We start from the raw sequence: 57671 nt of genomic DNA on the forward strand, positions 1-57671 counted from the left end.
CATGAAGCACGGCCTCGAATACTTCCACGCCGCCGCCGCAGGATGGAGCCTCAGAGATGTGTGCATGCACTAGGGCGAACGCCGGGACGACGGCCGTATTAGCTGGCCGCTTCGAACCGCGCTTCCCTTCAGAAGCCGCATCGCCGCATCTGCAGGCGTTACGTCCGCTTTGGTGCGCATGACGGACTCAAGCATGGAATTGCGCGAGGTCCGAAATGTGCCAAAATCAGATGGGCAGGAGCACGATTTCCGAATATAGCCTGTCGAGTTCACCAGCAGCGATCGACGCGGAGCGGTAACAGTTGCTCACCGGGAGCAGCACGCCCCGTGGCCGGACAGGAAAGAGCCGCGCGTCCGCCACGAGCGCTGCCGTCCGCTGTCGACGCAGGATCGTCAGCTTGACGCGCTCGAGATGCCGCAACAGCAATTCCGGTGCACTGCAATGCAGGATGTCCGAATAGGGGATTCGCAGCGGCAGAACTCGCGCCAGTCCTCCCAGTCGGCCCGCTGCAACACGGTGAATGCGGCGCTTCACCACGAGATAGGCATAATCGGACCCGTCGCTGACGGTTAGCTGCAGGCAGTCATACCGTGCGTGATCGTCGAAGATCTGTTGTTGTTCGCCGGTCAGCCTCTCCCGGACCACGACCGGATCGAAGCTGATGACCGGCCGGTTCGGCCCAAACATCGTCTCGGCCTGTAGCAATGGAAGCATGGCGATCCTGTGCGACTCCAGCGGCTTGAAGCGCTGCGCCATGAGGGCAGCCCAAGAGATCGGCTGTGGGGTGAAGCACGTATAGGTGAGCTTCGCGCCTTCCAGCTGCAAGGCAAGCAGGGCCAAGCCCCAGCCGCGGTACTGCGCGTGTACGACCCAGGAAGACAGATTGCAGACGAGCACTGCCTCCCCGTTCACCTGACGCCGGGCGGTAACAGCTCCGATGAAGCCGACCACTGCGTTGCGGTCGAGGAGTATGAAGCCGCGCCCGTGATCGGACCACTCATGGTCGAACAACCGACGCCACGTCGCGGCATTGATGCCCGAGTCGCGGAAGGATTCCTCAAGGAAGCGGCAGATCGGCTCCCAGTCCTCCGGACCCACGGCACGGAGATGCGGGCCGGACTGACCGAACTGCTGCGCCGTCATTGCCTCCTCGCCGCCGGAGAGGACCGTGATCAAGCCTTCGATCGAGGGCGCCGCCAGAAAGGCCGAGAGGGGCACGGGATGCCCGGCATAGCTCTCGATCTCGAGCAGCAGGCTCAGCAGTGCCAGCGAGTCCGCACCGAGGCCAAGAAGATTGTCGGACCAGCCGATGGGCGCGACGCCCAGCACGCGCTCGCAGATCGCCTGCAGCTCCTGCGGTAGCCGCTCAGGCTCCGGGATCGCCCCACGGCCTGACGGCGGCCCCCGCGACACCCTGACGGCCGGAGGCGCCCGGAGAACCGGATGCGTGGCAATGGCATCGAGGCATTCCGGGTTCTGCAGGGCATCCCGGTTCCGTACAGGGCGGCCATTCACCGCATCGCGCGCCGCGGCTTCGGACCGCTTGCCGTTGAAGGTGACAGGAAGCGCCTCGACCTGTGCGATGCGCGCCGGCACGAAGGCGGGGGAGCCGCAGCGCGCAAGCTCCGAGCGGATGTGCTTCGCCAGCATGTTGTCGAGCATCAGGCGTTCGCGCAGCACGATCAGGAGAACCATGCGCGTGCCACCGGGCTCCTCCCCTGCTTGCTGCTCGACCGCCATCGCCTCGAGGATCTCCCAGGTGTGATCGAGTATGCGGTAGATCTCTGCGGTGCCGATGCGGATGCCGCGTACATTGAGGACCCCGTCGGAACGGCCGTGCAGCCGCCAACCGCCATCGGGCGTGGCCTCGATCAGGTCGCCATGCGTCCAGAAGCCGGGGTTCTGGGCGAAATAGGCGGCATGGAAGCGTGTGCCGTCGGCATCACCGTGAAAGCCGAGGGGGCGCGAGGGAAAAGGGTTGGCGCAGACCAGCTCGCCGATCAGTGCCTCCGGATTGTCAGGCGGCGGCAGCGAGCGGACATCGAGGCCGAGGCTGCGGCACTGTGCCTCGCCGCGATGAACGGGCAGGTTCGGATTGCCCAGGACAAAGCAGCCGATGATGTCGGTGCCGCCTGAGATCGACTGCAGCGGCATCGCCGCCTTCACCTGATCGCGGACCCAGTCGTACTGGCGGGGATGCAGGATGGAGCCGGTGGAGAGCACAGCCCGGAGCGCAGAAAGGTCGAACACCCGGCCCGGCGAGAAGCCCCCCTGCTCGCAGAAGTGCAAATAGGCAGGATTGGTGCCGAAGACGGTCACGCGCTCCTCGGTGACGATCCGCCAGAAGGTGTCCGGCCCTTCGAGCGGCCCATCGTAGAGGACGAGCTCCGTGCCGGAGGCCAAGGCAGAGAGCTGCCAATTCCACATCATCCAACCGCAGGAGGTCTGGAAGAACAGCTTGTCGCCCGGCCCGAGATCACAGTGCAACCGGTGCTCCTTCACATGCTCCAGCAGCGTGCCGCCGGTGCCGTGCTGAATGCATTTCGGCGCGCCCGTGGTGCCGGAGGAAAACATCGTGAACAGCGGCTGGTTGAACGGATGGCGCAGCCAGCCGGGTCGAGCGTCGCGGCCAACGGCATCGCGGAGCAGATCGGCGAACCTGTGCAGGGGCACCGTCCTCTCGCCGGCGGGAAACGAGCCGTTGTCCAACGCGACGATCGCGGCAAGGCCCGGCAGACCGGCCGCCGCGCCGGCGACGCGCTCGGCGACGGCGACGCCCAAATCCCATGGCTCCGCCCGGAGACAGCCGAACAGCACCACGGGCTCGAGAGGGGCGAAGCGCGCGAGGATGGCGGGCACGCCCATGTCTGGCGCGCAGCTAGCGAAAGTCGCGCCAATGGCAGCGGTGGCCAGGGCGGCAATGACCGCCTCGGCATTGTTGCGTCCGATCGCCGCGACATGGAGGCCAGGGCGCACACCCAGCCGCTGCAGCGAGGTCGCCAGCCGGGCGACTGCGATGCGCAGTGCGCCCCGTGTGAACCGGTCGCGGCTGCCGCCGGCGTGACAGGCCGTCAGGACCGTCTGGTCAGGACTGCCGGCGAGGAGGCACTCGGCGTAATTGAGACGGAGATCCGGGAAGAAGCGGGCGGTCTCGCAGGCATCGCCGACGCAGACCGGCTCGAGCGCGCCGTGCCGGGGCAGGTCGGACCACTCCAGGAAGAGGCGCCAAAAATTGCGGAAGTCCTCCACCGAGAAGCGGTCCATCGCGGAATGATCAGGCAAGTGCTGTCCCGTCCGGACCTCGCACCATTGCATGAAGGCAGTCAGTTGCGAATGCGCGACAGGCTGATCATCGGAACGGAATACCGCTTCCGCGAGACTCTCATCAAAAGACCTAACGCTATGAGTCAGAGGCAACTCCAGGCCCTCCATCTGAAGCGCTAAGCACTATAATTGGGAAGAAGTGGGAATGGCAGATAACATCCGTGGGTAATCATTTGGCGGTACTCGCGCAGGCATGAGCTTTGTCTTCCTTCCCCCTCAGCGAGGGTATCGCGCATCTGAATATGAATTGTGTGTGCGCGCTTCCCTCGAAGCCCAATTCTGCCTCCAATTCCCGGAGGTGCTGAGCAGTTGGGTCGCCTTTGTACTCTTGAGAGAGACCGACAGCGCGCTAGCTTTGCCGTCCATGACTAGCTTGCAATCGAAATCCGGGCCGACAGCGCGCAGCTAAGTCCGCTTCTGATCGGGTCGCTGACTTGGTCTTTGATTTTGGCGATGGCAGCTTCGGGTCATTTGCGAACCACAATGTTTGTGACCGTGAGGTCTGCTTTACTCCGCTGATCGGACATCGTTTCAGTTCAGACGGCTCGTTGTTGGGCCCGACTTTAGGCCGACTATTTGAGCCCTCTTTAGCGGGGCAGCCGTATCGCGGCGTCGGCTCCATCGGCTCGCCGAACGCAAAGCCTTACGCGTATTCGCAGCCCAACTGATAGAGTTCGACCGCATCCGAAAGGGATCGTTCACCAAATAGCCAACGGAGTTCGGTAGGCCGCTTCTCCTTCCAGCGTGTTTGATCCGCCCTGGTTTATGTTAGCGTTGCCATCACTCCTCCCGCCGCAGAAAGTCGCCTGCCAATGCCGGAACGTCCGCCTTTCGAATTGCCCAACATGCAGGGAGGGGTTTGGGTAGAGGAGGTCCGGTCCGGAGATCCGCTGCCGCCGCCTCCGCCGCCACACCCGTATGCGAGCGTTCCGTTGATGTCTTACGAAGCGCGGGTATGGCTTTCGTCTGAGTTCGTCGATCCGTCCGGGTATGTTCGTTTCGATTCGCCGGTTCCCGTGTACGAGGCCGCTGGCTGGCCGCTCGGTGTGAGGCCGGGCGGGAATAATGACCAGCAAGTCGCCATGCTGAACATGATCGACGGTTATTTCGATGGGGACGTCAGGTCAGCACTCGCGTTGCCGCGGCGGTACACCGGGCTTGATTTTCGTCCGCCGCCCCGGCGCGACATGGCAAATCTGTGGATCCGGCATGTCGGGTGCTGGGACGGCGAGCCGCATCGGCTTGCGGAGATCGTCGCCGGGCTGGCGCGGCTTCCGAAGGGGCGCCATCCCAGTTACAAATGCCACGCGCTTTACGCGCTGACACCGTTTTGTATCATCGGGCAGACCTGGTGTGAGCGGGACACCTCTCAGCCTGCCTATATTATCGACACCACGATCGCGTTTTTCTACACCTTCGAGACGCTGATCCAGGAGTGCTTCATCACCGATGCGCGGCGCGCGGGCGCGAGCACCGCAGACATCCTGGCCGCCTATGAGCATCGATATGCCAATGTGAGGTCGCAGCCGAACCTGCTACTGCGCGATCCGACAACGCTGAAGCTCGCGCGCTACGCCAATCCGTCGATCGACTGGGACAGCATACACGCGACTCCTGAGAACAGCGTGGGCGGCGCCGCGCTGCCGGGATGGGAGGCGCGCAATGGACGCGAGTTCCTGTTCGTCAGCCGATTGCAGACCCACCTGATGGTGGCGATTGCGGCCGCCTGCCAAGGCCTCGCCAATTTCGCGAGCGGTCGCGTCAGCTCCGCGCTGGTGCGGACCATGGACGCACCACCGGGCATCGAGGCGCTAGCACCGCACTGGCTCGGGCACATCACCGGCGGATATGATCACGCGGCGCAATGTGCCGATCTGCTGAAAAGCCTGGCGCGCTATTATGAGCAGGATCTTTTGTCCGATCTGCACGGGATGCCCATTCCGTCGTTTCAGTGGCCAAGGGATGAACCAGATTTGTGGTCGATCGTGACACCACAATCTTCCATTCATGGATGTACGACCGGTGACGCTTATGACCCCTATCGGTGGAAGCTGTTCGACGTATCGCTGGATGATGCGTCGGTTGTCCGCTGGAGCCGCGAAGCCTATCATTGGGTCGAGAAGGGGTGGGCGACGGAAAGACCCGTCGGTTCCTAGAGGGATGCGACGTCCGGGTGAGTGCGATACCATATCCGGATATCACGTTGTTCGCCCGGGCCACACGCCGCAACATCTGCCCGACGGGCAAATCAATTCGGTTTTACAGAAATCGTGTCAAGCCCCGAAATAAAAAATATTTCGCTTTTCCAGAAGGGCAAATCAGGGGCATATCTTTGGCCATCCCGTCCTACTCAGAAGGGCGTCGGCCGTCGTCACGGACGTTGGACGGGTTGCGGTGGACGCCGATGTTGCGGAGACGTAACGCGACAAAGGCGTACGGCGAAGGCGCGTGGTCCTGACACCCCGTTGCTGGTGTCAAGGTCGTGAGGAGCCAAAAGCTTCTTGCGGGCGATGGTGGCAAGGAAGCCCGTTCACCAGGGAGATCGCGTTATAAGTCGTAAAGCCATTGCGCAGGGAAGGCCGGGTGTTCTCCGCTGCCCTGTATGCTCGTGTGCACTTTGTTTTGTGCAAACCGCACGCGAGACCGCGGGTGCAGCGCGCACCCGGTCTTCCCTGCGCCCTCACTATGAGAGGGCGGGAAGTTTCCAGCAAACCTCGGGCGCAATGTGCCGCGAGAACGCGAAACTGCGTTTGGATGATGGTGCAACCACAAACACCGCCGTCGTCCCGGCCTTGAGCTCAGATGCGCAATTGCGCATCGGGGGACCCATAACCACAGGAAGAAGTTTTGCGAATGGTCTCTGCTACCGAGCTTCACAGAGAGATCACGCGGTATGGGTCCCGGCGTTCGCCGGGACGACGAGAGTTGGCGCTACCCCGGCAAATACCCCTTCACCGCCGGCAGAAAGAAAATCGCGATGTTGATCGCAAAGCCGATGGACCACAGGATCGAGCGCAGCGTCGGGCGGTTGCCGAGATAGGTGAAGACGTAGGCGATCCGCACGATCAGGAACAATGCCGCCAGTTCGTCGATCAAATGTTGCGGCCCGAGGCGAAACTCGGCCAGCAGCACCGCGACCGCGAAAAACGGAAAGGCCTCGATGCCGTTCTGATGAGCGCCCAGCGCCCGGGCGCGGATCGGATCCTGGTAGAAGTCGGGGTCGCGGGGCCTGGCATTGTCGAAACGGCGAAACCCGATCCATTTGACCGAGGCGATCGTCAGCAAGTACAGCAACAGCGTTCCAAAAACGCACCATTCGGCGACCGTCATGGTTCCTCCCGCCCGCGGCAAGACCTGAGCGTATCGAACCGATGGTTGTCTTGACAAGGATGGTGCAACGCGCGAAGCCACGGAAATCATGACCGTGGTCGTTCCCATAGGAAATGCGAAGCCTGCGCCGGAAGCCAAGCCGGCGCGCGTCGGCGTGCTGCTGGTCAATCTCGGCACGCCCGATAGCGCCGACGCCAGAGGCGTGCGGGTGTACCTCAAGGAATTTCTCTCCGACCCGCGCGTGATCGAGGACCAGGGGCTACGCTGGAAGCTGATCCTCAACGGCATCATTTTGCGCATCCGTCCCCGCCGCAAGGCGCGCGACTACCAGAAGATCTGGAACGTCGAGAAGAACGAATCGCCGCTCAAGACCATTACGCGCGCGCAAGCCGAAAAGCTGGCGGAGGCGATCGCGGACCATGACCACGTCGTGGTCGACTGGGCGATGCGTTACGGCAATCCGTCGATCCGCTCGCGCATCGATGCCCTGACCGCGCAAGGCTGCGACCGCCTGCTGGTCGTGCCGCTCTATCCGCAATATTCCGCGGCGACCTCGGCCACCGTGTGCGACGAGGTTTTCCGCGTGCTGGCCGGCATGCGCGCGCAGCCGATATTGCGCGTGACGCCGCCTTACTATGACGACCCCGATTACATCGATGCGCTGGCGGCCTCGATCAATGCGCATCTGACGACCTTGCCGTTCCAGCCCGAACTGATCGTCGCGTCGTTTCACGGCATGCCGCAGAAATATGTCGACAAGGGCGACCCCTACCAGGCGCAGTGCATCGCAACAACGGACGCCTTGCGCCGACGCATCGGCCTTGATGCATCCAAACTGCTGCTTACATTTCAGTCGCGCTTCGGCTTCGACGAATGGCTGCAGCCCTATACCGACAAGACCATCGCGCAGCTCGCGAAGGATGGTGTCAAGCGCATTGCCGTGGTGACCCCCGGCTTCTCCGCCGATTGCCTGGAGACGCTGGAAGAGATCGCGCAGGAAAACGCCGAAATATTCAAACACAATGGCGGCGAGCAGTTCGCGGCGATCCCCTGCCTCAACGATTCCGAGCCCGGCATGGACGTGATCCGCCAGCTCGTGTTGCGCGAGCTTCAGGGCTGGATTTGATTACAAAGCGTTTTCGAGCGAAGTGGGGACCCGCGTTAAGAAAACGCGTCAAAACATAGCGCCCGCGTCAAGACGCCATACATCTGGCGGGCGGCAAACGGCTCCCTACGTAACCATTGCTAGAGAACAGTCGGGCTGAACCGGCGGTGGCATCCGGCAGACATATGGACGACCGCGTCCGGCAACGGTCTTGCCGGTTTTGGAGGGAATTCATGACTGGTTTCGACATTTTCGCGATTGCGTTTTTACTTCTCGTCATTGTCACCCTGTTCGCCGGCGTCAAGACGGTGCCGCAAGGCTATGACTGGACCATCGAACGGTTCGGCAAATACACCCGCACGCTGTCGCCGGGGTTGAACATCATCGTTCCCTATTTCGACCGTGTCGGCCGCAAGATGAACATGATGGAGCAGGTGATCAGCATTCCCGAGCAGGAGGTGATCACCAAGGACAACGCCACCGTGACGGTGGACGGCGTCGCGTTCTATCAGGTGTTCGATGCCGCCAAGGCCAGCTACGAAGTATCCAATCTCGATCAGGCGATCATCGTGCTGACGATGACCAACATCCGCTCGGTGATGGGTTCGATGGACCTCGACCAGGTGCTGTCGCACCGCGACGAGATCAACGAGCGGCTGCTGCGCGTGGTCGACGCCGCGGTGTCGCCGTGGGGGCTGAAGGTCAACCGCATCGAGATCAAGGACATCGTGCCGCCGGCGGATCTCGTCGAGGCGATGGGCCGGCAGATGAAGGCCGAGCGCGTCAAGCGCGCCGACATCCTGCAGGCCGAAGGCCAGCGGCAGTCGGAAATCCTGCGTGCCGAGGGCGCCAAGCAGGGCCAGATCCTGCAGGCCGAAGGCCGCAAGGAAGCCGCCTTCCGCGACGCCGAGGCGCGCGAGCGTTCGGCGGAGGCCGAAGCCAAGGCGACGCAGATGGTGTCCGACGCCATCTCCAAGGGCGACGTTGCCGCGCTGAATTACTTCATCGCCGATAAATACATCAAGGCGTTCGGGCAACTGGCTGAATCGCCGAACCAGAAGATCCTCATGCTGCCGATCGAGGCCACCAGCATCCTGGGCTCGCTCGCCGGCATCGGCGAGATCGCCAAGGCGACCTTCGGTGACGCCGCTACCGCGGCAGCAGCCGCGCGGCGCGGTTCGGTGCCATCAACCGGTCCCGCCACGCCGCCACCGCCGCCGTCGCCATCGCCGTTCTCGCCGCAGCGGTAGGGAGTTTTCCCTCTCCCGCGCTTGCGGGGGAGGGTGCCGAGCGAAAGCGAGGCGGGTGGGGGCTCTCTCCACGAGTCGTATGGTGGAGAGAGCCCCCACCCCAGCCCTCCCCCGCAAGCGGGAGAGGGAGCGCACTGAGCGAAGCGTTGACGGATCGCACCAGATACTAGAGAGGTCGTGTCATGGCCGACATATTCGCTACCCTGGGCACCTGGAACTGGCTGATCTTCGGCTTCATCCTGATGGCGCTGGAATTGCTGGCGCCGGGTGTCTTCCTGTTCTGGCTCGGGCTTTCCTCGCTGATGGTTGGCCTGGTGTCGTTTGCGATCAATCCATCGTGGCAGACGCAGCTTTTGATGTTCGCGTTGTTCGCGGCCGCGGCGGTGCCGGCGTGGCGGCATTTTGCGAAGAGCGCCGGCAGCAGCAGCCAGAGCAACCCGTTCCTCAACCGGCGGACCGAAGCGATGATCGGCCGGGAGTTCACGCTGGAGAAACCGATCGTCGACGGCACAGGCACGGTGCGGATCGACGACACGATCTGGCGCGTCGCCGGCCCCGATGCGCCGGCCGGCAGCCGCGTCAAGGTCGTGCGCGCTGATGGCGCCAGCCTGACGGTAGCGGTGGCCTAGCGCATGATCCGGAAAAGTGGGCACCGGTTTTCCCTCGCGACAAACGCGATGCGTTTGCGCGGAGATCATGCTCAGTCTTGCATTTGCCTGCTCCACCGCTCCGCAAAACGGTGGAGGGGAAGGAAGGTTTCGTTCAGCTCCTGGCCGAGCCCGGTCAGGCCGTAGCCATCGCCGGGCAGCAGTTCGATCAGGCCGGCCTCGCGCAGTTCGGAGAGCCGGGTCTGCATGACTGTCGGCGAGGCCTCGTCGCAGGCGGTGCGCAGCGCGCGCGAGGTCAGCGGTCCCTCGCGCAGCTCCCACAGGATGCGCAAGGTCCAGCGGCGCCCGAGCAGGTCCAGCAGCGCCATGACCGGCCGGCCGGTGCGTGAGCCGCGGACGGCGCGTTTCTTCATAGCAGGGGCCTGTTTCGGCATCGGAAAGCCTCTTGCGAGCCGCTACAGATATTGTAGCGTCTTGCTACATTTATTGTAGCACAGGAGTGAACCCATGTCACAATCCGCGCCGCGGATCGCGCCGCTGCAGCCGCCTTATCCACCCGAGATTCAGCAACAATTCGACCGCATCATGCGCGGCGCGCCGCCGCTGATGCTGTTCCGGGTGATGGCCGGCCAGCCCCGCGCCTGGGAGAAGTTTCGCGGCGGCAGCCTGCTGGATCGCGGCCCGCTCAGCTTGCGAGAACGCGAGATCGTGATCGACCGCACCTGCGCGCGGACCGGCTGCGAGTACGAATGGGGCGTGCATATCGCGGCGTTCGCGGAGGCCGCCCACCTGACCGAGGCACAGGTCCGCGCCACCGTGCTCGGCGATGCCAAGGCCGCCTGCTGGTCGGAAGCCGAACAGGTGTTGATCGCAACCGTCGATGCGCTGCACGAGCGAGCGACGCTTGATGAGGCCGAGTTCAAGGCGCTGTCGGCGCATTATGACGACGCAAAAATCGTCGAGATCATCCAGCTCTGCGGTTTCTATCGCACGGTGTCATATCTGGCCAACGCGCTGGCCTTGCCGCTGGAGGAGACGGCGGCGAGATTTCCGAGGTGAGATTCAACTATTGCGTCGTCCCGGCGAACGCCGGGACCCATACTCCGCGGCCCTGATTGTCTAGGAAGGTGTCTAACGCTGGTATCCTCACCGAGAGGACACGGCGTATGGGTCCCGGCCTTCGCCGGGACGACAAATTACGCCACGCCCGCGCGCAATAAATCATGCAGATGCACGATGCCGACCGGCTTGCTGGCATCGGTCACGATCAATGCGGTGATCTTCGACGAGTTGAGGATCTCCAGCGCTTCGCCCGCGAGCAGGTCGCGGCCGATGGTCTTCGGATTCTTCGTCATCACCTCGTCGACGGTGGCGGTCATCAGATCGGGCCGCATGTGGCGGCGCAGATCGCCGTCGGTGACGATGCCGACGATGTGGCCGCGACCGTCAGTGATACCGACGCAGCCAAAGCCCTTCGACGACATCTCGACCAGCGCATCCGACATTTTGGTGCCGAGCGGCTTCAGCGGCACCGCGTCGCCGGCATGCATGAGGTCGCGGGTGTATTTCAACAGCGCGCCGAGCTTGCCGCCGGGATGCAGCACGCTGAAATCGACCGAGGTGAAGCCGCGGCCTTCCAACAGCGCGATCGCCAGCGCGTCGCCGAGCGCCAGCATCATCAGCGAGGAGGTGGTCGGCGCCAGATTATGCGGGCAGGCCTCGCGCGCCTTCGGCAAGGTCAGCGCGACGTCGGCGGCCTTGCTCAGCGTCGATTCCCGGTCCGCGGTCATCGCGATCAGGGGAATGGAAAAGCGGGTGGCATAGGTGATGAGATTCTTCATCTCCGGCTGCTCGCCGGACCATGACAGCGCCAGGATGACGTCGTCGGCGGTGATCATGCCGAGATCACCATGGCTGGCTTCCGCGGCATGGACAAAGAACGCCGGCGTGCCGGTGGAGGCAAAGGTCGCGGCGATCTTGCGGCCGATATGGCCCGACTTGCCGAGCCCGGTCACGATCAGCCGGCCCTTGGCGTTGCCGATGCGATCGACGGCCGCCGCGAACGGCGCGCGGAGGTCGGACTGCAGCGCCGCCGTGATGGCGGCGATGCCGCCGGCCTCAACGTCGAGCGTGCGCAGGGCCGACTCGATGGCGGCGTTGGCGTGATCGGTGCCGGATGATTTTGCCATCAGCGGTTTCGGCTTGGCCATGTCTCAAATCCAGGGAGGAGGGGCAAAGCCCCCGGACCCCTCCTTAGCACGGCCGATTTGGCGATGCGACGCGGGCCGCCGGCTCTCAACGGGTCATTAACCATAATTGTTTTAACTCCATTAACGACGTTTTCCCCGCGCGCTCGGAATGCGTCGAATAAGTAGCTGACGTTGTTGGAGTATTTTCATCGTGATGGCAGGTCCAGTAGAGGGCCGTAGCAGGCGCGCGACAGTGTTCCGCGCGGCATTGCCATGCCTTGCGCTGATCGCCCTGACCGGGACCATTGCGCAGGCCCAGATCGTCACGCCTGACCTGTTCAGCCCGACCCGCAGCAGCCAGCTGACGCCGGTGGATTCGCCGCTGCGCCGGACCAATGCCGAGGCCAACGACAAAACCAGTGACGAGGCCAACGACGCCCGGGTTCGCGACAAGGAGAAGCCCGCGCCGTCGCGCATCGGGGCGATCCCGCGCTATGGCCTGCCCGCCGCCAGCGGCGCCTCCAGCTCCGGTTACGACTCGCTCAACCGCAAGCTTCAGAAGCCGAAATATTATCCGGGACAGGTCCGGCCGAAGCCGCCGCCGGGACCCGGCAGCCGGCCGCCGCTGCTGTCGAACACGCCGCTGCGGCTTTCGATTCCGCCGTCGCAGACCGCGAACAAGGCCCCGATCCCGCCGGCGATGGCCGGCACGGTGGTGGGTCAACCCGCACGCAAGCGCCTCAAGGACGATGACGATCCGTTCGGCGCGGTCGGCGATTACGCCGGCAGCTTCCTGATCAAATCGGCGGTCGAACTGCGGGGTGGCTACGACACCAATCCCGCCCGAATCGCCGTGCCGCGAGGCTCGCCATTTTATGTAGTCGCGCCCGAATTCCTCGCCGTCTCCGACTGGGAGCGCCACGCGCTGGTGGCCGATCTCAAGGGCTCTTTCACCGGCTACACCAATACGTTCCCGCCGGTGGACGGTGTGGTGTCGTCGGCGCCGACCAATGTCGATCGTCCGAATTTCAACGGCCATGTCGATGGCCGTCTCGATGTCTCGCGCGATACGCGACTGCTCGGGCAAGCCCGGCTACTCGTCGCCACCGACAATCCGGGCAGCCCCAACATTCAAGCGGGCCTCGCCAGATATCCCGTCTACGCGACGTTCGGAGGGACTTTTGGTGTCGATCAGAACTTCAACCGGCTGCAGCTTTCCGCCGGCGCAGCCGTCGACCGCACCGTCTATCAGAATTCACAACTGACCGACGGCACATCGACCACCAATGACGACCGCAACTACAATCAGTTCGGCGGTCTCGGGCGTGTCAGCTACGATCTGATGCCGGGCCTGAAACCATTCGGTGAAATCGAAGGTAACGTTCGCTCGCACGATCTGCTGGTCGATCGCAACGGCTATCAGCGCAATTCCAACGGCGGATCGGTGCGGGCCGGCACCACCTTCGAATTCTCACGGATATTGACGGGCGAGCTCGCGGTCGGCTGGGCGGCGCGTACCTACGAGGATCCGCGGTTGCTGCCGCTGCAAGGGCTGCTAACGTCGGCTTCGCTGGTCTGGGTCGCCACGCCGCTGACAACGGCGAAATTTTTTGCCACCACGACGATCAATGAGACCACGGTGCCCGGCGTCTCCGGTGTACTGACGCGCACCTACACCGCGGAGGTCGATCACGATTTTCGGCGCTGGCTGACCGGCATCGGCAAATTCACGTGGGGCACGCAGACCTACCAGGGCGATCAGCGTTTCGATCGCTTCTATTCACTTTCCGGCGACCTGATTTACAAGATGAACCGCAATCTGTGGATCACCGGCACACTGCGTCGGGACTGGCTGGATTCTAATCAGCCCGGCAACAGCACCGCCGCCACCATTGTTATGCTCGGCGTGCGCCTGCAGCACTGAACTTCATCGCCTCGCTTGTGTGCTCAAGGCAAGGGGAGTGAATTGTGACACACCGCTAACGGTTGTGTGACGGTGTCACACCCACTATTGCTTGACCGCGGACCAAAGCGGCCCCAATCTGCCGGCCCTTACAGAAGGAGTTTCAATGGCCCAGGGCAAAACTGCCTCTCGCAGCATTTTATCACGTACTTTGGCTACGATTATTCTCGTCGGCATCTATTGTTTCAGCATCGTCGGTGTGACGGCACTGATGGTTGGAGGATCGACGACGGCGGCGTACGCGCAGCGCGGTGGTCGTGGCGGCGGAGGCCGTGGCCGCGGCGGCGGACGCGGTGTCAGCCGCGGCGGCGGTCGTGGCTATGGACGCGGCTATGGACGCGGCTACGGCCGTGGGCGCGGTTATGGTTATGGCGGAGGCTACGGTTATGGCGGCGGCGGGTATGGCTGCTACTGGGCTGGCCCCGTACGGGTCTGCCCGTAAGACCGGCATTCCGCAGGACTGACAGTTACATGAATGGTGCAGCGTGCGAGGGCGCGCTGCACCATTTTTGTTTTGCCGTTCAATTTCGGCCGGCTCCGCTTACCGCGGCAGCGTCGTAGATCCCATCAGATACTGGTCGATGGCGCGGGCGCAGAGGCGGCCCTCGCGGATCGCCCACACCACCAGCGACTGGCCGCGGCGCATATCGCCGGCGGAGAACACGTTGGGCACCGAGGTCTGGTAGTCGGTCAGGTTGGCTCGAACGTTGCCGCGCTGGTCGAGATCGACGCCGAGCGTCTTCAGCATACCGTCATGGACCGGATGCACGAAGCCCATCGCCAGCAGCACCAGTTGCGCGTCGAGTTCGAATTCGGTGCCGGCGATCGGCTGGAATTTTTCGTTGACCTGCACGCAATGCAGCTTCTGCACCTTGCCGTCGACGCCGGAGAATTTCTGCGTCAGCACCGCGAATTCGCGGCGGGCGCCTTCGGCCTGGCTCGACGACGTTCGCATTTTCAACGGCCAGTTCGGCCAGGTCAGGCCCTTGTCTTCGTGCTCGGGCGGCGCCGGCATGATTTCGAGCTGGGTCACGGATCTCGCACCCTGCCGGAACGACGTGCCGATGCAGTCCGAACCGGTGTCGCCACCGCCGATCACGACGACATGCTTGCCGCCGGCGAGGATGTCCGCGGCCGCCCCGAGCGGCTCGGACGAGACGCGGCGGTTCTGTTGCGGCAGGAAATCCATCGCGAAGTGGATGCCGTCGAGGTCGCGGCCCGGGATCGGCAGATCGCGGCCGGCTTCGGCACCGCCGGTCAGGGCCACCGCGTCGTATTGCCGGTGCAACTCGCGCGGATCGATCGCGCCCGGCGAGGTGCCGCCGACATGGACACCGTAGTGGAAGGTGACGCCCTCGGCTTCCATCTGCGCCACGCGGCGGTCGATGACGTGCTTTTCCATCTTGAAGTCGGGAATACCGTAGCGGAGCAGGCCGCCGGCCTTGGCGAATTTCTCGTAGACGTGGACATCATGGCCGGCGCGCGCGAGCTGCTGCGCGGCGGCAAGGCCCGCAGGCCCCGAACCAACGATCGCAACCTTCTTGCCGGTCTTGCTGGGGGCGATTTCCGGCTTCAGCCAGCCATTGTCCCAGGCGCGGTCGACGATCGCGCATTCGATGGTCTTGATGGTGACCGGGTTGTCGTCGATGTTGAGCGTGCAGGAGGCCTCGCACGGCGCCGGGCAGATGCGGCCGGTGAACTCCGGGAAATTGTTGGTCGAGTGCAGATTGCGCGAGGCTTCTTCCCAATTGTCCTGATAGACGAGGTCGTTGAAATCAGGGATCTGGTTGTTGACCGGGCAGCCCGGCGTACCCGGCTGAACCGAACCGGTGCCGTGGCAATAGGGAATGCCGCAATTCATGCAGCGCGCGGCCTGGTCGCGGGTGTCTTTCTCGCTCAGCGGAATGACGAATTCGCGATAGTGCTGCAAGCGGTCGGCGACGGGCGCATATTTGCGGTCGTGCCGGTCGATTTCCAGAAAACCTGTGATCTTGCCCATTAAACCCAACGTTCCTGCAACCTGCTATCCACTCGTTCCGCCGTCATCCTGAGGTGCGCGCTCTTGCGCGCCTCGAAGGATGAGCAGCAAGCACCTTTTCCTGTCATCCTTCGAGGCTCGCCCAAGAGGGCTCGCACCTCAGGATGACGTCTCCTTCCCTACGCCCCGATCGCGATCTTCGGCTCGGCGTCGGCGTTCGCCTTCAATTCCTTCAGCGCGCGGCGGTATTCGACCGGCATCACCTTGCGGAATTTCGGCAGCCAGGCCTTCCAGTCGGCGAGGATTTCGGCGGCCTTCTTCGAGTCGGTCAGCTTGGCGTGGCGCGTGATCAGGACGTGCAGCCGCTCGATGTCGGAGTCGAGCAGGTTCTGGAACACATCGACCCTGCCATGCGCTTCGAGATCGCCGGTGTGGTGATAGGTGTTCTGGTTGATCATCTCTTCCGAGAGCAACGTTTCAAGCTCGACCATCGCCATATTGCACAGCTTGGCGAAGTCGCCGGCCTCGTCCAGCACATAGGCGATGCCGCCGGACATGCCGGCTGCGAAGTTGCGCCCGGTCTTGCCCAGCACCACGACGATGCCGCCGGTCATGTATTCGCAGCAATGGTCGCCGGCGCCTTCGACGACCGCGATCGCGCCGGAGTTGCGCACCGCGAAGCGCTCGCCGGCGATGCCGCGGAAATAGCATTCGCCCTCGATCGCGCCGTACATCACGGTGTTGCCGACGATGATGGATTCTTCCGGCACGATGCCGGAATTGCGCGGCGGCTTGACGATGATGCGACCGCCCGACAGGCCCTTGCCGACATAATCGTTGCCTTCGCCTTCGAGCTCGAAGGTGACGCCGCGCGTCAGCCACGCGCCGAACGCCTGGCCCGCGGTGCCCTTGAGGCTGACCTGGATGGTGTCGAGCGGCAGGCCGGCATGGCCGTAGATCTTGGCCAGGGTGCCCGACAGCATCGCACCGGCCGAGCGGTCGGTGTTGTTGATCTCCTCGTCGATCTTCACCGGCGCGCCGCGGTCGATGGCGGCTTGCGCCTTCTCGATCAGGCGGCGGTCGAGCACGGCCTCGAGATGATGATCCTGGCTCTCGGCGTGGTAGATCTTCTGGCCGGGCTGCTCCTTCTGGCGCACGAACAGTTTTGAGAAGTCGAGGCCCTTGGCCTTCCAGTGCGCCACCAGCGTCGACTGGTCGAGCATCTGGGTCTGGCCGACCATCTCGTTGAAGGTGCGGTAGCCGAGCTGGGCCATGATCTCGCGGACTTCCTCGGCGACGAAGAAGAAGTAGTTGATGACGTGCTCGGGCTGGCCGGTGAAGCGCTTGCGCAGCACCGGATCCTGCGTCGCAACGCCGACCGGGCAGGTGTTGAGATGACACTTGCGCATCATGATGCAGCCGGCCGCGATCAAGGGCGCGGTGGCAAAGCCGAATTCGTCGGCGCCGAGCAGCGCGCCGATCACGACGTCACGTCCGGTGCGGAAGCCGCCGTCGACCTGGACCACGATGCGGCTGCGCAGCCGCTCGCGCACCAGCGTCTGGTGGGTTTCGGCAAGGCCGATTTCCCACGGGCTGCCTGCGTGCTTGATCGAGGTCAGCGGCGAAGCGCCGGTGCCGCCCTCAAAACCTGCGATCGTCACATGGTCGGCGCGTGCCTTGGCGACGCCCGCGGCCACGGTGCCGACGCCGATTTCGGAGACCAGCTTGACCGAGACCTGACCGTCCGGATTGACGTTCTTGAGGTCGTAGATCAGCTGCGCGAGATCCTCGATCGAATAGATGTCGTGGTGTGGCGGCGGCGAGATCAGGCCGACGCCCGGCGTCGAATGCCGCACGCGCGCGATCACGGCGTCGACCTTGTGGCCGGGCAACTGGCCGCCTTCGCCGGGCTTGGCGCCCTGCGCCATCTTGATCTGCATCATGTCGGAGTTGACGAGGTACTCCGTCGTCACGCCGAACCGGCCGGAGGCGACCTGCTTGATCGCCGAGCGCATCGAATCGCCGTTCGGCAGCGGCTTGAAGCGATCGGCCTCTTCGCCGCCTTCGCCGGTGTTGGACTTGCCGCCGATCCGGTTCATCGCGATCGCCAATGTCGTGTGCGCCTCGCGCGAGATCGAGCCGAAGCTCATCGCGCCGGTGGCGAAGCGCTTGACGATGTCCTTGGCGGGCTCGACCTGGTCGAGCTTGATCGGCTTGCGCTTCTCGTCTTCGGCGGACTTGATCCGGAACAGGCCGCGCAGCGTCAATAGCCGCTCGGATTGCTCGTTGAGGATTTTGGCGAACGCCTTGTAGCGCTCCAGTGAATTGCCGCGCGCGGCATGCTGCAGCATCGAGACCGATTCAGCGGTCCAGGCGTGGTCCTCGCCGCGGGTGCGGTAGGCATATTCGCCGCCGACATCGAGCGCGGTCTTGTAGACCTGCGCGTCGCCGAACGCGTCGCTGTGACGGCGGCAGGTCTCCTCGGCGATTTCGGCAAGACCCACGCCTTCGACCCGGGTGTGGGTGCCGGCGAAATACTTGGCGATAAATTCTGCCTTCAGGCCGACGGCGTCGAAAATCTGCGCGCCGCAATAGGACTGGTAAGTCGAGATGCCCATCTTGGACATCACCTTGAGCAGGCCCTTGCCGATCGACTTGATGTAGCGCTTGACGATCTCGTAATCGTCGAGCGAGCCGGGCAGGCGGTCCTTCATCGCGATGATGGTCTCGAACGCCAGATACGGGTTGATCGCTTCGGCGCCATAGCCGGCGAGGCACGCAAAGTGATGCACTTCGCGCGGTTCGCCGGATTCCACCACGAGGCCGACCGAGGTGCGCAGACCCGTGCGGATCAGATGATGGTGCACGGCGGCGCAGGCCAGCAGCGAGGGGATTGGAATCCGGTCCGAGCCCGCCATGCGGTCGGACAGGATGATGATGTTGACGCCTTCGCGCACCGCGCCTTCGGCGCGCGCGCAGAGTTCGTCGAGCACCTGTTCGAGGCCGGCCGCGCCGAAGCCTGCATGGAAAGTCGTGTCGAGCGTGCGCGACTTGAAATGGCTGTCGGCAACGTCGGAGATCGAGCGGATCTTTTCCAGATCCGCGTCGGTCAGAATCGGCTGGCGCACTTCGAGACGCTTGGTCGAAGCGAGGCCCTGCAGGTCGAACAGGTTCGGCCGCGGCCCGATGATCGAGACCAGGCTCATCACCAGTTCTTCGCGGATCGGATCGATCGGCGGGTTGGTGACCTGCGCGAAGTTCTGCTTGAAGTAGGTGAACAGCGGCTTCGGCCGGTCCGACAGCGCCGAGATCGGCGTGTCGTTGCCCATCGAGCCCGCGGCCTCTTCGCCGGTCGAGGCCATCGGCGTCATCAGGATGGTAATGTCTTCCTGCGAATAGCCGAACGCCTGCTGCCGGTCGAGCAGCGGCAGGTTGGAGCGCATGCCCTTGCTCGAGGCGTCGGGCAATTCCTCGAGCTGGATCTGGGTGCGATGCAGCCAGTCGCTGTAGGGATGGCTCTTGGCCAGATCAGCCTTGATCTCGTCGTCGGGAATGAGGCGGCCCTGTTCGAGGTCGACCAGCAGCATCTTGCCGGGCTGCAGCCGCCACTTGGTGATGATCTGGTCCTCGGGGATCTTGAGCACGCCCATTTCGGACGCCATCACGATGCGATCGTCCTTGGTAACGAGATAGCGCGCCGGCCGCAGGCCGTTGCGGTCGAGCGTTGCGCCGATCTGGCGGCCATCGGTGAAGGCGATCGCGGCCGGGCCGTCCCACGGCTCCATCATCGCGGCGTGATATTCGTAGAAGGCGCGGCGCGTCTCATCCATCAGGGGATTGCCGGCCCACGCTTCCGGAATCATCATCATCACCGCGTGCGGCAGCGAGTAGCCGCCCTGCACCAGGAATTCGAGCGCGTTGTCGAAACAGGCGGTGTCGGACTGGCCCTCATAAGAAATCGGCCACAGCCTGGAGATGTCCTTGCCGTACAGTTCCGAATGCACCGAGGCCTGCCGCGCCGCCATCCAGTTGACGTTGCCGCGCAGCGTGTTGATTTCGCCGTTATGGGCGATCATCCGGTAGGGATGCGCCAGCGACCAGGCCGGGAAGGTGTTGGTCGAGAAGCGCTGATGCACCAGCGCCAGCGCGCTCTCGAAATCCGGCTCGTGCAGATCGGGATAATACTTGCCGAGCTGGTCGGCGAGGAACATGCCCTTGTAGATCACGGTCCGGCACGACATCGAGACCGGGTAATAGCCGGCAAGGCCGCGATCGCGGCGCTGATAGATCGCCTGTGAGATCGACTTGCGCAGGATATAGAGCCGGCGCTCGAAATCATCCTCGGTCTTGGTCGCGCCGTTGCGGCCGATGAACACCTGCATGCAGGATGGCTCGGTCGGCTTGACGGTTTCGCCGAGCGAGGAATTGTCGGTCGGCACGTCGCGCCAGCCGAGCAGCTTCAGGCCTTCGTTCTTGATCTGGTCGGCGATGATGCTCTGGATGACTTTGCGCCACGCCGTCTCCTTCGGCAGGAACAGCGCACCGATGGCGTACTCGCCGGGCTTCGGCAGCTTGAAGCCGATCTCGGCGGCCTTGCGCGTGAAGAACGCGTGCGGGATCTGCACCAGGATGCCGGCGCCGTCGCCGGCGCGCGGGTCGGCGCCGACGGCGCCGCGATGTTCGAGGTTGCAGAGAATGTTGATCGCATCGTCGACGATCTGATGCGACTTCCGGCCCTTGATGTTGGCGATGAAGCCGACGCCGCAGGAATCTTTTTCGAGGCTCGGATCGTAGAGGCCTTCAGCCGGCGGACGCCAGCTCCACTCGCGCTGAGGCACGGTAGGATACGTGGCGTCGTCCGGTTTCGAGATAGCGGTCGCCGACAGCGTTTCTGTCACGATGTTTTCGCGCTCGAATTCCGACCCGCTCATCTTAGTCCTCTCAATCAGGTCAAGGGCCTTAACTGTCACCGGCGCACCTTGGGCGCTTGCGGCACCCACCGGGCCACCGCTCGTCCGCCGCGAGCCGAAATTTCCTAAATTCAGGCTTGGGCGTTCAACGTCCCTGAGGAACGGCCTTGCCTGTACTTGCCTGGAGCTCGAAGCCGCCAAGCTTTCGTTGCAATCCCTGTGCCGGGAATGCCCACAATTGAGACAGTGATACTGTCCTAACTCCCGACCATGCCAAACTTTTCTCTATCACACAAGCGCGTGAAAGTCCCTGCCCGCATGGCTGATCCGTGCCTGTAACCGTCAAAACACACTGCCCCGGTTTGCCGAAACATACTGCCCCGGATTTGGGGCAAACGCGCCGCGATCCGGCCCAAGGACCGCCGGATTCCGCAATGAAGTTCGGTTCCGGGACGGCCGGGCAAGAGAGCGAACACGCTCCAGGCAGGGGCTAACAGGAGCAATGGATGATGAAGTTCTTCACAGGATGGGTTTTTGCGGCGGGGACGGTTCTTGCCACAACGGCCGCCCAGGCGCAGGTACCGGCGCCTTACGAGGCCGGACGCTCGCCCTATTATTCGGTATCCGACATTGGCGACCCCTATTATGCGCCGCCCCGTTATGCGCCGCCGGCACAAGACCCCGGGTTTGCGCCGCGGGCGCAATACCCCGGGTTTGCGCCGTCGGCGCAATACCCCGGGCCGCGCTACGGCTACGGGCAGGGACCGATGCTGCTGCCGCCGACCGAGGTCTACACGGTGGTGCGCGAGAGCGGATTTTCGCCGCTCGGCATCCCGCAGCAACGCGGCTTCGTTTACACGATTTCGGTGATCGACCGTGGCGGGGACGATGGCCGCCTGATCATCGACGCGCGCACCGGCCGGATCATCCGCTTCATACCGGCGCACCGGATGGGCGATAATTTCAACGACGATCTGACCATGAATTACGGCCCGCCCGGACCGCTGCCGCCGACCCATGCCAAGGGCGCGCCGCGGCCGCCGAAGCCGGCCCCGCAGGTCGCGAGCCACACCGTGCCGGTGCCGAAGCCGAGCCCGCTCGCCGCCAAGCAGGCTACCGCCGAACCGGCGGCCAAAGCCGTGGCGGCCAGGCCGGCCACCGCCGAGCCTGCGGCCGAACCCGCAGCCGCAGCGGAACCGGTGCAGCAATCGGCGGCAGCTCAGCCTAAATCGGCTGAAGCGCAAACAACGCCGCCCGCGGCCGTGACGACAGGTGCGGTCCAGGCAAAACCGGTACCGCAGATCGCCCCGACCCAGGAGATGCCCAACATGCAGGGGCTGGAGTAAGACCAAGTCGCAGCGGCGCTTCCTGATCCCTCCCCCATGTGGCCCCCATGCGGGGAGGGATCAGGCGAGCGGCCACCTATTCCTTATGACCCGCCGCCGCGAGGATCAGGTCGGCGATCTCCTTCGGATGCGACACCAGCGACAGATGACCCGCGTCCAGCTCGACCGTGGTCGCCTTCATGCGCTTGGCCAGAAACCGCTCGAGGTCGGGATTGATGGTCTGGTCCTGCTTGGAGACGGCATACCATGACGGCTTGGAGTGCCAGGCGGCCACGGTGGTGCGTCCCGCAAACAGGGAAACGGCAGTCGGCTCCTGCACCGCGTAGAGCACCTCGGCCTTTTTCGGCTCCACGCCGTTGGCGAAATATTTCAGGAACGAATCCTCCGACAATTTGGTGAAGCCGTCATGTTCCCGGATCCCGGCGCGCACCGGCCCGGCCGGGAATTTTCCGGAGAGCGCGACAAAATCCTCGCCCGCATCAGGGCCGCGCGCGGCGACATAGACCAGCGCCGATACTTTCGGATCCGTTCCGGTCTCGCTGATTACGGTGCCGCCCCAGGAATGCGCGACCAGCACGGTCGGCCCGTCCTGCATCGCCAGCGCGCGGCGGGTTGCGGCGACGGAATCGGCAAGCGACGTCAGCGGATTCTGTACGGCGGTGACCTTCAGCCCCGCGGCCTGCAGATAGGGGATGACTTCCGACCAGCTCGAGCCGTCCGCCCACGCCCCGTGCACCAGCACGACATTGCGCGCCACCGGCGTCGCCGCCTCGGCCTGCGCCGGGAGTGTGCCAAGCGATCCCGCAAATGCCGTGACCGCGAGCGCCGTTACCAGTTGAACCATCTTCATCGAACCTGCTCCGTGATTTTTTCAGCGTGATGCGCTGCCCATGATTGGAGTTTCGGCGCAGGGGCGCCGTCGTTACGGCGCTCACGGCAGTGTGAAATTCTCAGAATTTCAAATGGCGTCATTCCGGGGCGCGCAAAGCGCGAACCCGGAATCTCGAGATTCCGGGTCTGGTCCTACGGCCCATCCCGGAATGACGGCGCCAACAAAAAACGCCCCGGTTTCCCGAGGCGCTTTCGCGTTCAGCCAATATCTGCTGAAAGCCTGATCGCGTTAGGCCGCGACAGCCGAGCTGTCGACGACCCGCGGGGTTTGGGAGCCGTTGCTGATCGGAATGCTGCGCGGCTTCTTGGCCTCGGGAATCTCGCGGACGAGATCGACGTGGAGCAGACCGTTCTCGAGCGAGGCGTTCTTGACCTGCACGAAATCGGCAAGCTGGAAGGCACGTTCGAAGGCGCGCGCCGCGATGCCGCGGTACAGCACTTCGGATTTGTCCTGGCCGTTCTCGTTGGCCGACTTCTCGCCCTTGATCGTCAGCGTGTTTTCCTTGGCGACGATCGAAAGCTCGCCTTGCGAGAAGCCGGAGACCGCAACGCTGATGCGGTAGGCGTTCTCACCGGTGCGCTCGATGTTGTAGGGGGGATAACCGGGGCTGCCGTCTGACGCTGCCTGGTCGAGCAGGGAGAAGAAGCGGTCGAAGCCGACGGTGGAACGATAAAACGGGGCGAGATCGTAGGTACGCATAGGGTAGTCCTCCATTGAGCGACTGTTGCAGTTAACCCGCCCGCCATCGGGCCGGGCTTTCGTCCATGTGCAGCCTCAGATTTCGACTCCGAAACACAGGGGTATTCGGTTCCGAAACACTGGTAGCGGCCTGCACGGAAGTGATATGGGAGGGGCTGAACATCGTTCAAGAGGGGCCAAACCAGGTCCCTTTTTTGATACCCCGCCTTGATTTCCAGCCCGTTTCACCTAGCCGGTTCCCTGTCCATGACGCTCGTCTCGATCCCTGCCAATCCGGTTCCGGAGGATGTCGTCAGCGGCACCATCAAGACGCCTGACGGCGCCGAACTGCGCTTTGCGCGCTGGGCGCCGCCGGCGGGCCGCAAGGGCACCGTCTGCGTCTTCACCGGCCGCAGCGAGCAGATCGAGAAATATTTCGAGACGGTGCGCGACCTGCGCGATCGCGGGTTCGCCGTGGCGATGATCGACTGGCGCGGCCAGGGTCATTCCTCGCGGCGCTTGCGCGATCCACGCAAGGGTTATGTCCGCGATTTCTCCGATTTCGAAATCGACGTCGAAACCTTCGTGCAGCAGGTGGTGCTGCCCGATTGCCCGCCGCCCTATTTCGCGCTGGCGCATTCGATGGGCGGTGCCGTGATGCTGCGCGTCGCGCATGCAGGAAAACGCTGGTTCGACCGCATGGTGCTGTCGGCGCCGATGATCGATCTGCCGGGAAGCCGGACCTCATTTGCGGCGCGCGCAATGTTGCGGGTGCTGCGGCTCGCAGGTCAGGGCGGCCGTTACGTGCCTGGAGGCAGCGACGCGCTGACCGGCACCGAGTCCTTCATCAACAATCCCTTCACCAGCGATCCCGTGCGCTTTGCCCGCAACGCCGCGATCCTGGAAGAAGACCCGACGCTGGGCATCGGCTCGCCGACGGTGGCCTGGGCCGACACGGCGTTTCGCGCGATGCACGGCTTTCGTGCGTCGAACTATCCTTCCGAAATCCGCCAGCCGATCCTGATGCTGGCCGCCAGCAGCGACACCATCGTCTCGACCGCGGCGATCGAGGAATTCGCCTATCATTTGCGCGCCGGCTCGCATTTGGTGATCGCCGGGTCCAAGCACGAGATCCTGCAGGAGCAGGACCGCTACCGCTCGCAATTCTGGGCCGCGTTCGACGCCTTCGTACCGGGCACGCCGCTGTTCAAGTGATCAAATCCGAATAGATGCGAGTTTGAAAGGTTCTCGATAGCGATGGCATCGAGGATGACCAAATCGGCTCGGTTGAAAGTGCGGTCCCAACTACCAGGTGTGGTAAGCTCAAGTCCCGATTACGTCTCCGTCGCTCCGGAGGAATGTGATCGGGTTGGCGATAGGGGAGGCAGTTTCATGCGTCTGTTGATTCTAGGCGGGAGCCAGTTTCTTGGGCGCGCGATTGCGGCTCATGCCTGCGCTGCCGGACATGACGTGACGTGTGCCGCACGGGGGCTCGCGGGTCCGATTGCGCCCGGCGCGAAATTTGTTGCTGTCGACCGCGACGTTTCAAATGGTCTCGAGCCGCTTGGGCGCCAGGAGTTCGATGCTGTCGTGGATGTATCACGTCACCCGGGCCAGGTGCGCCGCGCGGTCGCCGCACTCAAGCAGCAGACCGGGCACTGGACCTTCGTCTCGACAGTAAGCGTTTATGCGGACAATCGCACGCCCGGGCAGCGGGCGGACACGGCCCCGCTGCGGGCACCCACCGCCCCGGAGGTCGAATACAGCAGTGAAGAAATCTATGGTGCCGCGAAGGTCGCGTGCGAGCAGGCCGTAGGCGAAAGCGCCTTCATTTGTCGGGCGGGTCTTATTGTCGGGCCGGAGGACCCGACGGGTCGGTTCACTTATTGGCCAGCACGGCTTGCCCGCGGAGGCGAAGTGCTTGCGCCCGGGACGGCGGAGGATACCGTTCAGTTCATCGACGTGCGCGACCTTGCCCAATGGATCGTTCATGCCGCGCAAGCCCGCCTGACTGGTATCTATGACGGAACTGGACCAACGCGCACCCGCGGCGAGTTGCTGGCTGACTGCGCGGCGGCACTGGGTTCATCCTGTACGTTCACATGGGTAAATCGTGCCTTCCTGGAGGAGCACGACGTCAGACGTTGGGCGGGCCCTCGATCACTCCCTTTGTGGCTCCCTCTGCCGGACTTTGCCGGCTTTGCTACGCGCGACACGACGCCGGCGCGTCATGCCGGCCTCACCTTGCGGCCCCTGTCAGAGACCGCGCGTGACACGCTTGGCTGGTTGCGTGCCACCAACGGTCCAGTCGTCGGTTTAACCGGCGATGAAGAAAGGGAAGTGCTTGCCGCATGGCATGCGAGGGGCCCTGGCGACTGACGAGGACGTGATCAATTTTATGACTGCACGGCCTAACCGGCTGGCGCCGGTAGCCGGTCGGTGATGCGTTTGGGCAGGCGGCGCTCGACGAACAAAGTGCGGACTTCGGCGACGCTGAGGTAGCGGTTCTCGCCCTCGCCCTTGCCGAGAATATCGAGCAGGACCGGCCATTCGCCCTTCATCATGATCGGATAGGTCCAGCGCGCCTTATCGCCGTCGCGCTTCAGATTGTCCGCCATGAAGGTCTCGATCTGCTTGGCGTTCAGCCCGGGCTCGGTGCCGCCATCGGGATTACGGTATTCCTGGCCGAAGCTCGCGAAGCGTTCGATCTGCTCCAGATTGACCTGTCCATCCACTTCGAGAATGCGAGAGCCGGCGCCATGCTTGTCGAGCGGGCCGTTGCGCAATTCATCGAGAATCGCGCCTGATGTCACGCTCCTCAAGGGGTGGCCGTTTGCGATCATCGCAATTCCGTAGGTGAGCACCTTCGCCCGGATCAAACCCATTCCCGTTTTGCCGCTCGCCAGCCCGATGTCTTCGGTCAGCGTGCCGAGCGGCACGATGTGGCCGTCGACATAGCCGTTCGCGACCAGCGCGCGCAGGAACGGGCAGGGATTATTCGGAGAGACGGCGATCTGCGTGGCCGGTGCTTGGTCTGGCATGGATCCAATCCTGAAAAGGCAGCGAATATGAAAAAGACAATCGGCCTCGGTCTGAAGGGGAATGGATTCGAAAAGGGAATCCGCCGGTCGTGTACTACTTCAGGGTGCAAACGATTTTCGCCGGATTCGAAGCCGTGTCAACCAGCGGCCGAAGACGTGGCCGGCCGGGACGACAATTCGACGCAAAGGTACGCGGCCTTTTCAGGAATCGGCGGCAAGCTTCGGCGCGGACTCGACGAGCGTCAATCTGGCGGAGGGAACGCCGGCCTTCAGCAGGCCGTCACGGTAATGGGCGATGTCGTCAGGCCGTTTCCAATGGAAATTGCTCAAATGGCGTTCGACGGTAAAGGTCGGATAATTGTGCAGCAGGACGTCAGTGGCGTTGGCCGCTTCCTCGGCGCGTCCGAGCTGGGCGAGCGCGGCCGCCCGGATCGCGAGCGCCTGAAGATGATTGGGATTGAGGTACAGCTGTTCGCGCGCCCAGGACAGCGAGGCGTCATATTGGCCGATAAGGTAATGGCTGAACGCATTCACGCCCGCCCATTGATATCGGGGGTCGGAATTGCCGCGCTGCGCCGCCATTGAAATCAGTTCGATGGCCTTCCGATGTTCGCCCGCGTAAAAATAACAAAAGCCAAGAACGCCGCGGGCGCCCATGTCGTAGGGGTTCAGCCCGACCGCCCGGTTCGCGGCATCCATGGAAACCTCGTGATGTCCTTCCAGGGCGTGCAGATAAGCGACAATCTGGAAGGCAAAGGACGAGCGCGGATCAAGCCTGACGCTGCTCTCGGCGAGATCCATCGCCGTGGTCCACAATTCGCGCGTGCTCTTGATCCATCCGAACTGGATGCTCTGCATCATGATGGTGGCGAGATAGGCGCGGGCGATCGACAGCGTCGGATCGAGCGCGATCGCCTCCCTGAACAGGCCGATCGAGGTTTCGAAATCGGCTTTGGTCTGCAGGTAATAATAGGAAAGCCCTTTGAGGAAGCGGTCCCATGCGGTCAGGTCGTTCGACGACGGCCGGGGAGGCGCGGAAGCCTCGGCCCGGTAGATCTCGGCCGCGATCGCCGCCGACAGGCTGGTGGTGATCTCGTCCTGCATCGCGAACAGGTCGCCCATGTCGCGGTCGTAGCGGCCGGTCCATAATTGCTCGCCGTTCTCGGGCGCAATCAGCTCGGCGGTGACGCGGATCTTGCTGCCGGCGCGGCGCACCGAGCCCTGGATCAGGTAGCTCGCGTCGATCTCCCGCGCGATCAGGCGGGTGCTCAGGTTCTTGCCCTTGAAGGAGAACGTCGAGTTGCGGCTCAGCACCCGGTAGAACGATTGCAGCGACAAGGCGTGGATCAGGTCCTCGGTGAGGCCGTCGGAGAAATACTCGTCGGCGCTCTCGCTCAAATTGGCAAACGGCAGCACCCCGACGATCGCGGTCCGGTATTGCGCGGGCAGGTTCGCGGGATCCCTTGCCTCGCGGCTGCGGTGGTCCGCGCCTTCAGGCTCCCAGGTCCAGACGCTGACCGGCTCCTCGATGTTCTTGAAGCGGTGCGGACCGGCATCGACGAGGGGAACGCTGAGACGCTTGCCGGCCTCGCCATAGGCCTTGCCCGACACCGCCACGCCGCCCGGGGCGGCCACCGATTCGAGCCGGACGGCGATGTTCACGTCGTCGCCGAACACCTCGTCCTCGTCGGCCATCACATCGCCCATATGGATGCCCATGCGGAATTGCATCACGCGGTCGGTGGGCAAATGATGGTTTCGTTCGGCCATCATCATCTGCATCGCGACCGCGGCCTCGATGGCGCCGACGATGCTGGGAAACTCCAGCAGGAAGCCATCGCCGGTGTTCTTCACCAGACGGCCGCCATGATTGAGGATGATCGGGTAGATCGCGGTCCGGTGAGCCTTGAAGGTGGCATGCGTGCCCGCCTCGTCGGCTCCCATCATGCGGGAATAGCCGGCGACATCAGCGCAAACGATGGCGGCTAGCCGTCTTTCCATGTATCCCTAAAACTCCCGCACTTGCATACCACTATGTGGTCGGCCAAGCGATTCCAATGATTATTAAATACGCTGTATCTGGCGGAAGGCCGATCCAGAAGTGATAGTAACGCAATCCAATTGCGATTGGCATGCGCTGGACCAATGGATTGTCACGAGGGAACTGGTCAAAATCATGGGCGAACTGCTCGGCATAAACGAACTCTGGTTGTTCATCCTCTCGGGGTTGCTGCTCAACGTCACACCGGGGCCTGATACCGCCTACATCATCGGCCGCAGCATCCAGTTGGGGTGGCGCGGCGGGGCGGCGGCCGCGCTCGGCATCAGCTGCGGCTGCCTGGTTCACGTGTTCGGCGCCGCGATCGGGCTGTCGGCGCTGCTGCTGACGTCGGCGGCCGCCTTCACCGTCCTGAAGCTGGTCGGGGCGGCCTATCTGGTGTTCACCGGCATCCAGATGCTGCTGTCGCGCCAGAGTCCGGTCGCCGACATAGCTGTGCAGGACGATGCCACCCCGCTACGCCGGGTGTTCTGGCAGGGGGCCTTGACCAACGCGCTCAATCCGAAGGTGGCGCTATTTTTCCTGGCGTTCCTGCCGCAATTCGTGGCCGCTGATTCGCCGCACAAGACGGCGGCCTTCCTGGCCCTCGGCCTGATCTTCATCTTCAACGGCACGCTGTGGTGCCTCGGTGTTGCGGCGTTTGCGTCGAAGGCCGCCTCCCGCATCCGGCACTCCCAGCGCGTGATCGCCTGGATCAATCGCGTGCTCGGCGGGATGTTCGTCTATCTCGGGTTTCGCGTGGCGATGCTGCAGACCCGCTGATCTACCCCATTTGGGTGAGGCGTCTTTCAGGCGCGGTGGTCCGGTCTGCGTCAGGAAAACGCGTCGAGAAATCATCACGCTCTAGCTGTGAATTTTCAGAAACCCGCCGACGGCGAGATAGAGCCCGAGGAAGATCATCGCGATCAGGAACCAGCGACGGAACACGTCCGGCTGCATCCGCGTTCGCACCGCCTGACCGATGAACATGCCGGCAAAGGACGCCGCCATCGCCACCGCGCCCGGCAGCGCGGTTGCCGCCGTCAGCAGGCCCGCCGCGGTGATGTTGAAGGCGAGCGCCACGGTGGCGACCGTGAAGAACACGCCGAGCGCCTGGACCAGTTCGTCCTTCTGCATGCCGATCGCCTGCATGAACGGCATTGACGGGATGACCTGAACGCCGGTCGCGGCCGAGATCACGCCGGTGACAAGGCCGACGATGCCGCCGATCCACTTCTCGTCGCGGTGCGCGACCTTGAAGCTGAATTTGCACAGGCCCACGATGGCATAGATCACCAGCAGCACGCCGAGGATGACGGTGCCATAGGCCGCATAGGGCCCGGTCAAGAGCCCGCCGTTGAGCCAGATGCCGATCACGGTGCCGACCATCAGCGGCCACAGCCGCCGCATGATGTCGCGCAAGTAAGGGCCGCCGAAGGTCTGCCAGATATTGGTGACGATCGCCGGAACGATCACGATCGAGATCGCCTGGCCGGGCGGCATCGTCACCGCGAGCAGGCCCATCGACACCGTCGGCAGGCCGAGCCCGATGACGCCCTTGATGAAACCGGCGAGCAGGAACGCGGCCGCGATGAGAATGAGCATGGAATCGATCATGCGGCCACATTGACCGATCGTGCTATCAGGCACAATCTGGAGATTACGGAGACAGCATTCGGCCAGGCCGAAGGCAGATATCGGAATTCGTGATGCGCTTCGATCTGGTCGACCTACAGCTCTTCATCGCGGTGGCCGAGACGCGCAGCATCACCAATGGCGCGAACCGCGTGCATCTGGCGCTGGCCTCGGCCAGCGCGCGCATCAAGGGCCTGGAGGCCGCGCTTGGCGTTTCACTGCTGCAGCGTGGCCGCCGCGGCGTCGAACTGACGCCGGCCGGCGAAAGCCTGCTCGATCATGCCCGCATCGTCATGCACAATGTGGACGCGATGCGCGGCGATCTCGCCGCGTTCTCGCGCGGCGTCAAGGCCACCGTCCGTTTCCTTGCCAACACCTCCGGCCTGTCGGAATATCTGCCGAAGGCGCTGGCCGCGTTCCTCAGCCAGCATCCGCATATCTCGATCGACGTCGAGGAGCGCGAAAGCGCCGACATCGCCCGCGCCATCGCCAGCGGCGCCGCCGATCTCGGGCTCGCCGCCGAACACGCGCTGCCCGACAGCATCGAGCGGATCCCCTACAGCGAAGACCGCCTGGTGCTGGTCACCGCGCGCCAGGATGAATTGTCGAACCGGCGGCAGGTCGATTTTCGCGAGGTGGTGGAGCGGGATTTCGTCGGCCTGATCACCTCGAGCGCGCTGCACGCCCATGTCACCGGCCACGCCGCGCGGCTCGGCGCGCGCTTGCGGTTCCGTGCCCGGCTCAACAATTTCGATGCGATCGGGCAGATGGTCTCTGCCGGCATCGGCGTCGCCGTGATGCCTGAAGTGGCGGCCAAGCGCTGCGCGCGGTCGATGAAGATCAATGTCCTCAGGATCAGGGATCCCTGGGCCAACCGCAGGCTTGCGATCTGCGCCCGCAGTTTCAAGTCGCTGCCGAAGCCGGCGCAGCAACTGGTCGAACATCTGCGCAAGATGGCGCCGAAGTGAAGCCTTTTTTTGACGCGTTTTCTTTACGCGAACCGGTGCCCACTTCGCTCGAAAACGCTATGGAGGAGAAACGCAATGCTCAAGGTCTGGGGACGCCGCAGTTCATTCAACGTCCAGAAAGTCATGTGGCTGATCGGCGAACTCGATCTTGCCCATGAGCACATCGACGCCGGCGGTTCGGCCGGCGGGCTCGATGCGCCGACATTTCTGGCGATGAATCCGCACGGCCGGATTCCCGTGATCAAGGACGGTGACGCCGTGGTGTGGGAATCGCATGCGATTCTCCGGTATCTGGCGGCACGCTACGGCGCTGGTCGATTCTGGTCAGATGATCCCGTCGCCCGTGCCGCCGTCGACGGCTGGATGGATTGGTCGCAAACCGCGCTGCAGCCGGATTTCCTCACCGGCGTGTTCTGGGGATTCTATCGGACGCCGGAAGACAAGCGAAACTGGCCGGCGATCAATGCGGCGCTGGCGCGTTGCGCCAAGGATTTCGAAAAACTCGACCGGTTGCTGGAGGGGCGCAGCTTCCTGCTCGGCGAGGCCTTGTCGCTCGCCGACATCACGGTCGGGACGTCGCTCTATCGTTACTTCGAACTGGAAATCGACCGGCCGTCGTTGCCGCAGGTCGAGCGCTGGTATCGCACCTTGCAAGCGCGCGAGGCGTACCGGACCCACATCATGGTCCCGTTCGGCGAACTGTTTGGGCGGCTGGATTGCTGAGGCTTGTAGTCATGAATTTAACGCTCGGCCGGCAAGCCAAATCCGAGGGCGTGATGCAGGCGCTGCAACGCTGCCACAAGAATTATCTGGGCAATTTATGTGGTAAGGTATGCACCCGCTCATCATGTTCGGAGGAAGCTCGTTGTGAGCGTTGTGGCAGCCCACCTGTACCGTCATGGCAAGAATGTCAAAGCCGTTTCGCTGGACGAGCCCATCGATTGCAAGGGCAAGTCCGAGTTTGTCTGGATCGGGCTATTCGAGCCTTCGAAACGAGAGCTTGAGCAACTCGAGAAGAACTACGGGCTTCATCCGCTCGCGATCGAGGATGCGTTCAAGGCAAACCAACTGCCGAAAATTGACGTCTACGGCGACCAGCTGTTTGTCATGACGCGCACGGCTCATCTTGAGCAGGATCACATCGCCCATGGCGAAACAGCGATTTTTGTCGGAAAGAATTTTATCATTACGGTTCGGCATGGCTCGGCTCGGGCGCACAGCGAACTGCGCGCCCAACTCGAAGCGGCTCCCAGCTTGCTGGGACATGGTCCGGATTATGTCTTGCACGCCATCCTCGACTTTATCGTTGATGGATACCTGCCGGTGGTCGAGACGATTGAGGAACACGTGCTCAAGATGGAGCAAAGCGCGCTTGACAGCTTCCTCAGTCGCGCCGACGTCAAACGGCTCTTCGGGCTGCGCCAGGAACTGATCCGCTTTCAGCGAATTATCGGCCCCATGATGGAGGTCTGCGGCCGGCTCGTACACATTGAGACACCGTGCCTCGATGCCAACGCCCGTCCCTATTTCCAGGACGTCCTGGACCACGTGCGGCGCGTCGAAGCGATGGTGAACTCGTTGCGAGACGTGCTGACTTCGGTTTTCGAAGTGAGCAATCTATTGGAGCAGCAGCGTCAGAGCGCGATTACGCGGCAGTTGGCCGCGTGGGCCGCGATCCTGGCCGTGCCCACCGCGATCGCCGGGATCTACGGCATGAATTTCGAAAACATGCCCGAGTTGAAGACGCAATACGGCTACTTTGTCGTCGTCGGCGTTATCGCCCTGTTTTGCGCGGTGCTTTATGTGCGTTTCAAACGCGCTCGATGGCTCTGATACGAGTTCGTGGCTCGCCGCTTTACCGAGTCGGTGGCAATTGATAGATCACACTGCGGCGCCCAACCTGGCGTGGCGAACCCGGCAAACAGTCATCATTTCCTGCGCCAGATATCCAGCAGTGCGTCGGCCTTTGTTCGCAGCGGCAATCGTTCGTTGGTCAGCGCATCGAGGAAACCCGCAATGCGCTGCGACTTTGCCAGCGTATAGAGCGTGAGCGCTGCGAAAGCGGCCGCCGTTACGGCTACGTAGATTACCTTCGCCGCGAGATGATGGTCGGTTGCGGCGATCAGGCTGCTCATGCCGAGGAAGCCTGTCGTGGTGGTGCCGATCAGGCCGATCATGGTCACGACGGTCAGCCTGAGGAAGATGTTCGACTGGCGACGCAGCAGATCGCTGTCGAGATAAGCGCCCATGTCCTTCAGCTCTTCCCGAATCTCGATGTACAGGCGGTCGGTGCCGAGATGTTTGACGAGGGCATGGAACACCTCGCGCGTCTGCACGTGCTCCGATACATCGTGAAACCAGTAGCGGTGGGTGAAGCGATGGAATATTTCGAGCAGGCCCCTGATCTCGGCGCGGAATCGTCGCACGGTTTCCTGCTGCTCGATATTGAGGCGCGTGACAGCGTGCACCAGGCGGTCGGACATCATCAGCAATGCCCCCTTGTGCATGTGAGCGATCAGCGCCAGCAGAAAGAACTGATGACGAAACTGGCCAAGAACGCCGCGCTCCGCATCCATGAATACGGGCCTCGCGGCGTCGCCGACGATGAGGAACGCGTGATCGCAACACGTCACGCGTGTGCGCAGCCGGCTGTCGGATTGCGTTTCGTCATAGTATCTGTCGTAGCAATGGTTTTCTTCGAAGCTCGCCAGATATTTCTCGGAATAGGGCAGCGCATGCCGGTCGCCGGGCGCGTTCGCGTACGCCAGCCGGGCGAAGTCTGCCCGCGTCAGCTGCTCCGGATGTTCGACGGCGAGATAAGCCATCAATGGCATGCGGTAATATTCGAGGTGGCGGAACCGCAGCGCTCCCGCCTGGTCGGAGTGATGGGCGGCCATCGGGTTGAGCAAATATTGCCAGTGCGCCGCGAGCGGCGGCGCCCGCTCGCGACACACCGATGCCAGATACTGCTTTCTGTCCTCGTAGTCCGACACGGCGAGCACGCGCCCATCTGCCGCCAGCCATTCCACCTTGCGGGGGCAGTTGATGCCGTCTCCCTCTGTGGTCCAGCCCGCAGGATAGGCGCGGCCGAACCGGTGCAGGGAGTCCTGCACCACGTCGAGCGGCAGGTCGGAGCCGGACACTTCGACAGCGAGAATGACAAGGTCGACGTCATAGAAAAAGTAAAGATCGACATGCCGGACATCGAACACGACCGGTGCGACCCGGTCGGGGAAAAGGATCCGCACCGCTGCCACGTCGGTCCGGCGATAAGCCTTTATCGGGGATTCGCCGTAGGCGGCCATGGAGCGGCGTTTGGCGCCTTCGCCGTAGAGGAGACGCTGCACATAGGGCAGGAATGTCACGAATTCGCGATAGTGCCGTTCCTGGAAGGCGTCGGGATCGGCGCAGAATTCATCATCCACTTCCTTCCAGACCCCGCTGGTATCCTTCTCGAGGAGTTCCCAGTGATGATGGATTTGCGAACCTTCCTTCAGCGGCAGCAGTTGAAGCGGCCAGAGCAGGATCTGGTGGAACGAACGCACCAACGGTGTGGCGTCGGGCGTGGATTCGATCGGGTCCGATGCGAGGCGCGCCTTGGAGCCCAGCCCGCCGATCGTTTGCGACACCATGGCACGTCCTCGACATTCGGTTTGGATACCTCAATGCTGAACCATACCGCAAAAGCACCAAGCATTGTCCGCGCGTTGCTGTCGCACGCTGCAAGCGGACGACGCCAAATTCCGCATTGCAGCGGGAATGACGCAATGGCCAATGGACGACATTCTCGAAAGGAGTAGGCTGGCGAGCGTCTCATGCCTTTTTCAGGAGGTCACATGATACGGCACCTTTTCTTCGCGATCACCCTCATAGGCACCGGAATGCTCCTCAATGCACAGGCAGAAGCAGTGACAGCCTCGCGATGCGAGGATCGAGCCGCAAATTGCGTTGGCAGATGTGCCAACCCCACCGGTGGGGGCGGTGATTGGCGAGGGCATCAGAACAAATGCATGCGCTACTGCGAGCAGCGGGTGAGCAGCTGTCTGATCCGCGCGCGATACTAGCCGCTACGCCCTGTGTTGGCGGAGGCACCACGAGGATTTCGTTGCGGCGTCATTTTTGGCCCTCCCGCGCGGAAGCAAAAGGGGCCGCAAGGCGTGAGCACAGCGCCGTTCCTGGAGAGAATTACTTCGCGGTCTCGAGGCCCGCGTCCTTGATCACCTTCGACCACTTCTTGATTTCGCTGTCGATGAAGCTGCGGAAATGCTCCGGGGTGTCGCCGGCCACGGTGAGGCCCTGATCGGCGAGTTTTACCTTGACGCTGGGATCGGCCATCGCCTCATTGGCGATGCGGTTCAGCTCAGTGATGATTTTCTCGGGTGTGCCTCCCGGCGCGATCATGCCGTACCAGTTTTCGATCAACAGATCGGGCATGCCGACTTCCGCCGTCGTCGGCACGTCGGGCGCGGTCGGCGCGCGCGTGGGTGCGCCGAGCGCAATCGGCCGCAAGGAGCCCGCCTTGATATGCGGCAGGATCACCGGCAGGTCGAGGAACGTCATCTGTACCTGCTGGCCGAGCAGGTCGTTGATGGCAGGCGCCGCGCCGCGATACGGCACATGCACGATGTCGAGTTTTGCGGTCAGCTTGAACAGTTCGCCGGCCAGATGCGGCAGGCCGCCGACGCCGGCAGAGGCAAAATTGAGCTTGCCTGGCTGCGCCTTGGCGAGGGCGATCAGTTCGGCCATGTTGTTGGCGGGAACGTTGCTGGCCACGACCAGCATTTCCGGCACGGTCACAACAAGCGTGACCGGTGCGAGGTCCTTCCGCACGTCGTAGGGAACCCGTTCCAGCGAGGGGTTGATGACGAGCGAACTCGCGCTGGTGATGGCGATGGTGTAGCCGTCGGGCGCGGCTTTCGCGACCGCGTCGGTGCCCAGCACCCCGGCCTGTCCGCTGCGATTTTCGATCACGATCGGCTGCTTGACCAGTTCCGACATGCGCTGGCCGACCACGCGGGCGATGATGTCGTTCGGCCCGCCGGGTGGGAACGGCACGATCAGTTTGATTGGTTTGGTCGGAAAATCCTGTGCCGTGCCCGCGGCCGGCCATAGCAGCAGCGACAATCCGGCCGCCAGCGCCCCCCAAATCCTCATGCAAGCCTCCCTGCGCAGATGTCTAATGCGTCTGTCGCGTTGCGTGCTTATAGCAGATTTTTTGTCCGGCGGGTTACGTTATGGCTGCGGTCAAGGCACGAGTTCGTCGGTGGCCGCGAGCCGGACGGGTTTTTGGGAAATGAGATTGCACCAGACCCAATGATGATGCCGCATGATGCTGACCGCATCGAGGTGGGGGCGGTCGCTCAAGGTGTGGGCATCGGTCACCACGACGACGTTGTGCTGGTTCGAGACGGCGGATCGGACGGTGGCATCGACGCACAGATCGGTGGCCCAGCCGGTCACCAGCACGCGGTCCGGCGCGATCCTGCCGAGGCGGGCCTGCAGCTCGGCGCCGGCGAAGGGGTCGTTCATGCTCTTCTGAACGACGACATCGGCGGGATCCCTGATAAGTTCGGGAAGCAGCGCCCAGCCCGGCGATTGCGGTTCGAAATCGTCGCCGGTGTCGCCGCAGTGCTGAATGAAGATGACCATGCCGGACTGCGCGCGCACGCTGGCGGCGAGCCGGTTGATGCGGTCGATGACGCCGGGCAGATCGTGCTTGGGATCACCGTTCCGCAGCCCGACCTGCATGTCCACGATCAGCAGTGCGTCCATGCGGTGCCTTCCGTGGCCTGAAGCATGACCTCCGGGCAAACCGTTTTTCCCGAGGAAACAGCCTGCCCCGCACTTGATGCGGGCCTGCCCCGCACTGCGGGGTGGAACCGGTTTTCCCGGGGTCAACACCAAGTGTTTGCCCGAAGATCGTCTTTAAAAGAATGCGCTAGCTGTTGAGTAGTTTCATCGCCGCTTCATGCACGCGGGGGTCGCCGGCGGCGATGATGCGGCCGCCGCTTTGGGCGGGCTTGCCGTCCCAGGTGGTGACGATGCCGCCGGCGCCGGTGATGATCGGGATCAGGGCGGCGATGTCATAGGGTTTCAGTTCGGTCTCGACCACGAGGTCGAGATGACCGGCCGCCAGCATGCAATAGGAATAACAATCGCCGCCATACCGCGTCAGCTTCACCGCCTCTTCGACCCGGCCGAAGGCGGCCCGGTCGGCGGCGTTCATCAACAGCGGGCTTGTCGTGTAGGAGGTCGCGTCCTTCAGCGAGGCGCAGCGCCGCACGGACAGCTTCCGTTCGCCGGAGGGGCCGGAATAATGCGCCGAGCCGCTGTCGCCGGAAAAACGCTCGCCGATATAGGGCTGGTGCATCATCCCGAACACTGGCGTGCCCCGGTGCATCAGCGCGATCAGCGTGCCCCAGATCGGAAATCCCGCGATGAAGGATTTGGTGCCGTCGATCGGATCGAGCACCCAGACATATTCGGCGTTTTCCTGCTCGTTGCCGAATTCCTCGCCGACGATGCCGTGCTGGGGAAAGTTGCCCTTGATCAGCCGGCGCATGACAGCCTCGGCGGCGCGGTCGGCCTCGGTGACGGGATCGAAATCCTTGGCGCTCTTGTTGTCGATCGAAAGCGAGGTCCGAAAGAACGGCAGAATGGTTTCGCCGGAGGCGGTTGCAAGGCGGCCGATAAAGGCTGTGAAATCGATGACCGTCACGGCAGTTCCTTGAAAGGGCGGAGGGGTGTTCAAGCGCTCGCGTTCTTGCCTAGCTCAATCCTGCGATGGGCGCACGATTAACGGAATGTTATTCCCATCTCATCCGACTCAGGTCCCCTTTGGGGTTTCGAATCGGCTTCGTTTAGGCATGCATTTTTGGTGACACGGCTATTCACAACATCGAGATTTGTGAATTGTGGCCGCTCCGTAACACCGGGTTCCCACGGATTTTTCTCCGTAAGATATTGAATATACAAATAAAAATAGTATTTAACTGACCTGTTGCATAACGGCCAGCCTCGCCGGGATTACGCTGGGAAAGTTTCGAAAGGACTTGCGTTTTGTGCAGCGCGGCCGCATATTGTTGCGGTGCGGTAGGGCCTCGCCCTATCGCTGCCCTCCTTGGGCGTTTCCTCCCTAGACTTGGGCCGCTTGTTCATTCAAGCGGCCCTTTTTTCTTGTCCCCGTCATTCCCCGATGCGCAATTGCGCATCTGTGGGTGCGACGAAGTCGCGAGCCCGGAATCCATTGGGCGACAAGTTACGTAGATGAATGGATTCCGGGCTCGCGCTGTGCGCCCCCCGGAATGACGATGAGAAACGAACTACTCCGCCGCGGCCTGGAACGGCCCGAGGTCGCCGAGCGGCACGGTGGCCAGCGCGTCGGCCAGAACAGAGAAATCGGCCGCCACCTGCGCAAATCGCGGTGAGCGCTCGCGGCGGCGTTCATCCATATAGATCGCGCGGTTGAGTTCGAGCTGCACGGTGTGCAATCCGCTCGCCGGGTTGCCGTAATGCTCGGTGATGAATCCGCCGGCATAGGGCTTGTTGCGGCCGATCGAATAGCCGAGCCCGCTCATGACGTCCTCGACGACGTCGGGCAGCAGCGCGGCGCAGCTGGTGCCGTAGCGGTCGCCGATCACGATATCGGGCCGCCGCGGCTCGTCGCGCGATACGCCGATCGACGGCATCGAGTGGCAATCCACCAGGATCACGGTGCCGAACGCCTGGTGCGCCTTGTTGATCAGCCGCCGCAATGCGCGGTGGTAGGGCTTGTAGAGCGCCTCGATCCGGCCCAGCGCCTCATCGACATTGAGCCGCTCGCGGTAAATCTCCTGCCCGTCGCCGACCACGCGCGGGATGGTGCCGAGTCCGCCGGCGACCCGCATCGAGCGGGTATTGGCAAAGCTCGGCAGCCGGCCGGTGAACATGCGCGGATCGAGCTCATAGGGCTCGCGGTTCACGTCGACATAGGAGCGCGGAAAATTGACCCGCACCGTCGGAAAGCCGCGATCGCTCAAATCGGCGATCAGCTCGTCCATGAACGAATCCTCGGAGCGGCGCAATGCAGCCAGATCGATCCGGGAGGCGTTGAGGAATTCCAGCGGATAGACCGAGCCGGAGTGCGGGGAATTGAAGATGATCGGCGCCCGCCAGCTGGCCGGCTCCACGATCTCGAACGGAGGCGACAGTTCGCCATCAAACTGGGTCATCGTCGGGCGCCGTCCCTTGGATCCGTGCTTCCCAAGCAGTCGATCAAGACAATCGATAGAGCAACCGATTCTGCCGGAAAACCAGAGATTTTATGAGAACGCATTGTCGGTAATCACAATCATTCTGCCAAGTGAAAAAAGCCGCAATGGTGCTGGAACACATCTCAAATGCGGAAAACGCCTGCCTTGATTGATCTCTGGCGCGTTCCGGTACAGAAATAGCGCCGCTCGCCGTGACCTGCACACTGCTGCCTTTCACCCGATCTTTACCGTCTGTCGGGCTTAGTGTGCGGACTGACCCTCCAAGCCGGATTCGACGACAGACCGCCATGCACAAAATCCTCCTCGCCGAAGACGACAACGACATGCGCCGCTTCCTGGTCAAGGCGCTGGAAAACGCCGGATTTCAGGTCTCGCCCCATGATAACGGCCTGTCGGCCTATCAGCGGCTGCGCGAGGAGCCGTTCGAGATGCTGCTGACCGATATCGTGATGCCCGAAATGGACGGCATCGAACTGGCGCGGCGCGCCTCGGAACTCGACCCTGATATCAAGATCATGTTCATCACCGGCTTTGCGGCCGTTGCGCTGAATTCCGATTCGGAAGCCCCGAAAAACGCCAAGGTGCTGTCCAAACCGGTCCATCTTCGCGAATTGGTCAGCGAAGTGAACAAGATGCTGGCGGCCTGATTCGGACTATTTAGCTCGAAATCACACCGGAAATTACCCAGAAGCGTCCTTGCGGGGGCGCTTTGGAGCCGATATACGGACCGCACCCAATACGATCAAAGCTGGAGCGGGATGGTCATCCCAATCTAGGGCGCGTAGCTCAGCGGGAGAGCACTACCTTGACATGGTAGGGGTCACAGGTTCGATCCCTGTCGCGCCCACCACGCTTCGCCCTGACGGGCTACGCGTGGCGCAGCCACGCGGAGACCTTCAGGTCGAAGCGTGTCCGGCGAAGCTTGAGCGTAGCGAAAGCGAAGACGGACTGTGTCTCCGTCAATTGCCACATCCCTCACATCCCCAAATTCTTCACCACCGCCGCCACTGCCGCGCCGACCAGCATGGCGCTGAGCGCGCTGCGGGTGACGGCGGCCACGATTGCAGCCGCCGCGACGGCCATCCAGATCCGCGGGGCAGCGGCCAGCGTTGTCGGAACGACGATCGAAATCAGCACCGATACCGCCATGTATTTGAGGAAGGCCTCGATGCGCGGCGTGATTTTTACGTAAGACATGATCCAGACGCCGCCGACCCGCGTCGCCATCGTGACCAATGTCAGCAGCAGGACGGCGGCAACCGCCGCAACCGTGTCAACCATGGCGCCAGGTTCCGACGATCCCGCCGGCCAGGGCGCCCGCGATGATGTGCCAGCCCGGCGGCAGAACATAGGTCCCGATCACGGCGACCGCCGCGGCCGCAAGCCACGGATACAGGTCTTTGGCCCCCCTCCATTGGCCGACGACGACGGCCGCGAAATACGTCACCATGACCGCATCGAAGCCGAAGCGCGTCAGATCGCCGAGAAATGAACCCGCAAGCGCGCCGACCGCGGTCGTGGCGATCCAGATCAGCCACATCGCGATGCCGCTGCCGAACAGAATGCCGGCGTCGAGTTCTCCCCGCTCGCGCGCGGTCATGGCATACGCAAAATTGGCGTCGCTGAGCCAGAGCAGCGCCCCCAGCCGTCGCATGACCGGGATCTGCAGCAGCCACGGCGCGAGCGCCGCGCCGAGGAGAATGTGCCGGGCGTTGACGGCGAGTACCGTCAGCGCGAGGGTCGCCAGCGGCAACGGCGCGTACCAGAGATCCAGCAGCGCGAATTGCGAGGCGCCCGCATAGATCGCGATACTCATCAGGATGCTGATTTCCGGCGCGATGCCCTTCGCGGAAGCGGCGACGCCAAACGCGATCCCGAACGGGATGATGAACACGGCGATCGGTGCGATTTCAACGCAGCCACGCCACACGCCTTTCGCGGTGAAGCACGGAATTTGTGCCCGGTCGGTTACCGTCGTTTGCTCCGTCATGCGGCTATTTGAAAGCGAAGCGCTGGTTTGGTCAATCGGGTGGGCGCCTGTTGCGGTCCATGCATCCGCCAGCCAATCCAGCCAGAGCCGTAGGGTTCAATCCCTGCGCTGCTCATTGGTCGTCTGTCGCAAATCCAGCAGGGCGCCAAGAACGGCCGGCGAATGCAGGGCGGCAAATGTCTCGCGTGGGCTGAGGAACGCGGCCGCCTCGTCGAAGGTTTCGGCATCCTCGATCTTGGCGCGCGCGATCGCGAGATGCGGATCGACCTCGCCGCGATTCCGCGGCCTCGGGCCGGACAGATTGTCGAGATGCGCCTCGCGCAGGTCGGGGTCACGGCGGAGTTCGAGAAGCGGGCAGGAAACCGCCCGGTGCGAGGCGCTGGCCAGTTCGTTGGCCCGCCGCAAGACCTGCGGTGGCGAGGTCTCCTCCGGTGTCCTGAACAGGCTGGAAGCAGCGCCTGCGCTGGCCGAGGAAGACAGCGTGGCAAGCGGAATGGCAAGCAGGAGGCCGAGAATGACCGGCATCATCCATAGCAGCAGCGGCAACGACACCGCGTAGGCGCTGATGGCCATCGCGACGCCAAAGAATGTCGGAACCGAATATTTGCGAAGCGTATCTTTACGCGACACCGCGCCGTCGTCGCGGCGTTGAACCTGCCATCCGGCATCGCGCCCCAACAGGATCTCTCCGACCGCGGACGACTGGAAGATCATCATCACCGGCGCCGTCAGGCCTGAAAGGAATGTCTCGGCGACAATCCCCGCAAGGACCCGAAAGCCTCCGCCGAACTTTCTTCGCTCGTCACGATGGGTGAGCATGACGATATAGGCGAGCAGTTTGGGCAGAATCAGCATGCCCATCGTGGCGACGAATACCCAGGCCGCCAGGATCGGGTCCTGCGCGGGCCATGTCGGAAACAGCGAAAACCCCTTCGGAAAATATTCGGGCCTGACAAACTGCGCCTGCAACGAGACCAGGATTCCGAGTCCCAGAAAGATGAACCAGAGCGGCGCCGTCAGGTAGGATCCGATCCCGGTCAGGAGATGGAGCCGCGAGACCCAGTGCAGGCCGCGCGACGGCAGCACCGCCAGATGTTGCAGATTGCCCTGACACCATCGCCTGTCGCGGGCGGCAAAATCCAGCAGCGATGGCGGGCATTCCTCGTAACTGCCGCCGAGCGTGGGCGCCATATGGATGGCCCAACCGCCACGCCGCATGAACGCAGCTTCGATGAAATCATGGCTGAGAATGTGCCCGCCGAACGGCTTGCGGCCCCTCAGTTCCGGAAGGGCGGCGTAGCGGGCAAACGCGCTGACGCGGATGATGGCGTTATGCCCCCAGTAATTGCCTTCGGATCCATGCCACCAGGCAATTCCGGCGGCGATCAGCGGGCCGTACAGCCGCCCGGCAAACTGCTGCCACCGCGCGAACAACGTTCTGGCGTTGACCACGATTGGCAGCGTCTGGATCAGCGCGACGTGTCGGTGTTGCTCCATCGCAGCGACCAGCCGCACGATGGTGTCCCCCGTCATCAGGCTGTCGGCATCCAGAATAAGCATGCATTCATAGTCGGAGCCAAACCGCCTGACCCAATCTTCGATATTGCCGGATTTGCGCGCGGTGTTTTCCGGACGGTGACGATAGAAAATCCTGGCTGCCGGCCCGGCCTCATGCCGGAGTTGAAGAAAGCACTTTTCCTCGGCGATCCAGATCGCGGGATCGGTCGTGTCACTCAGAACGAACCAGTCGAACTGGCAAGCGTATCCGGTTTCCTCAACCGATTCGCAGATGGCGCGCAGCCGGGCCAGAACGCGATAGGGATCCTCATTGTAGGTGGGCAGCAACATCGCGGTTCGGCTTTCGATCGCCGGCAGGGCCGCGCTGGAATCGATGCCGAGTTCGTCCTTGCGTCGAAACAGCAGCACGAAGAAACCGGCAATCGCCGACGTGAAGGAAAAGGCAATCCATGCAAACAACAGGACGAACAGCACGAGGATCATCCACTCCAGGATCGTCACGCCTCCGACCTGGAGCACCTGGTACATTTCGTAGCAGCCGGCCAGGGTCAGCAAGACGGTGCCGGCAAGGATGCATGCGCGCCTGGGCCATGCCGTCGTGAAATCCGCGGCTTGGGCTTGCGGTTGTAATCGCTGCTGCGGCCGAAGCGCCATATCCATTGGCGCCTCCCGGGGCAGGAATTGATTGAAGGGACGATCGCTGCGCTGAAGCGATCCGTGGACCTTCCCTAAGGTGTCCATCGATATACCCAAACTTCCGATACCGCCTCGTTCTCCTGCATCAGCGACGCGCGAATTTCGACGGGATTCTTCTCCTTCAGGAGTTCGAAACTCAAACGCCAGCCGCCGGAGGCCGGATTCGGCTGGGTGACGATGTTCTGGATCTTGGCCTTCTCCGCGGTGACAACGCCCCGCAGGGTCTTTGGGTCGACGGACTTCAACCTGTCGCCGATCAGGTCCAGCACGAACAGCGTCGCGTTATCGCCTCTTGCGCCGATGCCGGTTCGGGAAAACCGCGCCAGCGGGGTCGGCTTCGGAATGTCCGGGCCCCAATTCAGCCGATAGGTGTAGGTGTGTTCGCCCTTGGCCTGCAAAGCTGCCTTGGGTTGCCAAAAGCTCGCAATATTGTCGTGCACTTCTTCCTTGGTCGGAATTTCGATCAGCTTGACCGAACCTTCGCCCCAGTCTCCGATCGGCTCCGCCCACAGACTTGGCCGCCGCTCGAAACCGGATTCGAGGTCCTGGTAGGCGAGAAAATCCCGCTGGCGCTGCATCAACCCGAAGCCATGCGGGTTGAGGTCGGCGAAGGCGCTGATCTGAAGATCCGTGGGATTATGAAGCGGCCGCCAAAGCTCCTCGCCACGGCCGTTGGCCACGAACAGCCCGTCGGAATCATGGACGGATGGCCTGAAGTCGTCGACGTCCTTGCGGTCGTTCGGTCCGAAAAAGAACATGCTTGTCATCGGCATCAGGCCGGCACGCTCCAGATCCACTCGGGGATAGATCGCCATTTCCACGTCGAAGACGGTGGCATCGCCGGGCCGGATGGTGAAGCGATAGGCCGCCGCCGCGCTTTCACTGTCGAGCAAGGCGTGCACGACAATGGATTTGGCGTTGGCTGCCGGCTTCTCGATCCAGAATGCCTTGAACGACGGGAACTCTTCGCCCTTGGCTTCGCCGGTGTTGATCGCAAGCCCGCGCGCCGAAAGCCCGTACAATTGGCCCTTGGCGACGGCCCGGAAGTAGCTCGCGCCGAGAAAAACACAAACCTCGTCATAATAGTCTGATTTGTTGATCGGCGCATGAAGCCGAAAGCCGGCAAAGCCGAGATCGACACCTGCGCCGGGTGGCGCCAGCTTGCCGAATGAAAAAAGGTCGGGTTGATAGGCGATCTTCGCCGCCTGGCCGTCCTTCACCTCATAGATATCGACTCGGTTGGCGTAGAAAAATCCGCGATGAAAGAACTGCGCTTCGAAAGGCAGCTTTTCGCCGCGCCAGAGCGCGCGTTCCGGCAAGAACCGAATTGCCCGGTAGCGATCGTAATCCAGATCCTTCAGATTATCCGGCAGTTTATTGTCGGGCGCCTTGAACGCTTTGCCGGCCAGATCGCGCGCCATTTGCCGCACAAGGGATCGGTCAAACGGCACCGGCTGCGCGCGCGCGGAGGTCAGGAGTCCTGGCGCCGCGATCGATACGAGCGGCAAGGCGGAAGCTGCGAGGAAGTATCTGCGGTTCACAAAATCACTCGTGGTTGCTGGCGACCATGTGCAACGCAGTGCAGCATCAGGGGTTCCTGCCCCAGGAACTCTATTGCCATTTTTTCCCGATTAGCCCGGAATTTAAGCATCTGCAGCGGGGCGCTTGCGAATGCTAGTTGGCCAATGTGTGGCTTATTCGGGTGACCACGCGATCCCATTGCCGTTTTTCCGCGGCGGGATAATTGATCAGGACGCAATTCATATAGCCGGCCGAACGGTTACAGCGGTTGTACCAAATCCGGTCGTTGCGGATGCTGGACACCACGAAGAAGTTCGGCGTCACCCTTTTGTAGATGATGCCGGGCGGCGGATTCTTCTTCGCCAGAAACGCCGCGGGCGAGTCGTTCTCGGGATTTGCAACCGATTGGACGGTCAAATCAGCGCGGCGATCGTCGGTGTAGAAACGCCGCCCGGTTCCACCATCCGGCAGTTCGGCGTCCCTGCTGAAAATCGTCACCGGAATTTCGACGTTGGTTCCGGTGCTGGGGATTACATACCTCTGCCACTCGGCGCTGGCCGCCAGGACGGTCGCCGGGAGGAGAACGGGAACAAGAGCCGTGAACAGGCGGAACGTGCGCACCAGGAGATCTCCGGTTCGATCGAAACACAATCGAGCCGATCAGCATTCGTTCCATAACGAGAGACGGCACCTTCGATTGGCAGTGTCGATCCGGGCATGGCTCGAAACTCGGGCTTAACCAAACCTCCGCCCGCGATCTGCCCGGTCCGCAAATCAGGCGGGCGACACGACATACCCAAGCCGCGGAAAGTGAACGACGACCTCGCCGAGGTCAGGATCGCGCCTGCGGATCGCGATGTGATGAACCGATAGCGAGACGATCTCGCCCTCGATCGGCGTCTTGACCGGCTCATCGGCCGAAACCTTCACGACGTCGCCGATCCTACGGCCTTCGAAATCGCGCGTCGCCTCCGGCGCACGGGCCTCGGGTGAGGCTTTCGCCGCAACGGTGAGCGCGTCCTGTCCCGAGAGTTCGGTGCGGGTGCCGTGGCCGAGGATGCGGACCCGGTCCTCCCAGTCGCGCAGCCGCGGAAATTCGGCCAGCAGTTCGTCGGCGAGTTCAGGCAGGTTCGAGCGAACGTACCAGATGTTCATGTAGCAGCCGGCATCGGCGAGGCTGAATTCGCCGAGCAGGAACTTCCCGCCGTGCGCGAGCTGCGCCTCGATCAGCGCCGCGTGGCTGCGAAACTGGTCGCGATGATGCGGCAATGCCGCCGCCATCGCCTTCACGTCGAACGGCGCTCCGCGCAATTTGGTCCGGTCGTCGATGAAATCCTGCGGGACCTTGTCGCCGAGCGAGCCGAACACCAGGAACACGGCGCTGCCGAAGAAGATTCGATCGGTCCACAGGCCGGTCATGTCAGGCACGCCGCCATTGCCGCCCGGAAACAGCGTCGGCTCGGGAAAGCGCCGCTCTATCTCGCGCTGGATGATCCGGGTGTCGCAGAAAATATCGGCGCCGATCTGCATGACCGGCGTGCGGCGATAGCCGCCGGTGAGCGGTACCAGATGCGGCTTCGGCATGATGCGCGGGATCAGCACCGACTGCCAGGCGATCTGCTTGAAGCCGAAGATCACGCGGATCTTCTCGGAAAAGGGCGAGGCCTCGAAATGATGCAAAATCGGCAACTGAGAATCCGTCATGCCGCTTGCCCCGCGATGTGCCGTCCTGCGATGTACCCGAACGTCAGCGCCGGGCCGAGCGTGATGCCGGCGCCGGGATAATTGCCGCCCATGATGCTCGCCATGTCGTTGCCGACGGCATAGAGGCCTGCGATCGGTCGCCCCTGCGCATCGAGCGCTTGCGCATTGGCGTCGGTCCGGATGCCGGCATAGGTGCCGAGATCGCCGATCACCATCTTGATCGCATAGAACGGCCCGTCCTTGATCGGCGCGATGCAGGGGTTGGGGCCGTGCAGCGCATCGCCCTGGTAGCGGTTGTAGGCGCGCGAACCCTTGCCGAATGCCGGGTCCTGTCCGTCGGCGGCGTTCTTGTTGAACTGCGCGACCGTCGCCTCAAGGCCTTTGGCGTCGATGCCCGCCTGCGCAGCGAGTTCGGCCAGGGTCGCGCCGCGCTTGAGATAGCCGGTGCGCAAGTGATGGCCGAGCGGCATCGGAAACGGCGGCACGCAGCCGAGGCCATATTTGCGCAAGGCGCGATGATCGCACAACAGGAACGCCGCGATCTCCTCGCCGGGTTTTGCCACTTTCATCATGTCCTGCACGAAGTCGTGGTAGGAATTGCCCTCATTGGCAAAGCGCACGCCCTCGCGCGTCACCGCGATCACGCCGGGTTTGGCGCGGTCGATGAAATGCGGCATCACGCCCTTGCTGCCGTCCTTGCGCGTGGTGATCGAGACCGGCACCCAGGCCGCAGCATTGGGCAGTGTATCCTCGGCGTGTCCGCCGGCGGATTCCGCCAGCCGCAAGCCGTCGCCGGTGTTGCCGATCGGGCCGGGCGAATAATGCTCGTTGCCGGTAGGGGCGTGCGGGAACATCGCCTTGCGCCTCGCCACATCATGCGGAAAGCCGCCGCAGGCCAGGATGACGCCGCGCTTTGTATTAATGCGAATCTTGCGCCCATCGCGCTCGACGATCGCGCCACGCACCGCGCCGTTGTCGCTGATCAGTTCGCGCACCGGTGACGACAGCCATAACGGGATCTTCAGGTCGAACGCCGATTTGGCGAGACGTCCGGCCAGCGCATTGCCGTTGGTGAGGTTCATGCCGCGGCCGTGGCGGATCACGTCGACGAGATGCTTCGACAGCCGTTTGGCGACGAACAGCGCCGAGGTCAGCGACTTGGTCGCGCGCATGAAATGGACGATCTCCTTGCCGGAGCCCAGCATCATGCCGAACACGGTGAGTTCGGGCAGGGGCGCGCCGATGTCCTTGAGGTGCTCGCCGAGTTCACTTCCGTCGAACGGCCGCGTCACCATCGAGCGGCCGCCCTGCGCGCCGCCGGGGGCCTCGGCGTGATAATCCGGAAAGGTCAGCGGCATGTCGAAACGCACCGCGGTCTTGCTGGTGAAGAAATCCACCGCTTCGGGACCGGCGGTCAGAAACGCTTCGACGCGCGCGGCATCGAAGGAATTGCCTGCTTCATGCCGCAGATAGGTTCGCGCCTGCTCGGGGCTTTCGACGATGCCCCAGTTGCGCGCCAGCGAGGTGCCGGGAATCCACAGCCAGCCGCCGGAACGCGCGGTGGTGCCGCCAAAGCGCGGCTCCTTTTCGACGACCAGCACCTTGAGCCCCTGATGCCCCGCGGTGACCGCCGCCGACAGGCCGGCACAGCCCGAGCCGACCACCAGCACGTCGCATTGATACGTTTCTTGTTCGTTGCCCGCCACGCGATCCACCCTTCTTGTTGTTCTGTTGCGAACATTGGAGGGGGATCGATTTGTCTGTCAATGCACGCTTCTTCTTCCCCTCTCCCCTTGTGGGAGCCGAGACGAGCGAAGCTCGCTCTTGGGGTGGCGCCTCACGAAGTGAGGCGACGGGTGAGGGGTTGTCTCCGCGGATGCAGACTTCTCCATGGATAGAGACCCCTCATCCGCCTTCGCTTCGCGAAGGCACCTTCTCCCACAAGGGGAGAAGGAAGAGGGGGCGCGGCCCCACCAATCTCCGCTACACCTTCGGCCGCAGCGAGCGCTGCATGTCCATGGTGTAGGTGTACCGTCCCTCCGGATGCGTGGTGACGGTGACCTCGAACAGTTCCTCGCGCAGGCCGTAGTAACGGCGCACCATCGTCAGCGCGGGTGAACCGGGCTTGACCCCGAGCGCCTTTGCCAGTTTCGCCGGCATGCCGCGCGCGAACACTTCCAGTTGCGCGTATTCGATGGTTTCGCCGAACATCTTGGCGATCTGTTCATGCACGGGGCTGCGGCCATGATCGCGCCGTTTCACCACGCCGGCGAATTTCCGCAGCACATAGATTTCCACCCAGCCCAGCGGATCCGCAAATTCATCGGAGCGCCGGATCGCCTCGATCAGGAACCAGTGCTTGCCGGGTTCGCATTTGAGCAGGGCGGCGAGGTTGCGGTCGGCGACAACATCGCTGGAGCTCACCACCTGGCGATAGGTCTCGTTGGAATATCGCAGCCATTCATTGAGTGATTTGACGCTGTGCGTGAACAATACCGGTGGCTCGGTCGCGATCACCACCGAGCCGAGCCCGGCCCGCCGCACAATCAGGCCCTGCTCGGTAATGATCCGCAGCGCCTCGCGCACGGTCTGGCGGCTGGCGCAAAAGCGCGCCATCAATTCGGTCTCGGTCGGCAGTAGCTCGCCGACCGGCGTCGAACCAAGCCGGATTTCCTTCTGCAGCTCGGCGGCGATGTCGCGGTAGCGCGCCGATTTGCGTGGTTCTTTTTTAGCGGCCATGTTGACCGGCATTTTCTTGAAGGTTTTGACATTGCACGGGAAGGCCGGATTTCATCGATTGCAGCGCCGCCTCGAACGCCGACAAGGTCGCCAGCACCTCGGCTTCCCGCACCGGGAATGAACCCTTGTTCTCGATCACGCTGGCAAAGGCGTCGAGCTCGGCGCGCAGCACGTCGGTAGCTGGATAGGTGAGCCGTTGCGGCGCAGCGCCGCTCTTTCGCAGGATCATGGTCGTTTCATCCAGCACCTCGGCGGAGCCGTCCGTTCCGAACAGGTGTATGCGCCAGTAGAACGGCGTTGCCCGCACGGTGGCAAGGGTGCCGGTGACGCCATTGACAAAATCCAGCGCCACGACCGCCGTATCGAGCGGCGGCGGGCCGGTCTCGCGCTGACGCAGCCGGGCATAGACCCGTTCCACCGGCCCCATCATGCTGACGAAGGCGTCGAGCACATGCAGGCCTGCGCCGGTGAAGCCGCCGCCGGGCGATTCGTCCGGCGATAGCCGCCATCCGCTGGTGATTTTCTGCGAGTTTTCGTTGCTGTTGTGGCCCTCGACGTGAAGGATGGTCCCGAGCTGGCCGCTCGCCAGCGTCTCGTGCAGGGCGCGGATCGATGGCCAGAACCGCCGGTTGTGGCCGACGGCCAGCATGACCCCGGCCTCGCGGCAGGCACCGAACATCCGCGCGGCGTCGGCACGCGTCAGCGCCAGCGGCTTCTCGCAAAAAAGCTGCTTTCGCGCACGCGCGCAGGCGATCACCTGCGCCGGATGCAGCGAATGCGGCGTCGCCAGCAGGACCGCGCCGATCGTCTCATCGGCCAGGACCGCATCGAGATCGGCGGTCAATTCGAGATCGTGCTGGCTGCAAAATTCCTGCGCCGCCTTGATGTCAGGCTCGACGGCGCGGACGATCTTCAGCCGCGGATGGCCGCTGGCGGCTTCGACCAGATTGCGGCCCCAGCGGCCGAGACCGGCAATGGCGGCACGGATCATCGCAACACCCCAGCTAGGGCCGATGGTCGCCGGATCGCCTCGATCACCGCGGCGCTGTCGCGCTTCGGGCCCTCGAGCGTGATCGCCGCGCGCAAAAGTTCGGCCTGGGTGGTGGTGAGGGGCAGATGCATGCCGCATCGCCCGGCTTCCTCGATGATCAATTCGGCATCCTTCAATGTCTGCGCGATATGTGACTGCGGCCGATAGTCCCGCGTCAACATCTTCTCGCCCTTGGAGTCCATCACACGGGAACAGGCGGCCGATTGCCGCGCCGCCGCCAGGAAGGCGTATCCGTCCAGCCCCATGCGCTCGGCGAATGCGATTCCCTCGGCCAGGGCGGCGCGGTTATTCTGCAGGATCAGGTTGATCGCGAGCTTGGCCCGGCTGGCGTCACCGATCGCACCAACGCGGAGGCTGCGCGGGCAGAGTATATTCAAGAGTCCGCGGGCCTGGTCGATGACGCCGTCGTCGCCGGCCAGCAGCGCCGTGGCGGTGCCATCAAGCACCTCGGTGCTGGTGCCGGATATCGGCGCCTCCACCAGCGGCAGGCCGGTGCCTGATGCGCGCGCGGCAATCCGGATGATTTCGCGGGGTCCGCAGGTCGTGGCGCAGATCACGACCGGCCGCGCGGCGCCGGCGCCATCGTTGATTTCATCGAGCAATGCCTCGACCTGTTCGCCGCAATAGACGGCGACGATGATTGTTCGGCAACGCCCGGCGAGTTCGCGCACCGAATTTGCGACCATGCCGCCACTGGCCTTGAACATTTTGCATCGCACCGGATCGATATCGAACCCGATCAGCGGGATCTTCGCGTCGATCAGCCGCGCCGAGAGCGCGATGCCCATCAGGCCGAGGCCGATGATCCCGGCCGGCGCGTCCCTTGTCATCATCCCGCGCCTATTTGGCTTCGATGCCGGCGGCCTTGGCATCGGCCGTCCATCGCGTGATTTCGCCAGCGATGAATTCGCCAAATTCGGCCGGCGGCATCGGGGCAACGACCATGCCGAGACTCGCAAGCCTTTCGCGCACCGCCGGCGTCGACAGGATTTTCCGGGTTGCGGTGTAGAGCCGGTTGACGACCGGCTCCGGCGTCTTCGCGGGCGCCAGCAGTCCGTACCAGATCGTCGCCTCGAAGCCCGGCATGGCATCGGCGAGCGGAGGCAGGTCCGGCGTCAGTTGGTTCCGCTTCGGCGACGTCACGCCGATGCCGCGCAGCGTGCCGCCCTGCATTTGCGGGATCGCGACCGAGAAATCCGCAAAGGCCAGATCGATCACGCCCGAGATCACGTCGGTGACCGCCAGCGGCACGCCGCGATACGACGCCGAGAGGATCGTCATGCCGCCCCGGCTCTGCAGCTGCGCGTTCGATATCTGCGAGGCGCCGGAGCCATAGCCGGCGGTCAGGCTCGGACGGCTCTTGGCGTATTCCATGAACTCTTTGAGATCCTTGGCCGGGAAGTCCGGTTTCACCAGCAGCACCATCGCTGTCGTGATGGTGCGGATGACAGGTACAAAATCTTTTGCCGGATCGTAGGGCAGGCTTTTGAACATCGCGACGTTGCTGGCCTGGGTGGTGTTGGTTCCCATCAGCAGGGTGTAACCGTCAGGCGCGCTGCGCGCGACTTCCTGCGCGCCGAGACTGCCGAGCGCGCCGCTGCGGTTCTCGATCACGACCGTCTGCCCAAGATCCTCCTGCAGGCGCTGGCCGATCAGGCGCGCGACCTGGTCGGGTCCGGCGCCGGCGGGAAACGGCACGATGATCTTGATCTGCCGCGTTGGATATTCGTCGGCGGCGTTGGCCTGCGGTCCCGACAGTCCGAGCAGGACCAGACCGGCGAGAATGCGAAATCGCAGCTTCATCCTGTTTCCTCCAGCCATCATCGGCGAAATCTCTTTACGGATTTCTGTTCTGGATTTATACGGACAAATAGATATGATGCAAGATACGGTGGCCGAAAATGGCTATTTTTACGGATCTAGCCGTCCGTAAAATGACCGTATAAATCAGGTCAGGTTGCCAACGCCGCGTGGGAGTTCGAATTGGACACCAGTGAACTGTACGCCCGAGGCCTGCGCCGGCGCAAAAAGCTGTTCGGCGAGGCCGATGTCGCCGAGCGCATGTCTGCAGCAGGCGAATTCGGCGCGCCGCTGCAGAACATCATCAATGCCTATGTCTATGGCGACGTCTGGGAACGGCCGGCGCTCTCCGACGATATTCGCAGCCTGGTGATGCTGGGCATGATGGCGGCCAGCGGCAAGCCGGCCGAATTCCGCGTCCATGCCAAGGGCGCGCTGGCGAACGGCTGCACCAAGGAGCAGGTGCAGGATGTGCTGTTGCTGGTCGCGATGTATTGCGGCGTGCCGGCCGCGATCGAGCCTGTGCGGATCGCCGCCGAAATCTTCGGCGAAGCCGCCGACCCCACAGCGAAGCCGTAAGCGAACCCCTCCATGAAATCGATTCCGACCGTCGACGCGCACCATCATGTCTGGCGTCTGAATGATCTGCCCTGGCTGTCCGGGCCGCCTGTGCCGCGCATTTTCGGACCTTACAAGCCGATCTGCCGCGACTACTCGATCTACGAATACCGCAGCGACATCATGGACTGCGAGATCGTCAAATCGATCTATATCCAGACCAACTGGCCCGCGGGGCGGAGCTACGACGAGGCGCGGTGGGTTCAGTCGATTGCGGATACGACGGGCTGGCCGCACGCCAATGTCGCCCATGCCGACCTGGCCGATCCCGACGCCGGCACTCTGCTCAAGCGTCTGGTGGCGCTGCCGGCGACACGGGGCATCCGCCAGCAATTACATTGGCATGAGAACGCGCAATACCGCTTCGCGCCGCGCGCGGACGTGATGAACGATGCGGACTGGCGCCGTGGTCTCGCGATGCTGGCCGATCACGGTCTGCTGTTCGAACTGCAGATCTTCGCTTCCCAGATGGCGGACGGCGCGAAGCTGGCGCGGTCGTTCCCGGACATCGTGTTCGTGCTCGAACATGCCGGCATGCTGGAAGACATGTCGGCTTCGGGTTGGCAGCTTTGGCGCGACGGCATGGCGGCGTTGGCGCAATGCCCGAACGTCAACGTCAAGCTCTCCGGGCTCGGCACCTTCGTTCACGCCTGCCGCGCCGAATTGATCGGTCCGATCGTCAAGGAAACGGTCGAGATGTTCGGCGCGGACCGTTGTTTCTACGGCAGCAATTTTCCGATCGAAAAGCTCTGGACCGATTACGGCACGCTGTACCGCACGTTCCGGAGCGCCATCGCGCATCTGTCAGATGCCGAACAGGCCGCTATCCTGCATGACACCGCGAGCCGGCTGTACCGGATCTGACTGGCGGCCGCCCGCGCCGGCCGCCGTCGCCGTACGGCGAAGCGCGATCCCCCTTAGAGCAGCAAGAAGTCGGCCTGCGTCACTGTTGTGGCGTTGCCGATGCCAACCAACCGGATCGTTTGGCCTGGGTCGCTGTCGATCGTGACGAGTGTATCGGCCCCGACGTCGGCAATGGTGACTCTGGTGGCAAAATCGATGGGCGCTATCCCGAATGCCGAAATGTCGAGGAAGTCCTGCCCGCCTTTCGGGTTGGCGTCGAAGGCATTGATGTTGTCGTTGCCGAAGCCCGGTGCAAATACGAAGGTGTCGCTGGCGCCGCCGCCATCCATCGTATCATTGCCGTTGCCGCCATTGATCACGTTCGCCGCGCCGGTGCCGGTGATCTTGTCGTTCCCCTGGCTGCCGATCACATTTTCGATGCCGCTCAAGGAATCAGTGCCTATTTGGGCGCTCGTTGCGGTGCTGCCGGTGACGGTAGCATCAGCCGTGGTGCCGGACAGGTCAAGGGTATCCAGTCCGTTGCCGCCGAAGTAACTGTCATTGCCGTCGCCAATGGTCGCGACAAAGCGATCGTTTCCGTTGCCTCCCCTGATCGTATTGCTCAGGGCATTGCCCGTCCCGACAAAGTCGCCGGCTCCGGTAAAGGTCAGGTTCTCGAGGTTGGCCACGCTGCCCAGCGAGAACGAATTGAGCGTCGTCTCGATTGTATCCGTGCCTTGGTTCACTGCTTCGGTCACCGTGTCGCCAAGACTGTCGACGACGTAGGTGTCGTTTTCAGTGCCGCCGGCCATGGCGTCATTGCCTGTACCGCCATTAAGCCTGTCGTTGCCGGCCCCGCCATTGAGCACATCGTTGCCAGCCAGGCCGTTGAGCGTATCGTTGCCGCCCAGCCCGTTAATGACATCCTCCTCGCCCGATCCCGTCCGGGTGTCTGCTTTGCTGGTACCATTGAGGGTAACGCCGGGCACGTTCTGCACCGTGACCGATATCGCCTGCGTGTCGACGCCGCCGTTATCGTCCGAGACCTCCACGATCACGTCATAGACATTGTTGGTACCGTCGTCGGCTGGTGCCTCGAAGTCAGGCGCCGTGACGAAGGCGAGCGCGCCGGTCGTCGGGTTGATCATGAACTTGGTGTCGTCTGCGCCGCCAACAATTGAATAGCTCAAAGTCTGATCGGCATCCGGATCGGTTGCGACAACCGTCGTCACCGAGGTGGTATTTTCGGATATCGAGATTGTTGCAGAGCTTGCATCCGGCGCCGCTGCGTTATCCTGATAGCCCTGCAGGACCTCGGCTTGCGACAACGCGCGGTGACGGATTGCCACACCGTCAAGCTGGCCATCGAAGTAAAAAGCTTCCTCGGCTCGGCCGATTGTCAGCGGCGCGGCGACATCCGGGATGGCTAATGCCGCGTCGGCCGAGACGACCGGTTGCCCGTCGACATAAAACTGGTAGGACGATCCAGACTTGGTGAGAGCGAACGCGTACCACTGTCCGGGTGTGGGCTCAAATGGGGCGGCAATAAAGAAGTGCTCTCCGCTGGTTGTGTTGACGTGGAAGCCGATGCCCTCGGAAAACACTTCGAAGAACCATTTATTCTGTGATCCGCCACCTTCATCTTGCCCTATCGGGACACCCCCTTGGCCGTCTCCCTGGCCACCATCAGGGACGGAATTGAAATTGGCCCAGAACTCGATGGTGAACTCGCTTCCCAAATTCCATTCGGGTGAATCGGGCACACTGACATAATCGGACGATCCATTGAATTGCAGGGCGTTACCTGTCACTCCCGGCACGTGAGTGGCGCCAAAAATTGTCCCGTCGTGCTCGCCCTGCTGGTCGTGTGCGATCGAACCGCCCGTTTCATCGAAGGGGTAAAAGACGGCCAACTCGCCGTCGTTGGAGGTGATAACTGGATTGTTGTTGGGCATCTCCGTCGTGTTCAGCAGAACCGAAACAGTGTCGCTGCCAAATCCATTGGCTGTGGCGAGATCTGGTTTAGCGTTGCCATCAAGGTCTCCTATAACGAGCCAGGTAGCAGAACCGCCCACCGAATAGCTCACCGGTCCTTGGAACGTGCCGTCACCATTGCCGAGCAAAACTGCAACTTCGCTGTCACTATTACTTGCCGCAAGATCGGGCGTACTATCCCCGTTCAAATCACCAATGACGACCGCGGTGGGGCCATTACCGGCCGCGTAAGTTACCTGTGGCTGGAAGGTGCCATCGCCATTTCCCAAAAGTACCGACACGGTCGTATCGCCGACGTTAGCAATAGCAAAGTCCAGTTTTCCGTCCCCGTTGAGGTCTCCGAGGGCGCCTTCAAATGGAGCATTGCCGGTCGCGTAGGTGGTTTGTGCTTGGAAGCTTCCGTCCCCATTCCCCAAGAGGACCGAGAGGGTGTTGCTATTCATATTACCGACAACCAGATCGGGATTGCCGTCGGCATTAAGATCACCAACCTTGATGGCGTAAGGGTCCAGCCCCGTTGGGAACGTCGTCCGTGGTTGGAAGTCGCCATCACCGGTGCCCAAAAATACGGAAACCGTGTTGCTTGAGAAATCGTCTACTAAGAGGTCTGAGTTTCCGTCTTCGTTGACATCGGCAATAGCAACGCCATGCGGGCGGCTGCCGGTCGTATATGACATCTCATTTGCGAAGGTGCCGTCTCCGATACCCAAGAGGACCGATACCGTGTCGTTTCCTTCATTGGTAGCGACAAGGTCCGGTTTTCCGTCTCCATTCAGGTCACCGATCTGAACCGAAACAACCCCATCACCTCCCGTCGCGTACGCGGTTGGCGTTTGAAAGGTCCCGTCGCCGTTGCCGAGCAAGACCGAAACCGTGCTGCTGAAGTAGTTGGTTACTGCAATGTCAAGCACGCCGTCACCATCGAGATCCCCAATGGCAGCTCCGTGAGGGCCAGGCCCAGCGAGGTAGTCTGTTCGATTGAAGCTGAGTGCCATATCCATTTCCTCCAGCAAATAGTGGAGCGAATGCAGTGCGCAGCGCACGCAAAACGCGAGTGCATGGTTTGCATCAGAAACAGCTGAAGTTTTGAAATCCCTGCCGATTGCACTAACGCTGCCACTCGGAAGCAACGGAGAGTTCGGTACATCACCGTTTTATGGACAGCAGATGGCAAGGAGTGCTTGCCTGCGGCGCGCAAGCTACGCGCATGCTCCTGTTCTCCAAATGCGCAGCGGAGGTACCTCGGATGATCCGGAGCCGCGGGCGCAGGCAACCGGTCTCAGTTCCGATGTTGGGAACCCGCTCAATTGTCGTTTCAAAAGCAACCAGCGTCGCCACCGCTGTGCGAGCCACGTCACCTCATTTGGCAAACGGGTTCTGCCAGCCGCCGCGTGCGGCGGGCGTTCGCGGCGGATAGGCAGCTTCGAGATAGCCCAGCACCACGGCGCGATCCTTCTCACCCAGCGGCGGCATGTTGTGACGCTTGATCATGAGGTTGATCGAATCGTCCCACTGCGCGCGCGTCATGCCCTGCTGGGCCACGAGTTTGAAACCATGGCAGGCGGTGCAGGCGTAGAAGGTCTCGTCGCGGCCGGTCCCGGCGGTAAACTCCTCCGGGGTTTCGTCACGCGGCGTGAAGGCGGTCTGGGCGATCGCCGGCGCCATCCAGAGCAGTGCGGCGACAGCCA

Annotated in this window: 45 protein-coding genes, 1 tRNA gene and 1 pseudogene (1 of these 47 running past the window's edge); 18 read left to right on the plus strand and 29 right to left on the minus strand. The window is 62.9% G+C overall.

The genetic code is table 11. The features are described 5' to 3' along the window. Positions 1 to 226: 226 nt before the first annotated feature. Positions 227 to 3433 carry an acetoacetate--CoA ligase gene (locus JQ567_RS31170; protein ID WP_212442376.1) on the minus strand — a complete coding sequence of 1069 codons (3207 nt, stop codon included), beginning with the start codon at positions 3431 to 3433 and terminating at the stop codon, positions 227 to 229. A gap of 827 nt (positions 3434 to 4260) precedes the next feature. Here JQ567_RS31170 and JQ567_RS31175 point away from each other — a divergent pair. Next, on the plus strand, positions 4261 to 5481 hold the full coding sequence (locus tag JQ567_RS31175; protein ID WP_212442377.1) for a hypothetical protein: 1221 nt from the start codon (positions 4261 to 4263) through the stop codon (positions 5479 to 5481). Positions 5482 to 6256: 775 nt separating this feature from the next. Here the strand turns inward: JQ567_RS31175 and JQ567_RS31180 are convergent. Further along, positions 6257 to 6655: an MAPEG family protein gene (locus JQ567_RS31180; RefSeq protein WP_212442378.1), complete on the minus strand. Its 399-nt coding sequence runs from the start codon at positions 6653 to 6655 to the stop codon at positions 6257 to 6259. An 88-nt stretch (positions 6656 to 6743) separates the two neighbouring features. On the opposite strand from JQ567_RS31180, the gene hemH reads away from it, so the two are divergent. The 3 genes from hemH to JQ567_RS31195 all read left to right on the plus strand — a co-directional run bounded on the left by hemH (position 6744) and on the right by JQ567_RS31195 (position 9639). Then, a complete protein-coding gene (gene hemH / locus JQ567_RS31185; protein WP_212442379.1) occupies positions 6744 to 7781 on the plus strand; it encodes a ferrochelatase in 1038 nt (345 codons plus the stop codon). A 212-nt stretch (positions 7782 to 7993) separates the two neighbouring features. Then, positions 7994 to 9010, plus strand: coding sequence for an SPFH domain-containing protein (locus tag JQ567_RS31190; RefSeq protein WP_212442380.1), 1017 nt, complete (start codon positions 7994 to 7996; stop codon positions 9008 to 9010). 182 nt (positions 9011 to 9192) lie between these two features. After that, entirely contained in the window at positions 9193 to 9639 is a 447-nt protein-coding gene (locus tag JQ567_RS31195; RefSeq protein WP_212442381.1) for an NfeD family protein, read from the plus strand. A gap of 71 nt (positions 9640 to 9710) precedes the next feature. On the opposite strand, the gene JQ567_RS31200 is transcribed toward JQ567_RS31195, so the two are convergent. Continuing rightward, positions 9711 to 10052 carry a helix-turn-helix domain-containing protein gene (locus JQ567_RS31200; protein ID WP_212442382.1) on the minus strand — a complete coding sequence of 114 codons (342 nt, stop codon included), beginning with the start codon at positions 10050 to 10052 and terminating at the stop codon, positions 9711 to 9713. A 73-nt stretch (positions 10053 to 10125) separates the two neighbouring features. Between JQ567_RS31200 and JQ567_RS31205 the strand changes: the two genes are divergently transcribed. After that, positions 10126 to 10677, plus strand: coding sequence for a carboxymuconolactone decarboxylase family protein (locus JQ567_RS31205; RefSeq protein WP_212442383.1), 552 nt, complete (start codon positions 10126 to 10128; stop codon positions 10675 to 10677). Positions 10678 to 10814: 137 nt separating this feature from the next. Here JQ567_RS31205 and JQ567_RS31210 read toward each other — a convergent pair whose 3' ends face one another. Then, on the minus strand, positions 10815 to 11828 hold the full coding sequence (locus JQ567_RS31210; RefSeq protein ID WP_212442384.1) for an SIS domain-containing protein: 1014 nt from the start codon (positions 11826 to 11828) through the stop codon (positions 10815 to 10817). A 193-nt stretch (positions 11829 to 12021) separates the two neighbouring features. Between JQ567_RS31210 and JQ567_RS31215 the strand changes: the two genes are divergently transcribed. Beyond that, entirely contained in the window at positions 12022 to 13731 is a 1710-nt protein-coding gene (locus JQ567_RS31215) for an outer membrane beta-barrel protein (protein WP_212442385.1), read from the plus strand. A 190-nt stretch (positions 13732 to 13921) separates the two neighbouring features. After that, positions 13922 to 14212 carry a hypothetical protein gene (locus JQ567_RS31220; protein ID WP_212442386.1) on the plus strand — a complete coding sequence of 97 codons (291 nt, stop codon included), beginning with the start codon at positions 13922 to 13924 and terminating at the stop codon, positions 14210 to 14212. Between the two features lie 99 nt (positions 14213 to 14311). Here JQ567_RS31220 and JQ567_RS31225 read toward each other — a convergent pair whose 3' ends face one another. Continuing rightward, a complete protein-coding gene (locus tag JQ567_RS31225) occupies positions 14312 to 15769 on the minus strand; it encodes a glutamate synthase subunit beta (protein WP_212442387.1) in 1458 nt (485 codons plus the stop codon). A gap of 158 nt (positions 15770 to 15927) precedes the next feature. Next, on the minus strand, positions 15928 to 20679 hold the full coding sequence (gltB, locus tag JQ567_RS31230; RefSeq protein WP_212442388.1) for a glutamate synthase large subunit: 4752 nt from the start codon (positions 20677 to 20679) through the stop codon (positions 15928 to 15930). Between the two features lie 485 nt (positions 20680 to 21164). Between gltB and JQ567_RS31235 the strand changes: the two genes are divergently transcribed. Then, positions 21165 to 22004: a hypothetical protein gene (locus tag JQ567_RS31235; protein ID WP_312017497.1), complete on the plus strand. Its 840-nt coding sequence runs from the start codon at positions 21165 to 21167 to the stop codon at positions 22002 to 22004. Between the two features lie 76 nt (positions 22005 to 22080). Here JQ567_RS31235 and JQ567_RS31240 read toward each other — a convergent pair whose 3' ends face one another. Together JQ567_RS31240 and JQ567_RS31245 are read right to left on the minus strand one after the other, a co-directional pair. Then, positions 22081 to 22854, minus strand: coding sequence for an alpha/beta fold hydrolase (locus tag JQ567_RS31240; RefSeq protein ID WP_212442389.1), 774 nt, complete (start codon positions 22852 to 22854; stop codon positions 22081 to 22083). A 270-nt stretch (positions 22855 to 23124) separates the two neighbouring features. Then, on the minus strand, positions 23125 to 23595 hold the full coding sequence (locus JQ567_RS31245) for an Hsp20 family protein (protein WP_212442390.1): 471 nt from the start codon (positions 23593 to 23595) through the stop codon (positions 23125 to 23127). A gap of 246 nt (positions 23596 to 23841) precedes the next feature. Between JQ567_RS31245 and JQ567_RS31250 the strand changes: the two genes are divergently transcribed. Together JQ567_RS31250 and JQ567_RS31255 are read left to right on the plus strand one after the other, a co-directional pair. Next, the gene (locus tag JQ567_RS31250) at positions 23842 to 24789 is read left to right on the plus strand and encodes an alpha/beta fold hydrolase (protein WP_212411615.1); all 948 of its coding nucleotides are present in this window, start codon (positions 23842 to 23844) and stop codon (positions 24787 to 24789) included. Positions 24790 to 24966: 177 nt separating this feature from the next. Further along, positions 24967 to 25953, plus strand: coding sequence for an NAD-dependent epimerase/dehydratase family protein (locus JQ567_RS31255; RefSeq protein ID WP_212442391.1), 987 nt, complete (start codon positions 24967 to 24969; stop codon positions 25951 to 25953). 41 nt (positions 25954 to 25994) lie between these two features. Here JQ567_RS31255 and JQ567_RS31260 read toward each other — a convergent pair. Together JQ567_RS31260 and JQ567_RS31265 are read right to left on the minus strand one after the other, a co-directional pair. After that, a pseudogene (locus tag JQ567_RS31260) lies at positions 25995 to 26615 on the minus strand (cytochrome C); the annotation flags it as partial. Between the two features lie 201 nt (positions 26616 to 26816). Next, positions 26817 to 28616 (minus strand): adenylate/guanylate cyclase domain-containing protein, encoded by a 1800-nt coding sequence (locus tag JQ567_RS31265; protein ID WP_212442393.1) that lies wholly within the window; start codon positions 28614 to 28616, stop codon positions 26817 to 26819. 184 nt (positions 28617 to 28800) lie between these two features. Between JQ567_RS31265 and JQ567_RS31270 the strand changes: the two genes are divergently transcribed. Beyond that, complete coding sequence (locus JQ567_RS31270) at positions 28801 to 29436, plus strand: LysE family translocator (RefSeq protein WP_212442431.1); 636 nt, start codon at positions 28801 to 28803, stop codon at positions 29434 to 29436. A gap of 81 nt (positions 29437 to 29517) precedes the next feature. Here the strand turns inward: JQ567_RS31270 and JQ567_RS31275 are convergent, their stop codons facing one another. Further along, entirely contained in the window at positions 29518 to 30270 is a 753-nt protein-coding gene (locus tag JQ567_RS31275) for a sulfite exporter TauE/SafE family protein (RefSeq protein WP_212442394.1), read from the minus strand. A 92-nt stretch (positions 30271 to 30362) separates the two neighbouring features. Between JQ567_RS31275 and JQ567_RS31280 the strand changes: the two genes are divergently transcribed. From JQ567_RS31280 to corA, 3 genes are all read left to right on the plus strand, one after another. After that, positions 30363 to 31256 carry a LysR substrate-binding domain-containing protein gene (locus JQ567_RS31280; protein ID WP_212442395.1) on the plus strand — a complete coding sequence of 298 codons (894 nt, stop codon included), beginning with the start codon at positions 30363 to 30365 and terminating at the stop codon, positions 31254 to 31256. A 75-nt stretch (positions 31257 to 31331) separates the two neighbouring features. Next, on the plus strand, positions 31332 to 31979 hold the full coding sequence (locus JQ567_RS31285; RefSeq protein ID WP_212442396.1) for a glutathione S-transferase family protein: 648 nt from the start codon (positions 31332 to 31334) through the stop codon (positions 31977 to 31979). A 144-nt stretch (positions 31980 to 32123) separates the two neighbouring features. After that, on the plus strand, positions 32124 to 33089 hold the full coding sequence (gene corA / locus JQ567_RS31290) for a magnesium/cobalt transporter CorA (protein WP_212442397.1): 966 nt from the start codon (positions 32124 to 32126) through the stop codon (positions 33087 to 33089). 95 nt (positions 33090 to 33184) lie between these two features. On the opposite strand, the gene JQ567_RS31295 is transcribed toward corA, so the two are convergent. The 5 genes from JQ567_RS31295 to JQ567_RS31315 all read right to left on the minus strand — a co-directional run bounded on the left by JQ567_RS31295 (position 33185) and on the right by JQ567_RS31315 (position 39466). Further along, positions 33185 to 34888: a hypothetical protein gene (locus JQ567_RS31295; protein WP_212442398.1), complete on the minus strand. Its 1704-nt coding sequence runs from the start codon at positions 34886 to 34888 to the stop codon at positions 33185 to 33187. A 553-nt stretch (positions 34889 to 35441) separates the two neighbouring features. Further along, on the minus strand, positions 35442 to 36410 hold the full coding sequence (locus JQ567_RS31300) for a tripartite tricarboxylate transporter substrate binding protein (RefSeq protein ID WP_212442399.1): 969 nt from the start codon (positions 36408 to 36410) through the stop codon (positions 35442 to 35444). A 90-nt stretch (positions 36411 to 36500) separates the two neighbouring features. Further along, positions 36501 to 37028 carry an isochorismatase family protein gene (locus JQ567_RS31305; protein WP_212442400.1) on the minus strand — a complete coding sequence of 176 codons (528 nt, stop codon included), beginning with the start codon at positions 37026 to 37028 and terminating at the stop codon, positions 36501 to 36503. Between the two features lie 166 nt (positions 37029 to 37194). Continuing rightward, positions 37195 to 37974: a histidinol-phosphatase gene (gene hisN / locus JQ567_RS31310; protein ID WP_212442401.1), complete on the minus strand. Its 780-nt coding sequence runs from the start codon at positions 37972 to 37974 to the stop codon at positions 37195 to 37197. A gap of 604 nt (positions 37975 to 38578) precedes the next feature. Further along, positions 38579 to 39466 carry an N-formylglutamate amidohydrolase gene (locus JQ567_RS31315; RefSeq protein WP_212442402.1) on the minus strand — a complete coding sequence of 296 codons (888 nt, stop codon included), beginning with the start codon at positions 39464 to 39466 and terminating at the stop codon, positions 38579 to 38581. A 329-nt stretch (positions 39467 to 39795) separates the two neighbouring features. Between JQ567_RS31315 and cpdR the strand changes: the two genes are divergently transcribed. Then, positions 39796 to 40155, plus strand: coding sequence for a cell cycle two-component system response regulator CpdR (gene cpdR, locus JQ567_RS31320; RefSeq protein ID WP_079542506.1), 360 nt, complete (start codon positions 39796 to 39798; stop codon positions 40153 to 40155). A 128-nt stretch (positions 40156 to 40283) separates the two neighbouring features. Continuing rightward, positions 40284 to 40358 (plus strand) — tRNA-Val (locus JQ567_RS31325). Between the two features lie 125 nt (positions 40359 to 40483). On the opposite strand, the gene JQ567_RS31330 is transcribed toward JQ567_RS31325, so the two are convergent. From JQ567_RS31330 to JQ567_RS31380, 11 genes are all read right to left on the minus strand, one after another. Further along, positions 40484 to 40789 (minus strand): AzlD family protein, encoded by a 306-nt coding sequence (locus tag JQ567_RS31330; protein WP_212442403.1) that lies wholly within the window; start codon positions 40787 to 40789, stop codon positions 40484 to 40486. Continuing rightward, on the minus strand, positions 40782 to 41498 hold the full coding sequence (locus JQ567_RS31335) for an AzlC family ABC transporter permease (RefSeq protein WP_212442404.1): 717 nt from the start codon (positions 41496 to 41498) through the stop codon (positions 40782 to 40784). The genes JQ567_RS31330 and JQ567_RS31335 overlap by 8 nt, the downstream gene beginning before the upstream one ends. A 96-nt stretch (positions 41499 to 41594) precedes the next feature. Further along, the gene (gene mdoH, locus JQ567_RS31340; protein WP_212442405.1) at positions 41595 to 43757 is read right to left on the minus strand and encodes a glucans biosynthesis glucosyltransferase MdoH; all 2163 of its coding nucleotides are present in this window, start codon (positions 43755 to 43757) and stop codon (positions 41595 to 41597) included. Further along, entirely contained in the window at positions 43745 to 45253 is a 1509-nt protein-coding gene (locus tag JQ567_RS31345; RefSeq protein ID WP_212442406.1) for a glucan biosynthesis protein G, read from the minus strand. The genes mdoH and JQ567_RS31345 overlap by 13 nt, the downstream gene beginning before the upstream one ends. A gap of 133 nt (positions 45254 to 45386) precedes the next feature. Beyond that, positions 45387 to 45857: a hypothetical protein gene (locus JQ567_RS31350; RefSeq protein WP_409363645.1), complete on the minus strand. Its 471-nt coding sequence runs from the start codon at positions 45855 to 45857 to the stop codon at positions 45387 to 45389. A gap of 150 nt (positions 45858 to 46007) precedes the next feature. Continuing rightward, positions 46008 to 46937, minus strand: coding sequence for a glutathione S-transferase family protein (locus JQ567_RS31355; RefSeq protein WP_212442407.1), 930 nt, complete (start codon positions 46935 to 46937; stop codon positions 46008 to 46010). Beyond that, the gene (locus tag JQ567_RS31360; protein ID WP_212442408.1) at positions 46934 to 48643 is read right to left on the minus strand and encodes an FAD-dependent oxidoreductase; all 1710 of its coding nucleotides are present in this window, start codon (positions 48641 to 48643) and stop codon (positions 46934 to 46936) included. Before JQ567_RS31360 ends, JQ567_RS31355 begins: the two co-directional genes overlap by 4 nt. 277 nt (positions 48644 to 48920) lie before the next feature. After that, positions 48921 to 49676 (minus strand): GntR family transcriptional regulator, encoded by a 756-nt coding sequence (locus JQ567_RS31365; protein WP_212442409.1) that lies wholly within the window; start codon positions 49674 to 49676, stop codon positions 48921 to 48923. Continuing rightward, positions 49666 to 50667 carry a Gfo/Idh/MocA family protein gene (locus tag JQ567_RS31370; protein ID WP_212442410.1) on the minus strand — a complete coding sequence of 334 codons (1002 nt, stop codon included), beginning with the start codon at positions 50665 to 50667 and terminating at the stop codon, positions 49666 to 49668. Before JQ567_RS31370 ends, JQ567_RS31365 begins: the two co-directional genes overlap by 11 nt. After that, entirely contained in the window at positions 50664 to 51557 is an 894-nt protein-coding gene (locus tag JQ567_RS31375; RefSeq protein ID WP_212442411.1) for an NAD(P)-dependent oxidoreductase, read from the minus strand. Before JQ567_RS31375 ends, JQ567_RS31370 begins: the two co-directional genes overlap by 4 nt. Positions 51558 to 51567: 10 nt before the next feature. Next, positions 51568 to 52530: a tripartite tricarboxylate transporter substrate binding protein gene (locus JQ567_RS31380; RefSeq protein WP_212442412.1), complete on the minus strand. Its 963-nt coding sequence runs from the start codon at positions 52528 to 52530 to the stop codon at positions 51568 to 51570. 180 nt (positions 52531 to 52710) lie between these two features. On the opposite strand from JQ567_RS31380, the gene JQ567_RS31385 reads away from it, so the two are divergent. Together JQ567_RS31385 and JQ567_RS31390 are read left to right on the plus strand one after the other, a co-directional pair. Then, positions 52711 to 53106 (plus strand): carboxymuconolactone decarboxylase family protein, encoded by a 396-nt coding sequence (locus tag JQ567_RS31385; RefSeq protein ID WP_212442413.1) that lies wholly within the window; start codon positions 52711 to 52713, stop codon positions 53104 to 53106. A 12-nt stretch (positions 53107 to 53118) separates the two neighbouring features. Beyond that, on the plus strand, positions 53119 to 54009 hold the full coding sequence (locus JQ567_RS31390) for an amidohydrolase (RefSeq protein ID WP_212442414.1): 891 nt from the start codon (positions 53119 to 53121) through the stop codon (positions 54007 to 54009). 53 nt (positions 54010 to 54062) lie between these two features. Here JQ567_RS31390 and JQ567_RS31395 read toward each other — a convergent pair whose 3' ends face one another. Both JQ567_RS31395 and JQ567_RS31400 read right to left on the minus strand, forming a co-directional pair. Next, positions 54063 to 56978: an FG-GAP-like repeat-containing protein gene (locus JQ567_RS31395; RefSeq protein WP_212442415.1), complete on the minus strand. Its 2916-nt coding sequence runs from the start codon at positions 56976 to 56978 to the stop codon at positions 54063 to 54065. A 364-nt stretch (positions 56979 to 57342) separates the two neighbouring features. Next, positions 57343 to 57671: the 3' portion of a hypothetical protein gene (locus JQ567_RS31400; RefSeq protein ID WP_212442416.1), read on the minus strand. Its footprint extends 19 nt past the window's final position; 329 of the gene's 348 nt are visible here — the last part of the coding sequence; its start codon lies beyond the right edge, outside the window; the stop codon is at positions 57343 to 57345.

The sequence above is a fragment of the Bradyrhizobium sp. AUGA SZCCT0431 genome, from assembly GCF_018131065.1.
GTDB lineage: Bacteria > Pseudomonadota > Alphaproteobacteria > Rhizobiales > Xanthobacteraceae > Bradyrhizobium.

What these genes read in the sequence shown, in the direction of transcription:
- JQ567_RS31275 (WP_212442394.1), bottom strand. Translation starts at nt 30,270, where the DNA reads ATGATCGATTCCATGCTCATTCTCATCGCGGCCGCGTTCCTGCTCGCC.
- gltB (WP_212442388.1), bottom strand. Translation starts at nt 20,679, where the DNA reads ATGAGCGGGTCGGAATTCGAGCGCGAAAACATCGTGACAGAAACGCTG.
- JQ567_RS31355 (WP_212442407.1), bottom strand. Translation starts at nt 46,937, where the DNA reads ATGACGGATTCTCAGTTGCCGATTTTGCATCATTTCGAGGCCTCGCCC.
- JQ567_RS31225 (WP_212442387.1), bottom strand. Translation starts at nt 15,769, where the DNA reads ATGGGCAAGATCACAGGTTTTCTGGAAATCGACCGGCACGACCGCAAA.
- JQ567_RS31250 (WP_212411615.1), top strand. Translation starts at nt 23,842, where the DNA reads ATGACGCTCGTCTCGATCCCTGCCAATCCGGTTCCGGAGGATGTCGTC.
- JQ567_RS31175 (WP_212442377.1), top strand. Translation starts at nt 4,261, where the DNA reads ATGTCTTACGAAGCGCGGGTATGGCTTTCGTCTGAGTTCGTCGATCCG.
- hemH (WP_212442379.1), top strand. Translation starts at nt 6,744, where the DNA reads ATGACCGTGGTCGTTCCCATAGGAAATGCGAAGCCTGCGCCGGAAGCC.
- mdoH (WP_212442405.1), bottom strand. Translation starts at nt 43,757, where the DNA reads ATGGACACCTTAGGGAAGGTCCACGGATCGCTTCAGCGCAGCGATCGT.
- JQ567_RS31170 (WP_212442376.1), bottom strand. Translation starts at nt 3,433, where the DNA reads ATGGAGGGCCTGGAGTTGCCTCTGACTCATAGCGTTAGGTCTTTTGAT.
- JQ567_RS31255 (WP_212442391.1), top strand. Translation starts at nt 24,967, where the DNA reads ATGCGTCTGTTGATTCTAGGCGGGAGCCAGTTTCTTGGGCGCGCGATT.
- JQ567_RS31190 (WP_212442380.1), top strand. Translation starts at nt 7,994, where the DNA reads ATGACTGGTTTCGACATTTTCGCGATTGCGTTTTTACTTCTCGTCATT.
- JQ567_RS31200 (WP_212442382.1), bottom strand. Translation starts at nt 10,052, where the DNA reads ATGCCGAAACAGGCCCCTGCTATGAAGAAACGCGCCGTCCGCGGCTCA.
- cpdR (WP_079542506.1), top strand. Translation starts at nt 39,796, where the DNA reads ATGCACAAAATCCTCCTCGCCGAAGACGACAACGACATGCGCCGCTTC.
- JQ567_RS31390 (WP_212442414.1), top strand. Translation starts at nt 53,119, where the DNA reads ATGAAATCGATTCCGACCGTCGACGCGCACCATCATGTCTGGCGTCTG.
- JQ567_RS31235 (WP_312017497.1), top strand. Translation starts at nt 21,165, where the DNA reads ATGATGAAGTTCTTCACAGGATGGGTTTTTGCGGCGGGGACGGTTCTT.
- JQ567_RS31180 (WP_212442378.1), bottom strand. Translation starts at nt 6,655, where the DNA reads ATGACGGTCGCCGAATGGTGCGTTTTTGGAACGCTGTTGCTGTACTTG.
- JQ567_RS31315 (WP_212442402.1), bottom strand. Translation starts at nt 39,466, where the DNA reads ATGACCCAGTTTGATGGCGAACTGTCGCCTCCGTTCGAGATCGTGGAG.
- JQ567_RS31285 (WP_212442396.1), top strand. Translation starts at nt 31,332, where the DNA reads ATGCTCAAGGTCTGGGGACGCCGCAGTTCATTCAACGTCCAGAAAGTC.
- JQ567_RS31395 (WP_212442415.1), bottom strand. Translation starts at nt 56,978, where the DNA reads ATGGCACTCAGCTTCAATCGAACAGACTACCTCGCTGGGCCTGGCCCT.
- JQ567_RS31380 (WP_212442412.1), bottom strand. Translation starts at nt 52,530, where the DNA reads ATGAAGCTGCGATTTCGCATTCTCGCCGGTCTGGTCCTGCTCGGACTG.
- JQ567_RS31205 (WP_212442383.1), top strand. Translation starts at nt 10,126, where the DNA reads ATGTCACAATCCGCGCCGCGGATCGCGCCGCTGCAGCCGCCTTATCCA.
- JQ567_RS31300 (WP_212442399.1), bottom strand. Translation starts at nt 36,410, where the DNA reads ATGAGGATTTGGGGGGCGCTGGCGGCCGGATTGTCGCTGCTGCTATGG.
- JQ567_RS31240 (WP_212442389.1), bottom strand. Translation starts at nt 22,854, where the DNA reads ATGAAGATGGTTCAACTGGTAACGGCGCTCGCGGTCACGGCATTTGCG.
- JQ567_RS31265 (WP_212442393.1), bottom strand. Translation starts at nt 28,616, where the DNA reads ATGGAAAGACGGCTAGCCGCCATCGTTTGCGCTGATGTCGCCGGCTAT.
- JQ567_RS31365 (WP_212442409.1), bottom strand. Translation starts at nt 49,676, where the DNA reads ATGGCCGCTAAAAAAGAACCACGCAAATCGGCGCGCTACCGCGACATC.
- JQ567_RS31245 (WP_212442390.1), bottom strand. Translation starts at nt 23,595, where the DNA reads ATGCGTACCTACGATCTCGCCCCGTTTTATCGTTCCACCGTCGGCTTC.
- JQ567_RS31305 (WP_212442400.1), bottom strand. Translation starts at nt 37,028, where the DNA reads ATGGACGCACTGCTGATCGTGGACATGCAGGTCGGGCTGCGGAACGGT.
- JQ567_RS31195 (WP_212442381.1), top strand. Translation starts at nt 9,193, where the DNA reads ATGGCCGACATATTCGCTACCCTGGGCACCTGGAACTGGCTGATCTTC.
- JQ567_RS31215 (WP_212442385.1), top strand. Translation starts at nt 12,022, where the DNA reads ATGGCAGGTCCAGTAGAGGGCCGTAGCAGGCGCGCGACAGTGTTCCGC.
- JQ567_RS31280 (WP_212442395.1), top strand. Translation starts at nt 30,363, where the DNA reads ATGCGCTTCGATCTGGTCGACCTACAGCTCTTCATCGCGGTGGCCGAG.
- JQ567_RS31375 (WP_212442411.1), bottom strand. Translation starts at nt 51,557, where the DNA reads ATGACAAGGGACGCGCCGGCCGGGATCATCGGCCTCGGCCTGATGGGC.
- JQ567_RS31370 (WP_212442410.1), bottom strand. Translation starts at nt 50,667, where the DNA reads ATGATCCGTGCCGCCATTGCCGGTCTCGGCCGCTGGGGCCGCAATCTG.
- JQ567_RS31330 (WP_212442403.1), bottom strand. Translation starts at nt 40,789, where the DNA reads ATGGTTGACACGGTTGCGGCGGTTGCCGCCGTCCTGCTGCTGACATTG.
- JQ567_RS31335 (WP_212442404.1), bottom strand. Translation starts at nt 41,498, where the DNA reads ATGACGGAGCAAACGACGGTAACCGACCGGGCACAAATTCCGTGCTTC.
- JQ567_RS31210 (WP_212442384.1), bottom strand. Translation starts at nt 11,828, where the DNA reads ATGGCCAAGCCGAAACCGCTGATGGCAAAATCATCCGGCACCGATCAC.
- JQ567_RS31295 (WP_212442398.1), bottom strand. Translation starts at nt 34,888, where the DNA reads ATGGTGTCGCAAACGATCGGCGGGCTGGGCTCCAAGGCGCGCCTCGCA.